This window comes from Agathobaculum sp. LCP25S3_E8 (assembly GCF_052117165.1).
Lineage (GTDB): Bacteria > Bacillota > Clostridia > Oscillospirales > Butyricicoccaceae > Agathobaculum.
Map to the genome: position 1 here is coordinate 1 of NZ_JBQKJR010000012.1, position 56,967 is coordinate 56,967.

Consider the following 56,967-nt stretch of genomic DNA (forward strand, 5'->3'; position numbering starts at 1 on the left):
ATGGGGCAAGTAATAAGCTCCCGAATTTTCTGACAAAGGGTCAATCCGTCTATGTCCGGCATATTGATGTCGAGCAGGATTAAATCGGGCTGTCTTGCTAATTTTTGAAGTACTTCATTTCCGCAATAAGCGGTCAACACCTCATATTGAGAAGAAAAATAACTCGCCATCATATCTACAATTCCCGGTTCATCATCAACAATAAGAAGCCTTTGTTTCATGCTATCATCTCCATTTGCAATTCATAATATTTATCGTAACAGCCAAATCTCAAAAAACGCTCAAACTTTTGCCGTCAGGAAAGTATAAAATCAATAGACTGATAAATTTATTATAATATTACTCTGCTGATACAGCCAGTCCGTAAATTCTTTCGGGCTGGCTGTCTTTTCTTTTACAGCCTTTTTTCTCTTCAATGCTTCTTTCTTGAACGCTTCAAAAGCAGTCAGCATTTCTTCCAGCTGGTCAGCCGGGAATCCCGCTGTCCTCTTCGCTTTGTTGATCTTATTGCGCCAGTTCTGGCATTCATTTTTATAAAGCAGGTCATAGTTATTTTCTCTTGCCCTCTCGTCAAATTCCCGCTTGTTTTGAAGCACCTGTGCTTTTCGGCACTTGTCGCTGCACAGCTCATACCGCTGGCTCTTTGCCAGAAAATATTTTCCACAGACCTTGCACCGCCGGAAGCAAAGCCCCCAGTCATTCAGCCTGTTCAGATAATAGGTAATCAACGGGTAGAGGGACGCATAGGCAGACACACATTCTTCTGTGCGCCGGTTGTCCGGGAACCAGAGGTCAAGCCGGGTATCTTCTGACGGTGCGCCTTTGAAATAAAGGCTGCCAGCTTGAAAATGTTTCGGTTTTCCTGTCTCCCTGTCAAAGCTCATGGCTTCGTTATGGAATACCCCGGTCAGGCTGCTCATTTTATCCATGAAGCGGTCACAGGCAGCGTTACGGTCACGGGGTTCTCTGGCAAGCAGATAGCTGTTCCAGATACGGAACGCCACATACATTTTCAGAGGATCGTTGCTAAGATATTTTCCCCAGAGAAATTCGCTTGCCGCCTGTTCCAGCTCCGGCTGTTTCCATCGGTTGGAGTGGAGGGCTTGCCGCAGCGGAGAAAGCCCGTATAAGTTCCAGTCTCTGTCCGTGTCACGCTCAAAGTTTATCAAAAAAGTTCCCAGCGGGCGTGTCATATCACAAAGCACCTCTGCGTTTTGGCTCCCGTTCAGCTGGAAGCGGATCTGCTGTTCTTCCCCAATCAAAATCCGCTCTTTCATTTTCTTCCTGTCCAGCGTCAGGACAAACAAAATCCTCTCAAAACATGGCTCATGCCGTATAAACTGATTCTCCATCCCTATCTCCTGCCTTTGATTATGGTAATTATATAATTCAGTTATATCCGTTACACTCATGGTATCGCAGAAGCATTGTTTTGTCAAGGATAGTGCGCTATGATGATTGCAGTTGGTAATTTTGTACCAAACAGTACATTGACAAGTGAATGACCGTCCAAAAGGGATATGACCGGCAGGAGAAGTGACGCATCCGGCGCACCAATGCAGGGAAACACCGCAGGAATGGGGCAGGAAAACGGCTTTTGGGGAGAACGGCAACAGGAAGCATTTTAATCTATTTGATTTATGGGAGGAACAGAATGAACGATAAAAAGAGATTGAACAGCTACGAGGATTTACCGCTGGTTCTGGATGTGGCGGACATTCAGCGGATTATGGGAATTTCAAGAGCGAGCGCCTATGAGCTGGTACACACACCCGGCTTTCCGGCGTTCCGCAGGGGCAGGCTTATCAAGGTCAGCAAAATTGCTTTCTTTGAATGGATGGCAAAAGGCTCCGAAACCGTACCGAGAAGTGACAAAAAAGCGTGAGGTATTATCCCCTGACTGCAATACTGCCGCACTTTCCAAAGGGGCATACAGAGGGAAAAAAACTTAAAAATGATACCGAAACGCTACACCAAAACAGCCTATCTGCGTACATCAGATAGAAACGGAGAAAGGAGCCGGTTATGGCAAGAATGAGCAACAAGCGACGGCTGGAATGGTCTTTCTTCTTAAATGACCGCAGCCGTATCACTTACAACGAACTGTGCCGGAAATGCCAGCACGAATGTAAACAGAGCTTCCGGGCGGTTGTGGTTGACTGCCCGAAGTATCTTTCCAAGCGTTCCAAGAAAAAGGGCAAGACTGCCGGAAACGGCAAAATCCCTTAGGAACTAAAGGCGCACTTCTATACATAGTCTAAAGACCATGTATCGTGCGTCCTGCGGAGCTTACCTCTGCCGCTGATAAAATCAGCAATCCGAGGTCTGCGTTCGCTTCGCTCCGACAAGGTGGCTACACCCCCTTGCGCCGCTAAAGCAGCTATCCCCTGTGTACCCGCCGAAAAGAGAAATCCGCTCTGCGGTTTTCCCTTTTCATCGGGTTTTATAGAAGCACTGACACACAGACTGTCTGCGGATGGTCTTTCTTTATCTTATCAGCAAAGGATGTGAGAACATGGAAAAATCTTTGGAACAGTTAAAGCAGGAATATGAAAAAACCACTGTCCTGCTGGAACGGGAAAAACGGAAAATGCAGCGTTACACGGATTCTGGTGGAAGAAAAAGTACCTACCCCCGGCTGGCTGAACTATGAAAGATATGGGACTTTCGCCAATATCTACGCCGGTGCGCCCGCAGAAAAAGCCTATGCGTGGACGATAGCACAGGTCAAGAGCATTTTGAAAGAGGAAACCTACATCGGTCACAGTGTTCACAACAAGCAGAGCAACATTTCATTCAAGAACAAGAAAAAGGTGCGGAAGCCGCAGGAAGAATGGTATCGTGTGGAAAATACCCACGAAGCCATCATTTCCGAAGAAGTGTTCCAAAAAGTTCAAGAGCTGATTGCAAGCAGACGCAGGAAACGCAGAAACGGTACGACACAGATTTTCGCAGGATTGATAAAATGTGCAGACTGCGGATGGTCTTTAGCCTATGGGGAAAACAAGCAGAATAAGAACCCATACGGGTACTACCATTGCAGCAAGAACGGACAGGGATTACGCCAGTGTTCCATGCACTATATCCGTTATGATGTACTGTATGCCTATGTGCTTGCAAGACTGCAATACTGGTCTATGCTGGCACAGAAAGACGAGGACAAGCTGCTGAAACGGCTGCTCAATGCCAGCGACAGAGAAAGAAACTCTGCGAAGAAAAAGCAGGCTGCGGAGCTGAAAAAGGCGGAAAAGCGTAAAGCCGAGGTTGACGGGCTGTTTGCTAAAATGTATGAGGACTGGTCTGCCGGACGCATAACCGAGTATAATTTCAATATGCTGTCCGAGAAGTACCAGAACGAGCAAAAGGAGCTTGAAACAAAAATAAGACAGCTTCACGAAATGATGGAAGCCGCCGTACAGACCGCAGCGGATGCTGAAAAGTGGATTGCCCTAATGAAACAGTATGTCAACCCTGTGGAGCTGACCGCCGAACTTCTGACCACTCTAATTGAAAAAATAACCGTCCACGAAGCTGTCAAGGGCGAGGACGGAAGCCGTGAGCAGGAAGTAGAAATCTACTACCGCTTCATCGGCAAAATCGACTGACCTTTCTTTTTTACCCAACAATATCTTTAATTAAGGGAAACGGGATTGTCAGTTCCCGATTCTGATATGTTAATCTCCATATCGGAAGTGCTTGAAACACCTGTGAGCACATTGCTTGGAGAAACCGTCATTGAGTCGGAGGTTGATGGCTTAAAGGCGATTTCCGAAAAGCTGGAGGTGATTAACTTGCAACTTGCGCAGAGAAAAACGACAAGGCAAAGGATTCTGCATTGGTTTTTTATCTCATTATGTATAGCCATAGCAGCAATTTCTGTAATCCTATTTCTGTTAAAAAGTCCTTACTTGGGGTGGGATTATAGTGACCCTGAAACCGCCGTTCTCGGAGTGGCATTTCATTCATTGGAATGGCTGTTTGTCAGAGTAGCGCCGATTATCTTTCTTGGTGCAATCGCTGGAATTTTCTTTACACGGAAGAAAGAATAAGACCATCCTGCTTTTGAGGAAAAGTTTCCCGTCTTTCATCATCGGCTGCCCGCCCTTACGCTCCGAGCAGGAGAGCCAGGACGCCGCAAAACACGCAGGAAACCATATCGGACTAGGTGCATTTCTTCTGCAATGAAAACAGTTTTAACTTTGCTCCATGGTATGAATCCGCCCCCGTACTATCCAGTAGAACGTGTTATCAAACAAATTGGGTGCAGTTTGCTCGTAAAATGACTGGTGGGTCTTTATTTGAAAGCGAAGATGGTTTGCTTTCATTGTTATCATAAGGCTGTTTTCTGTTTTATCAGATTGCTCTATCAGAATTTTTGCTATTTCTTCTTAAATTTGTCGAAAAGTGACAATAATTGACTTATGTGTCTAACCGGAGTAGAATAAAGAAAAATAACGCGAAAATTATTGACAGAGAGATGTGGCCGATATGAAATATTTACAAAATATGGTGGCGTTTCTGGTTGTCAGTATAACGTTGCTCTGTCATTGTGCTGCCGCTTTTGCACAGACTCCATCTGAAACCGTTGTGCGCGTGGGCTTTCCTATTCAAGCGGGGATATCCTATATTGATGAAGATGGAAATTACGCCGGATATCTGGTAGATTATTTGGACCAGCTTGAGCTATTTACGAATTGGCAGATTGAGTATGTCCAAGCAGAGGGAGATTTGGATACCCAGTTATCTACGCTGTTGGATCAGCTGGAAAATGGTGAAATTGATATGATGGGCACCATGAACCGTAATGCAGTCTTGGATGAGATGTTTCTCTACCCTGACTACAGCTATGGATATACCTATACCGTTCTGACAGTCCGGGATGATTCCGATTATATTGTGGAAGATTTTTCTGATTGGGATGGAATTGTCATTGCGTCCTATCCTGGAATGGCAGCGAGAATGGAGCTTTTTGATCAATATGCAAAGGTCAACGGTTTCACTTATGAAGTGATCGAGTATGAGACCAACGAAGAAATGATAAATGCGGTCTTTAATGGTGAAGCAGATGCAGTGCTTCAGGTGGACATTTCTATGCTGGATGGTTTGATGAGTATTGGGCGATTTTCTCCTTCTCCTTATTATTTTGCATTATCCCCCGAACGAGAGGATTTGCTTCCGCAGCTCAATTCTGCCTTGGAGATTGTGTCTGTTTCCTATGAAAATCTGCAGAAAGAACTGTATGAGCGCTATTTCCTTGATTCTTCCGATCATTTCCGTGCATCAGGGGAAGAACTGGAATATGTTCAGTCGTTGGGAACCCTTCACGTGTTGTTTTTCACGGGGAATGCACCATTTCAATATATTCAGGATGGTCAGCTGAAAGGATTTGCCGTAGAGTACTTCGATGACTTTGCCAAGAGCGTTGGACTGCAATATGAGGCAGTGATAGAAGATGATTTGAGTGCGGCAACTGAACTGGTGAATACCGGACAAGTGGATTTGATTGCTTGTATCGCAACGGATTCTGCACTTTCCTATGAAAATGGGATCTGCCTGTCGCTCCCTTATTATCGCAGTTATGCCATTCGGACTTGTTCTGCGCAACACATTGATGATGCAGAGAAACACATACTGGGATTTAATATGAACACAGAGGAAGCCTTGGAAAATGTGTTGTCCGATAATAATTGTTATACGTGGATTGATGGTTATTCCTTAAATTATTACCTTCGCAAAGCAGTTGTTTATGATGACATTGTGACTGACTGGGCTGATGCAAAGGAATTTTGTTATGCAGCTGCAGTGATAAATACTCTTCCCGAAGCCGGTAAAATGGTTTCTCTGCTAAATCAGTTCGCCAGTTCTATAAGCGATCAGGAAACACAAGAGCGTCTGTCGACTTACCTTTTGGATGAAATGGAGTACACTCCAAAAGAGTGGCTCTTGGCAAACAGAGCGGCTATTGTGGTTATCTCTATCAGTGTCATTTTGGTTATAGGTGTGTTTGTCTTCTATATTTACCACAAAAAAATGGCATATAAAACACTGGTTAGTGAGAACAAAGTGCTGCATCTTTCCATTTATGATGAATTAACAGGCGCATATAATCGCACATATTTTTGTAAGCTTATGGAGCAGAAGATTGCACGCGGTGAGCCTGGGGCGCTGATTGCTTTAAATATTCATAATTTCAAGTATATCAATGATACCTATGGAACACACAGGGCAGATCAGCTTCTCTGTAAGATAAAAGATATCTTAGCCGCCAATCTGAGGGAGGATGAGTTACTCTGCCGGCCCTCCGGCGATTGCTTCTATCTTACGGTTTCGGACTATCTGCTGGAGGATATCAATCGCCGGGTGGAAAAAATCCAATCGCAGATAAAAGCAATGGCAGAGGATTTGTTAGATGGTTACCAGATTTCTATGTACTGCGGTGCGGTTTCTTCCATTACCTCCCCGGATCTATCCAACACCCATACAAATTTAAATTGCCTGATTGTGGCATTGGCACATGCAAAGCGAGAAACTGGATCTATCGTATGCATGTACAATGAATCCATGCACAGGGAGGAGCAGCTGCGACAATACATTGAAGCAAATATGCATCGAGCGCTTGCAGAGAATGAATACCAAATCTATCTTCAGCCGAAGATGAATCTGCACACTGGTCAAATAGATAGCGCGGAAGCGTTAGTGCGTTGGCAAACAAAAGAACGTGGGCTTCTTTTTCCCAATCAATTTGTCCCTCTGTTTGAGCAGAACGGATTTTGCAAGCAACTAGACCTTTACATGCTGGAAAAAGCCTGCCAACTGCTGCGCAGCTGGATGGATGCCGGGATTTCTCCTATAACTATCTCGATTAATCAGACAAAATCACTTTTTGTCAGTGATAATTATGTGGAAGATTTGCTGGAAATTACATCCCGCTATCAGGTATCGCCGCAGTACATTGTGCTGGAAATTTTGGAAGGTCTGGCCTTTGAAAATAGCACGGAGTTGAATGATACCATTGCGCATCTTAATGAGGTCGGATTCCGCGTGTCTATGGATGATTTTGGCTCTGGTTATTCATCCTTGAATACATTAGGAAAACTGCATATTGATCAGATAAAATTGGATCGGATGTTCTTGATGGATTTAAGACAGGAACAAAGAACTTCCCAATATGAAGTGCTGCTTTCCATCTTTGCAATGGCAAAAAAACTGGGAATTGAGACAGTCGCAGAGGGCGTTGAAACAAAGGAGGATGAGGCGTTAATCCGTTCCATGGGATGTGACTACGGGCAAGGATATTATTACAGCAAGCCGCTCCCGGCCAATGCTTTCTATTCCATTCTTTTCCCCAACAAGCAATAAACTTTATTAAAAAATTCAAAAACCCCGAAAGTCTTTGACTTTTGGGGTTTTTGACTGGATGGATTTAAAGCAGGAGATGCGTAGGCGTCAATCGGAACTGGATTGTTTCCAACAGGACAGCATCGATGCGGGGCAGGAAGACAATAGGCGTCTGTCGGCAGGTTATCTTGTTATCTGTCCGAATTTGGTGTGATGATACGGATGCCAAGCGATTGTAAAACATGCAGATCTTGTTCGGTGATTCGGTTATCTGTAACGATTGTGTCAATTTCAGAGGGAGCGGCAAAAGTGAAGAATGCGGTCTTATTGAATTTGCTGTAATCTGCCAGGCAAATGGTTTGTGCAGAAGCGCGCATAATCGCACGTTTCACTTCCCCCTCTTCGGATGAAAAGACCATCAATCCCTGCTCGGTGTCAAAGGCGCTGGTGCCGATAAAACATTTATTGGCGTGATAATTATTAAGCATCCGAATTGCATCCCGACCAGCGTAGGTAAAGCCAAATTCTCTTCGTAACTTCCCGCCGGTAGAAAAAAGTGTGATTTTCTCGTTATAGAGCAAAGTGTGGGCGATAATCGGGTCGTTGGTGATGACAATAACCTGCTTATCCAGAAGTTTTGCCAACTCAAGCGTAGTGGAGCCTGAATCCAAAATGATAATATCGCCGTCGTCGATAAGAGAGATTGCCTTGCTTGCAATCTCTTTTTTTTCGTCCAAATGCTTTTGCTTGCGCGATGGGATGGGGTAGATTTCGCTAATACCGCTCGGCAGGGTGGCGCCGCCATGTACACGAACGGCAAGCCCCATTTTTTCGAGAGTGGTAAGGTCTTGACGTATGGTTTTTTCGGTGACCTTCAAAAGCGCGCTTAGTTCGGAAACTTCGACGTTTCCTTGTGATTCCAGCACGCTTGTAATGGTTTCAAGCCGTTTTGTACGCATAACATTCACCTCTTTAAATTATAGTACCCGGTAAACATTTCATATTATATCATCCGAATTCTAAAATAGCAATAGCTATCTCGAAGAAAACGAACAAAAACGAACCTAAAGAGAAAAATAAAAGTAAAATTATGTATTATGATATAAGAAATAGAAAATAGAGGATTAAAATTAGTTACATATATAGAAAAATTAATGCAATAATTGTTAAAAAACTCTTGATTTTATGCTGTAGGTATGATAATGTTCTGTTAAGGAAATAAAAGAACAATAAGAGAAAAAAACAAACTTCAATGCGCATGCAATACAGGTGTCATGCCAGAAATAAGGTTCGATAAAGTACCTTTTGGTGAGTGGCACGATAGGAGGGGATAAAAAGCATATGCAGTTCCTGTATGGTGTATAGGTGATGAAAAGAATGGTGTTACGTGGAGGAGGATTTGATATGAAGAAAAGATTTTTGGCAATGTTATTGGCATGTGCTACGGCAGCTGCGGTGTTGACCGGTTGCGGTAATAATAATTCGGCCGGCACGCAAAGTGAAGGCCAGAGCGGTGACGGCGAGACTTATCTCATCAAATATGCAACCGTTCGATCCTCTGATCATGGTATTGAGAAATTGGTACAAGAGTATTTTGACCGTCTGGAGGAAGAGTCCGGCGGACGTTTGACTTTTGAGTGTTTTTGGGATAGCAGCATGGGCTCTGCTCGTGAGATTGCAGAAAGCTGCTATGCAGGAACGTTGGATATGTTTTGGGGTGGTTCGGGCGATCTGACGGTATATGCACCGGTTGCAGAGATTCTGACCAATCCGCCTTTCCTGTATAAGGATGAGGAGCATGCAGCGCGTGTTCTGGACGCGGTTTGGGATGAGGCCAGCGCAATGATTGAAGAGACCGGATTTAAGCCGCTGTACCATTCTTATCAAGGAACACGACAGCTGATTTCCGTTAAGCCGGTTTATCAGCTTAGCGATATGGCAGGATTGAAGAAAAGAACACTGAATACCGATTATTTCCTCGGTTTGTTTGAAACCCTGGGCGCGGATCCGACTCCGCTGGATGTGAGTGAGCTGTATACGGCGCTGCAAACCGGTGTTGTACAAGCGGGCGGCGGCGATCTGGATATGATCAAAACGAAGGGCTGGTACGAAGTAGCCAAAAACCTTACGATGTACAATATCATCTGTGTTCAGGGTATCCCGGTCATGAATCTGGAAAAGTTCAATTCGCTTCCGGAGGATCTGCAGACCCTGATGCTGGATGTCGGCAAGGATATGGTTATCCGAGGAAATGAAGAGATTGGCAAGGACGAAGAAGAGACGCTGCAGGAACTGATTGATGAAGGCGTTAATGTCATCTATCCGACAGAGGAAGCAATGGAAGAGTTCCGAGCAGCAGTAAAGGATTACGCAAGTGATTACGCCAAGTCGCTGGGAGACGACGTAGGCGCGATTTATGAAAAGATGCTCACGATAGAATAAAAAACTTAGGTGTGATTACGCATATGGCGGGGGATATCGGGAGGAAAATCACATCCTCCGCCATGCGGTTCGCGCATCAGAATGGATTCCGACAATGAAATAAGGAGGTGTGGTATTTCGTGATCTTTTTAAACGCTTTGCGGCGGGCAGAACGGGTGATCATGTATATCTGCTATACAGCATTGGTGGTGGCAACGCTGATTGGTATTGTGGTGCGTGTCATACCGGGCATGCCGGCAGTGTCCTGGAGTATGGAGCTGAGCCGTTTCGCAATGGTGTGGATGGTAATGCTGATAAACGCAGTGAATATCCAACAAAGGGACGAAATTGTCATTGAGGTGCTGATTACCCGTGTGCCGGATTCGGTTCGCAGAATCATGGCTTTGGTTAGTGATGTTTTGGTCATCGGTTTCTTGACAGTCATGCTGGTCTATGGGTTCAAGGTGTGTATGGCAAATGCAGGCCAAATGACAGCGTCTCTCGGGGTCACAATGCAGATTATCTACATTTGTATGCCTCTCGGCGCATTTTGCATGCTGCTGGAAAAAATCATTGTTTTGGTACAGGATTTTCGGTCTAAAAAGCCGATCAAGAATGCAGATGAGGAGGCGATCGAGCAATTATGAGCGGTACGGCTTTGATTATCCTGCTGTTTGGCATGATGTTGGTAATGATTTTTATTGGCGTTCCGGTCGCGTTTTCGGTCGGCATTTCTGCGATGACGGCATTGGCGATCGAGGGCATCCCCATGACGCAGCTGATTACGAAAATGTTCGGCGGCGTGGATTCCTTTACGGTGCTGGCAATTCCCTTTTACATATTGGTCGGATCGGTGATGAACAGCGGTGAGCTGACTGCAAAACTCGTAAAATTTGCAGACAGTTTGGTTGGTCACGTGCGCGGTGGTCTGGCGCATGTAAACGTGTTGGCAAGTATGTTTTTTGCCGGCATCTCCGGCAGTTCAACGGCTGACTCGGCCTCCATTGGATCGATGCTGGTTCCGGCGATGGAAAAGGAAGGATACGATATTAAGTTTTCCGCTGCGATCACAGCCGCTTCTTCCTCCATCGGCCCAATTATTCCACCGAGCATTATGATGGTTCTTTATGGATCGCTGACGGGTGTTTCGGTCGGCTCGTTGTTCTTGGGCGGTGTAGGCCCCGGTATCCTTTTGGGCGTATTTCAAATGATCTGGACGATGATCGTACTGCCAAAGGTCTATCATCCTGCGACGGAAGTCCAAAAGAAATTCAGCTTGAAAAATGTGTGGAGCAGTTTTCTGTTTTCCTTCCCGGTGCTGGTTATCCCGCTGATTATTGTGGCCAGCATCGTGGGCGGTGTATGTACGGCAACGGAAGCCGGCGTTCTGGCATCCGCGTATTCGATTATCATCAGCCTGTTTTTATACAAGACCATTACATGGAAGCAGATGCCTGCGATTTTGCTGGATGCGGCGAAGAGCACCGGCATCGTACTGTTCCTGATGTCGACAGCAGCTGTTTTTGGTAATGTTCTGACTCTGCTGCACTTCCCGGCGATGTGCGTAGAGTTTTTGCAGAGCTTAACTACCAACCCCACCATTATGCTGTTTATTGTAATCGGCTTCCTGTTTATCCTCGGCTTCTTCATTGACGGAACCGCAATCATGATTATGTTCGTGCCTGTGCTGGAGGAGATTGCGCTGGCGATGAATTATGACCCGATTTTCTTCGGCGTTATTGTAACCGTGTCCATCCTGATTGGCGGTATCACGCCTCCGGTTGGTGTGCTGCTGTTCGTCAACGCGAAAATTGCAAAAATATCCATGGATGATATGATACGCGGCATATGGCCGTTTGTGGTGGTCATGCTGCTGTTGGTTGTTGTGTGCGCACTATGTCCGCCGATCATTACCTTTATTCCAAATGCACTGATGTAGAGGAAATGATGAGGAGAACATAGTCATAGAGAACTACTTTGTAAGGGCAGTCAACTGAGGAGGAAATCACAAATGAAGTTGTCAAAGGAAAAAATGCTGGACATTTATCGGCATATGTATCAAACCCGCATCTTTGAGCGGGAATGCGAGATTTTGAATAAGAACAAATCCATTTTGGGCAGCATTCACGGCAGCATGGGAGAGGAGGCCACATCGGTTGGCCTGGCAGCGCTGCTGCGTGAGGATGACGTGCTTTCGCCTTCCTATCGTGATCCGGGTGCTTTGTTTACGAAAGGTTTAACTACATTGGATTTGGTAGGCATGCTGTTTGCGAAAGAGTGCGGAAAAACAAAGGGACGTACTCGCGTGCTGCATGTTGGCGACCTGAGTAAGGGTATTTATCCACCCAATCCCATTCTGGGTGCCTCCTCAGTCATTGCCAATGGAGCGGCTTTGGCATTTAAGATGAATGGCAGCGATCGAATTGTGCTGAATATTATGGGTGATGGCGCAAGCAATGAAGGCGCGGTGCATGAAGCAATGAATTTTGCAGCAGTAAAAGGGCTGCCTATCATTTTTGCTATTGAAAATAATTCTTACGCATGGTCGACTCCGTTTAAGGAAAACTTCAAAATTCATTCGTTCCTGGAGCGTGCGGTGGGTTATGGTATGTTAGGCCTGATTGCAGACGGATATGATGTGCTGGATGTTCTGAATGTTATGGATGAGGCGATCACCCATGTCAGAAGCGGAAAGGGACCGGTTCTGGTTGAGTGCCGTACGTATCGCTGGTCGGGCCATTCGGGAAACGACAAAAATGTGTACCGCACGCAGGAGGAAATCATCCGGTGGAAGCAGAATTGCCCGATTGCAAAATTCGCAGGATATCTGGTTGCTACCGGCAATAGTACCGAAGAGGAACTGGCTGCAATTCGTGAGTCCGTGGAAAAAGAAGTGATGGATGCAATCGAATATAGTCGTAACGCGCCATATCCCGATCCGAGCGAATTTTTCTGTGATGATGTTATGCTGGCGAACGAATGAGCATAGGACGGAGGAAAGTAACATGAAGACAATGACATATCTGGAAGCGTTGCGTTCCGCTATGGAGGAAGAGCTTACTAAGGATGAAAATGTATTTCTCATGGGCGAGGATATCGGAAAGTATGGCGGTTGTTACGGCGTAACGTCCGGCCTGGTTGAAAAATTTGGAGCCGACAGAGTCATGGATACGCCGATTTCCGAGTTGGCCATCACAGGAGCGGCGGTAGGCGCTGCCATGCAGGGGAAGCGTCCGGTAGTAGAAATTATGTATGCGGACTTTCTGCCGGTATGCGCAGACCAAATTGTCAATCAGGCCTGCAAAATGCGATATATTCTGGGTAAGGATGTGGAAGTGCCGCTGGTTATCCGTACAGCATACGGCGGCGGTGGACGATATTCGTTTAATCACTCGCAAAGCCCGGAGGCGTGGTTCTTGAATGCGCCCGGCTTGACAATTATGATGCCTTCGACCCCTGCGGATGCCAAGGGAATGATGGTCTCCGCGATTCGCTCCAACAATCCGGTACTGTTCTTTGAGCAGAAACATCTATATAAAACACTGGAAGGTGCGGTGCCGGAGGAAGAATATGAGGTGCCGATTGGCAAGGGTGACATCAAGCGCGAGGGAAAAGATATAACCGTTGTGGCAACCGGCTGGATGGTACATAAGGCGCTGGAGGCAGCGGAAAATCTGCAGAAGGACGGAATTGAGGTAGAGGTTCTGGATCCTCGCACGCTCAAGCCGCTGGATGAAGAACTGATTCTGCAATCCGTGCGCAAAACAGGTCGATTGCTGACGGTGCATGAAGCCTGCCTGACTGGCGGATTCGGCGCTGAGGTATGTGCTATTGTAACCGAAAAGGCGTTTGACAGCCTGAAAAAGCCGGTTAAGCGCTTGGCTGCGCCGGATTCTATTATTCCTTTCGCACCGAATCTGGAGGATGCATTCTATCCGGATACGAAAAAGCTGGAAGAGGCCATTCGGAGCATGATGTAACGCGGAAAAGAGGATGAAATATGGATAAACCGTTGAAAGGCATCCGTGTGCTTGATTTGGCGCGTGTGTTATCAGGACCGCATTGTGCCATGTTGCTGGGAGATATGGGCGCAGAGGTTATTAAGGTAGAAAAGCCTGGTGAGGGAGATATGACACGGAGCAATCTTCCTAAATTTCATGGGGAAAGCACCTATTTCATGGCGCATAACCGCAATAAGAAAAGTATTACACTCAATTTCCGCAAGCCGGAGGCAAAACAGATTTTCCTAAAGCTCGTCGAAAAATCGGATGTCATAATTGAAAATTTCCGCGCCGGCACAATGGAAGCGATGGGACTGGGCTATGAAGTGCTTCGTGCGGCCAATCCCAAAATCATCTTGACGCGGATTTCGGGTTTTGGACAGGATGGGCCGTATGCCGACAGAACCTGCTTTGACGGCGCGGCACAGGCGATGAGCGGCATGGTTGACATTACTGGAGATCCGGGCGGCGCGCCCTATATGACGGGAACCTATATTGTGGACTACACAAGCGCGCTTTATGCCGCGATTGGAACGTTGGCTGCATTGCGCAGTGCGGAGCAAACGGGAAAAGGGCAGGTTGTAGACGTAGCGCTTCTGGATGCGGCGTTTTCTATGCTGCATACGGCTGTGCCTGACTACTTTATGCTGGCACAGGAAATGAAGCGAAACGGAAACAATGACAGATATATGTGGCCGGCAAACATCTATCCGGCCAAAGGCAATCGTTGGGTATATATCCACGCCGGAATGGAGCATTGCTATAAAACCTTGATGCAGTATATCGGGCATCCGGAAGCGCTGGATGATCCGGAGCATGGTGCGACAAGAGCGGCGCGGTCTTCCGATGCGGGCAAGGCGTTTAATGACGCGTTAATTTCCAATTGGACAAAGCAGCATGAGGCGGATGAGGTTATCAGTGCAATTGCGCCGCTGGGCATTCCTTGTGCAAAGGTGAATACGATTGGCGAAGCGATGCAGGATCCACAACTGCATCATCGCAATATGATAGAGAAATATCGCCGTGCAGACGGCGAGGAAGTTGTTTTGGCCGGTTCGGTTATCCACTTTTCCGAGACGAAATTCGACAGCAAAAATGCGCCCCCGAAACTGGGAGAGCATAACCATGAAGTGTTCTCGGAAATTGGGCTTAGTGAGGCGGAAATTGCAAAACTGCATGAAAATGCGGTGATTTGATACAGATTGCATATGGAGGTCGTAGAAATGAAGAGCAAATTGATCACATTGGAAGAAGCGGCCCGATTGGTGCCTTCCGGCAGTTCGATTGCGTTTGGCGGCAGTATTTTACGCCGTCAGCCAATGGCGTTCGTGCGTGAACTGATCCGTCAGGGAAAGAAGGATTTGGCGGTCTATGGTTACCCTTGCGGTCTGGCAACCGATATGCTGGCCGGCGTTGGCGCTGTTAAGCGTGTTGAGGCGGTTTATACAGGCCTGTTTCAGTTCGGCATGTCATATAATTTCCGCCGTGCAGTAGAAAATGGGGAAATTGATGTGAGAGATTATCCTGAGGTTGCGCAAGCAGCGCGGTATCAGGCTGCGGCGATGAATATTGATTTCATTCCCACAAAGGATATGCTGGGCACCGGTATGGCCAAGTATAATCCGGAAGATGTTGTGGAAATGGTAAGTCCGTTTACCGGAGAAAAGTATCATGCGGTGAAGGCTGCGAAAACCGACTTTATCGTTTTGCATGAATATGTTGCGGATGAATATGGCAATGTCCAGTGGCCGGAGCATCGTGATGCAGACGATTTGGATATGCTGATGGCAAAGGCGTCCCAACGACTGATTGTAACAGTTGAAAAAATTGTGCCGCATGGTCAGATTACCTGTCAGCCGAATCGCACCTTTATTCCCCACACGTGGGTAGAGGCTGTGGTGGAAGTGCCGTTTGGAACCCATCCGGCCCCGTGCGACGCATATTATGATGAAGATGACGAGCACATGGCGCTCTATCAGAAGCTGGCTAAGGAAGGCACCTGGTATGAGGAATATGCGAAAAAATACATTTACGGAGTAAAGGATCATTGGGAGTATCTGGACAAGGCGATTACGTCATCCCATATGGCCAAGCTGATCGTGCGGTAAGGAGGAAAGAATCATGGCATTTTATACCTGCAATGAATTGATGGCAGCGGCCACAGCCAGAGAATTAAGAGATGGCGAACTCGGTTTTATTGGTGTGGGCACGGATGGACGCGCTTATACCTTGGCGGTTGGTATTCCAATGGTAGCGGCGCGTTTGGCGCAAATGTCACATGCCCCGGATTTTTCGATTTTCTGGAATAATCTTCTCAGTCCGAAACTGGATGAGATCCCGCCGTATCTGACACAGGACTACCTTACCAAGTGGCCGTGCGCTTTTCAGCCGGTCACCTGCGAAGATAAAAACGAGATGCTGGCAAGCGGGCGTTTTGATGTCAGCTTTGATTCCGCACCGCAGATTGACCGCTTTGGCAATATGAATATCACAGCCATTGGCGAGGATTACAAAAAGCCCAAGGTTCGTCTGGTCGGCTGTCTGGCGCAGCCCGATCATTTCGCATTTGTGAAACGGCCGATCATTCTGACCGATCTGAAAAAACGTACCTTTGTGGAAAAAGTGGATTTCATCACCAGCGTGGGCTACCTGGAAGGCGGGGACAGCCGTGTAAAGGCAGGCCTCAAGCCATACGGTCCGTGGAAGGTGATTACCGACAAGTGCATTCTCAATTTTGACAACGAAGAGCGGGAAATGCAGCTGGAATCCCTGCATCCTGGCGTCACGTTGGAGGAAGTTCTGGATAATATGGGTTTCCGTCCGCGTATTCCCGAGACGATCCAGACGACAGAAGAGCCGACGGAGGAGCAGGTGAAGGTGATTCGCGAGACGATTGATCCGAATCACAGCCTGCTTCGGGCTTGATAAATTGCGCAAGATTCTCTGGCCTGTGGAGAGAGATTCAGGCGAAAGGAGAAGGCAATGAAGGTTATTTGCTATGGCGAATTGATGATTGATATGATTGCAGAAGGCCGTCAATCCATTTGTGAGGCGACAGACTTTTGCAAGCATGCCGGCGGGGCGGCGGCCAACGTGGCAACGCAGATAAGTAAGCTGGGTGGACAGGCTGCTTTTTTGGGAAAGCTGGGAGATGACGCATTCGGTCATTACTTAATGCAGTACATGCGCCGGCACAAAGTGGATACACAAGGCGTGGTCGTAGATCCGGCTCGCCGCACTACCGTAGCATTCATTGGATTGGATGAGCAAGGGATACCGAGTTACTTATTCTATCGCGCGGGCGGGGCTTCGGAAACCATTACGCCGGCTGATATGGATGAATCCTACATCAAGCAAGCGGATATCGTTTACTCATCTTCTCTGATGCTGACGGCTCCGCAGGTGAGGGAAACGACAAAATGGATTTTCCAAATTTGTAAGGCGCAGGGAATTGTGGTTGCGTTTGATTTGAATTTACGCTTGTCTGCGTATGAAAGTGCTGCAAAGGCGCGCGAAACGGTAAAAGATATTTTTCCGCAGCTGGACATCTTGAAAATCAATGATACGGAACTGGATTTTTTGCTGGACAAAGAATCGGAACCGGTAGAGGGAGGGAAAAGCCTTCTGGCGCAATATCCGAATCTGAGGGTATTGATTATTACCTGTGGTGCGGAAGGTGCATACCTGCTGAGACAAGATGGACAACCGGTATTTATGGCGGCCCGTCAGGTGAAAGCAATCGATACCACCGGGGCCGGAGACAGTTATATGGGTGCCTTCCTCTATGCGTATGGGTTGTTCGAGGGTGACTTGAGCCGATTGGAATGTATGGCGGAATGGGCTGCTGCGGTGGCAGAGCTTACAGTACAAGGCCATGGTGCTATTGACGCAATGCCTGATTTTGCAAAGGTACAAGCGTATTGCAATCAAAATCATATACAATTGCGTGTGAAATAGTTCCAGCTCTCTTCTTCCAGAAAAGGAGGCTTGCATCAGGACAAGCCTCCTTTGTCTGTCTATGGGGGAGATTCGGGAAAGGAGATAAGATAAATGAAGTCATTTCAATTGATGCCGGGCATCATAGAATATAAGCATTTTATGGATTTTGCAAAGTCACTTCATATCGGCGCGCGCGACCTGATTTTAACCAATGAGTATATTTACAATCCGACGATTGCGGTGCTGAACTTGGGCTGCCAGACGTGCTTTCAGGAAAAGTACGGCGCGGGTGAGCCTACCGATGTTATGGTGGATGCGATTCTGAACGACCTGCGGCATAAGGACTATCACCGCATCATCGCGGTCGGCGGAGGTACGGTCATTGACATTGCCAAAGTGCTCGCAGTAGCGGACAGAACGGACACGGTGGATACGTTGTATGACAATGTGGAATCGCTGCGCAAGGTGCATCCGCTCATCATCGTGCCGACGACCTGCGGCACGGGCAGCGAGGTGACCAATATCTCGATTATCAACCGCACGACCAAGGGCGTCAAGGTCGGTCTGGTGTCTCCGGAGATGTTCGCGGACGAAGCGGTGCTGATACCTGAGCTGCTGCAAAGCCTGCCGTATCCCGTGTTTGCCACTTCGTCAATTGACGCGATGGTGCACGCGGTGGAGAGCTACCTCAGCCCGAATGCTTGCGCAATCAGTGAGCTGTTTTCGGAAAAGGCGCTGCAGCTCATCCTGCGCGGCTGGAAACAGGCGGTCGCGTCCGGCAGTAAGGATGGCTGGAAACAGAATGCGCTGGAATTTTTGCGCGCTTCCAACTTTGCGGGCATCGCGTTTGGTCATGCAGGCTGCGCGGCTGTGCATGCGATGGCTTATCCGCTCGGCGGTGTGCATCACATCCCCCACGGACAGGCGAACCAGCTGATGTTTGCTGATGTCATGCGCAAATATCAGGAGAAGAAGCCGATCGGCAAGCTGGGTCAGCTGGAAGATCTGCTGGCGGCCGAGCTGGATGTCGAGCCGGTGTTTGCTCTGGAAACGCTGTACCGTCTGATGGATGAAGTGCTGAAGAAAGACCCGTTGCGTAAGCATGGCGTAACCGAAGCGGAACTGCCGGACTTTGCGCGCAATGTCATCGAGACCCAGCAGCGCCTGCTGGGCAACAACTATGTGGAGCTGACCGAGGACGATATCCTTTCGATCTACCGCGCGGCGTTTTAAGCGGGAGGGGCAGGAATGGACTGGAGGAGCTATTACAAAGCGCACACCATGACGCCCGAGCAGGCGGTGAGCGTAATTCGTGACGGCGACCGCGTGGTGTTCGGTCACGCGGTGGGTGAGCCAATCATTTTTCAGCGCACGATGGCGCGCATGGCGGAGCAGTTTCATAATGTGGAAGTCGCGCACATGGTCTATCTCGGCTCGGGCGATTACCTGCAGCCCGGCATGGAGAGTCATTTCCGGCACAATGCCCTGTTTGTGGGAGGCGCGGCGCGCAAACCGATCGCGGAGCACCGCGCGGACTACACACCGGTCTTCTTTTCGGATGTGCCGCGCATGTTCCGGGACGGTACGCTGCCGGTGGACGTGTTTGCGTTCACCTGCTCGCCGCCGGATGAGCGCGGATATGTGTCGCTTGGATTGTCCTGCGACTATGGTGCACAGGCGGTCAAGTCTGCCAAAACGGTCATTGCGGAGGTCAATCCGAATATGCCGCGCACCTATGGCGAGAGCTTTGTGCATGTGTCCGAAATCGACGGTTTCCTGTGCTCATGGGAGCCGCTGCCGGAATCCGCTCCGGCCAAAATCTCGGAAGAGGACCGGCAGATCGGCAAATATATTGCCGACCTCGTGCGGGACGGCGACTGCCTGCAGCTCGGCATTGGCGCGCTGCCCGATGCGGTGTGCTCGTTTCTCGAGGACAAAAAGGATCTTGGTCTGCACACCGAGATGATTTCGGACGGCGTGCTGCCGTTGCTGGAAAGCGGTGTTATCAACGGCAAGCGCAAGCAGCGCGATGTAGAAAAGGTGTGTGTCACCTTTTTGATGGGAACCCGCCGGCTGTATGATTATGTGGATAACAATCCGATGATCCGCATGCTGCCGGTGGATGTGTGCAACAACCCGGCCGTTATCTCGCAGAACGACAACGTTGTGTCCATCAACTCGTGCGTCGAGGTGGACTTGCAGGGACAGGTGTGTGCGGAAGCAATCGGTCTGCGGCAAATCTCGGGCATCGGCGGACAGATGGACTTTGTGCGCGGCGCGAACCTGTCCAAGGGCGGCCGTTCGATTATCGCACTGCATTCGACCACCAAGGATGAGTCGGCATCCAAGATTGTGGCGACGCTGGCAACCGGCGCGCCGGTCACGACCAGCCGCTGTGATGTCAACTATATCGTCACCGAGTATGGTGTGGCGCAGCTGCGCGGGCAGACGCTGCGCGAGCGCGCCAAGCGGCTGATTGCGATTGCGCATCCCAAGTTCCGCGCAGAACTGGCAGAGGAATTTGCGCAACGCTTTGGGGAAAAATTGATGGTTTAAATCCGAATCACGGGAAAGAAGGATATATGATATGATGACCAAAGAACAATACATTGCATCCCTGCGCAAGCTGCATCTGAATCTGTACCGCTTCGGGGAAAAGGTGGAAAACGTGGTGGACGATCCGATTGTGCGTCCGTCGCTCAACTCCTTTGCAGCAACTTATGCGCTGGCGGAGGAGCCGCAGTATGAAGATTTGATGACTGCAACCTCCAACCTGACAGGCAAGAAAATCAACCGCTTCACGCATCTGCACCAGTCGACCGATGACCTGATTCGCAAGGTCAAAATGCAGCGTCTGCTGGGTCAAAAGACGGCGGCGTGCTTCCAGCGCTGCGTTGGACTGGATGCGGCAAATGCAGTTTACTCTACGACGTATGAAACCGATGAAGCCTGTAAAACAAAGTATCACGAGAATTTTATCAAATTCTGGTCTGATGTGCAGAATAATGACTGGGCGGTCGACGGCGCGATGACCGACGTCAAGGGCGACCGCGGGCTGTCCCCATCGCAGCAGGCGGATCCCGATCTTTTCCTGCATGTGGTGGAGCGCACCGCGGACGGCGTGTATGTCACGGGTGCCAAGGCGCATCAGACCGGCTATTTGAACAGCCACTATGTGCTCGTGATGCCGACCATCTCAATGCGCAAGGGCGACGAGGACTATGCGGTTTCGTTTGCCTGCCCGACCGATGCGCAAGGCATCACACTGATTCTCGGCCGTCAGTCCTGCGACACCCGCAAGCTGGAAGAGTACAACGACATTGATGTGGGCAACAAGGTGTACGGCGGCCATGAAGTGCTGGTCATCTTTGACCGCGTGTTCATCCCGAACGAGATGATCTTCCTCAATGGCGAGGTGGAATTTGCCGGCATGATGGTGGAGCGTTTTGCGGGGTATCACCGTCAGAGCTACGGTGGCTGTAAGGTTGGTGTAGGCGATGTGCTGATCGGTGCGACCGCGCTCGCGACCGAGATGGCGGGCTGTGCGAAGGCAAGCCACGTCAAGGACAAGATCATTGAGATGACGCATCTAAACGAAACACTGTACTGCTGCGGCATCGCGTGTTCCAGTCAGGGCACCAAGACCAAGAGCGGCAACTACCTGATCGACCTGCTGCTGGCAAATGTCTGCAAGCAGAACGTCACGCGCTTCCCATATGAGATTGCGCGGCTCGCGCAGGATCTGGCAGGCGGCATTATGGTGACGCAGCCGTCCGAGGCGGATTACCGCAACCCGGCAACGCATGACTATATCGAGAAGTATCTCAAGGGCGTAGCAAGCGTTCCGACCGAGGACCGTATGCGTGTGCTGCGCCTGATCGAGAACATGACGATGGGCACGGCTGCTGTCGGCTACCTGCCTGAGTCCATGCACGGCGCGGGCAGTCCGCAGGCGCAGCGCATCATGATCGCGCGTCAGTCCAATCTCGAGCAGAAAAAGAAGCTCGCCAAGGAGATTGCACGCATCCAATAAATCGAATAGAATGGCACGAAACGGATGAGACGAGGCGCTCCCTTCGGAAGGGCGGTGGAACAGGACACCGCTGCTTTTGAAGGGAGCGTTTGGCTTGGAAGGAGGGGTGGGACGCCTGCATACATCACTTTTCGGTTAAAACTTATGCTGAGCGTTCGAAAAGAACTTGAGGGAAAGAGCGTAATCTGTTATAATAATCCTATTGCGATAAGCGCTTTTTCTGAAATATAAAGAGGTTGCGCGCGTAAAAGCCGCAAAAGGAGATGTAAAGATATATGAAATTAGGTATCGTTGGGCTTCCGAATGTGGGAAAGTCCACATTGTTTAACGCGATTACGCAGGCGGGCGCAGAAAGTGCAAATTATCCCTTCTGCACCATCGACCCCAACGTGGGTATGGTTGCCGTGCCGGATGAGCGTTTGCAGCCGCTGACCGAGTTGTACCACGCGAAAAAGACAACGCCTGCGGTGGTGGAGTTTGTGGATATTGCAGGTCTTGTGCGTGGCGCGAGCAAGGGCGAGGGCTTGGGAAATAAGTTTTTGTCCCATATCCGTGAGGTCGACGCTATTGTGCATGTGGTGCGCTGCTTTGAAAACGAGAATATTGTGCATGTGGAAGGCTCGGTCGACCCTGCACGTGATATTGAAACCATTAATCTGGAGCTGATCCTTGCCGATATCGAGCATCTGGAGCGTCGCCTGGAGCGTACGCGCAAGGCGGCCAAGGCGGATAAAAAGCTGCTGGCGGATGTGGAGATTCTGGAAAAGCTCAAGGCGCATCTGGAAGAGGGTAAAACCGCCCGTACGTTTGAGGGCTTCGCAGATGATGAAGATGTGCAGCGCGTAATCAGGGAAAGTGATCTGCTGTCCGCGAAAAAGGTGATTTATGCCGCCAATATGGATGAGGCGGGCTTTACCGGCGACAAAACCGAAAACGAGCGTCTGGCGGCCGTGCAGAAAATTGCGGATGCAGAAGGCGCGATAGTGCTGCCGATTTGCGCAAAGCTGGAAGAGGATATCGCGGGCATGGATGCAGAGGAGAAGGAGATGTTTCTCTCCGAGCTGGGTCTGCACGAATCCGGCTTGGATCGTTTGATTAAGGTATGCTATGATTTGCTCGGACTGATGAGCTACCTGACCGCAGGCGAACAGGAGGTACGTGCGTGGACGATTGAAAAGGGTACCAAGGCACCGCAGGCGGCAGGCAAGATCCATTCGGACTTTGAACGCGGCTTCATTCGTGCCGAGGTGATTCAGTATAAGGACCTGATTGAACTCGGTTCGCTTGCGGCTGCGCGGGAAAAAGGCTTGGTTCGTTCGGAAGGTAAGGAATACGTGATGCAGGACGGAGATGTGGTTCTCTTCCGCTTCAATGTTTGATAAAATCATATAATTTTCGGAAAGCACCGTTTTTAACGGTGCTTTCCGTTGTTTATGGCATAAAAACGGGCATGCTGTTATTTTACCGAATTGTTATTGCTTCCCCCACTATTGCAGTATATAATAAGAACGGCGAATCATGTCGAAGGACCGTGGATATGCTGGTTTTTGTTTTTTTCGGTAAATTGTATGATGTTTCGCATATCTGCATATATAAGTAGCGGAAAAGAGGAAGAACAATTTGAGCATCCTGACAAAAAAACGGAAGGAAGGAACGCATGTGGCCAAGCACACTGCGCAGACGGCTGCTTCTAAAACAGGCAAAAAGAACAAGCGTGTGCCGTTGGCTGTGAAAATAACGGGCGGCGTTGTCGCGCTGCTGCTGGTTGCGCTATGTGGTTTTACCTACCTGTATCCAAACATTTTCCCCGGTGTTACGGTCGGGACGATTCCGGTCGGCGGAATGACACAGGGCGCGGCGGCGGAGCAGGTTGCCGCAAAAAGCAAGCCGCTCTATCAAGATGCAAAGCTGTCGATGACCATCTATGACACAACGTACGATATTCCGGTGCGTGACGTACTGGAAAGCGTGGATGGAGAACAGTCGGTGCAAAATGCCTATGCGGTGGGCCGCACGGGCAACCCGCTTGCCCGCATGTGGGATGTGGCGAAAGCGCTTGTCGGTATGAACGAGGCGCAGATTGCCGCACAGGTCGACGAGGATGGATTGACCGAGGCGTTGGAAGACATCGTTTCCAAGGCTTTGACCGAGCCGGTCGAACCGACGTGGGATATCGGTACAGATACGATGACCATTCATGCAGGCAAACCGGGCGTAAAGTTTGATACGGATGCGGTGCGGTCGCTGCTGGAGGAAAAAATCCGGCTGATGGATTTTGAGCCGTACGAGGTTTCGACCGAGCTGACCGATACACCGGCCATTGATATTGACAAGATTGCCGAGGAGGTAATCGGTGATCCGGTCAGTGCGACGGTGAGTAAAGAGGATGGAAAGACCATCATTCCGGAGAAAGTCGGCGTGCAGTTTGATGTGGAAGAGGCAAGAAGCATCATTGGAGATGGTTCGGCGGAGAGCTATACCATTCCTGTCACGACAACCGCGGTTAAGGTGACGGCGGAGGATCTCAAAAACAAGCTATTCAAAGACACGCTTGCGCAGACCTCTACTTCGTTGGACGAGAGCAATACCCCCCGCACCAACAATGTCCGGTTGGCATCGGCGGCCATCAACGGCACAATCCTCAATCCGGGCGATGAATTTTCGTATAATAATGTCGTGGGTGAGCGCACAGAGGCACGCGGCTATAAACCCGCAGGCGCTTATTCAGGCGGTAAAGTTATCGAAGAATTCGGAGGCGGCGTATGCCAGCCCTCTTCGACCCTGTATATGGCGGTGCTGCGCGCGGATTTAGAGGTAACCGAGCGGCATAACCACTCCTTCACCGTGGCCTATACCCCGTTGGGAGAGGACGCAACAGTGGATTATGGCAATCTGGACTTCCGGTTTAAGAACAATACGGATTATCCCATCAAGATTCTGGCCGAGCAGACGGGCGGCAAGATGATTATGACCATCGTGGGCACCAAGACCAGCGACAAAACGGTCGATACCCGCACCGAGGTGCTGGAGACCTATACGCCGCAGACGGTTGAGAAAAAGGACAGCTCCATGATGGCAGGGCAGACCCGTGTCGATATCACACCGATTACCGGTTACTCTACGCGCACTTATAAGGTGATTACGGAAAACGGGAAAACGTCCGAGGTGCTGGCCAATACGTCCACCTATGTCAAGCGGGATAAGGTGGTGTATGTGGGAACCAAACAGCCGGCGCCCACCACGCCGCAAACGCCGGCGACCGGAGGATCGTCGACGACCGGGGAATCCTCGGGCGGAGAGTCGGCGTCAGACGGAGAATCCGGTACAGCCGGAGAATCCGGTACAGCCGGAGAAACTTCTACGCAAACGGCAGGCGAACAGACGCAGGCCGCTTCGTAATATGAAAAACGTTGGTAGGAGGATGACGGATGAGACAAGAGTTTACCGCGCAGACGCGTAAGGAGATTAAGAGAGCCTGTAAGGGACGGGTGATGAACAATCTGGGCCGCTGCATCGGCATTAACTTTTTGTATATGGTGCCGTTTGCACTGCTGCTTCTGATGCTGTATCTGTCGATGTTCGGCAGGGTACTTGCTATGGCGATGGCGGGCTATACCGATGAATATATGCTGGCTATGGCCTTGACACGGGGGATGAATACCGTATGGGTGGTGGTGTTTCTGATGATTGTCATCAGTGGACCGCTGACTTTCGGCCTGATGCGGTTTTATCTTGCTCTGCAGCGCGGGGAGGAGCCGGGGGTGAGCACGCTGTTCAAACCCTTTACCTCGCTGCGTTCGCTCTGGACGGGTATCAAGATGGAGTTCTGCCTGACCTTCCGCTCGTTCCTGTGGATGATTGGACCGACTGTTGTGTACATGGTGCTGGTGTTTTCCATTGCGTTCAGTGCGGCGATGAGCGGTTCGGTAGGTAATGTATCGGGGGTAATGACTATCCTGAACATTCTGTACTTTATCGCGCTTATTCCGATTGAGGTGAAGGTGATGACATACAGTGCAGGCTGGGTGATTCTGTGCGACGATGAAACGCACGGTGTATGGGACGCGACGCGAGAAGCATCTGCCGCATTCAAGGGACAGTGGGGCAAGCTGTTTGTGTTATTGCTCACTTTTGTCGGCTGGTACATCCTGCTGATGGGTGTCATCTATCTGTGCAGCGGTCTGGGAGTTGCCGGCTTGGTGCTGGTCAAGGGCAGCACTGGTATTGCGATTATGGTAACGGCGCTTATCGCGGCAGTCTGTCTGGCGGTGCTGCTGGGGGCATTCGTGAACGCTTATGTGACAACCTCCTTCTTCGGCATGTACGAGTATCTTTCTGCACCGGTCGCGGGACCGCAGGATACGCCTTTTACCGACGTCTGGCCGGGACAGGGCGGCGACGGCACACCGCAATAAAGTCAAATTGATATCGAAACGGCGGGAAAACCCGCCGTTTCGCGTGCTTGACAGCGCAAAGACGCAATGTTATAATGAAATTATCATATTGGTTGAAACGCAATGAAGAGGAAAGTACGCGGCGAAGTACGGCAAAGCGAGTCCCGGATGGTGTAAGCGGGGCGCAGAGGGCGCGGCGGAAAATGGCCTCGGAGCACCGTACCGACCGGCGGCAAGTCTGCCATAGGCTGCGGCGGGGGATTCCCGTTATCGAATCAGGGTATGGCAGTACCCGCTAAGGCGCGCCGCCGCGAGGGGCGCGTGAAGCAAGGTGGTAACACGGAAGCGTTTCGCTCTCGTCCTTGGATGACGTTCATTCGGGGAGGAGGGCTTTTTCATTTCTTTGCAAAAGCGCGTATGAAAACGGAGGATATTTCGCAAACCTATGGGTAAAGGAGAAGAATCAGATGGATAAGAAACCCTATTATATCTCAACGGCGATTGCTTACACCTCGGCAAAGCCGCACATCGGCAACACGTATGAAATCGTGCTGGCCGACGCTATCGCGCGCTACAAGCGCCTGACCGGCTATGATGTCTACTTCCAGACCGGAACGGATGAGCATGGTCAGAAGATTCAGGAGAAGGCCGAAGCCGCGGGTATCACGCCGCAGCAGCATGTGGACAAGGTTGCGGCCGAAGTCAAGCGCATCTGGGATTTGATGAACACCACCTACGATAAATTTGTGCGCACGACCGATCCGATGCACGAGAAGAAAGTGCAGAAAATCTTCAAGAAGCTGTATGATCAGGGTGATATCTACAAGGGCAGCTATAAGGGCAAGTACTGCAAGCCCTGCGAGTCTTTCTGGACCGAGAGCCAGCTCAAGGATGGCTGCTGCCCGGACTGCGGTCGCCCGGTCGTGGATGCGGAGGAGGAAGCCTACTTTTTCCGCATGAGCAAGTATGCTGACCGTTTGATGAAGCACATCGAGGAGCATCCCGAGTTTATCCAGCCGGAGAGCCGCAAGAACGAGATGGTCAATAACTTCCTCAAACCCGGTTTGCAGGACCTGTGCGTGTCGCGCACTTCGTTCTCGTGGGGCATTCCGGTCGACTTTGACCCCGGCCATGTCGTTTACGTCTGGCTGGACGCGCTGACCAACTATATTACCTTCTGCGGCTATGACCCGGATGGCAACCACGATGAGCACTACAAGCGCTTCTGGCCGGCGGATGTGCACCTGATCGGCAAGGATATCATTCGTTTCCACACGATCTACTGGCCGATCTTCCTGATGGCGCTCGGCGAGCCGCTGCCCAAGCAGGTATTCGGCCATCCGTGGCTGCTCGTGGGCGAGGGCAAAATGTCCAAGTCACTCGGCAACGTGATTTATGCGGACGATTTGGTGCGTCTGTTCGGTGTGGACGCAGTGCGCTATTATGTGCTGCATGAAATGCCGTTTGCCAACGACGGTGTGATTTCCTACGAACTCATCTGTGAGCGCATCAATTCCGAGCTGGCCAATGTACTGGGCAATCTGGTCAACCGCACGATTGCAATGACTAAGAAGTATTTTGACGGTGTTGTGCCTGCTCCGGCAGACGCGGAGCCGGTGGATGACGAGCTGAAGGCGGTTGCGCTCGGCCTGCCCGCAGCGGTCGAAAAGCGCATGGCGGATTTGCACGTTGCAGACGCTATCGGTGAGGCGTTCACGCTGCTGCGCCGTTCGAACAAGTATATCGACGAAACCATGCCGTGGGCGCTGGCCAAGGACGAGGCTAAAAAGGGCCGTCTCGGCACGGTGCTGTACAACCTTTTGGAGTCCATCCGCTTTGCGGCAACCATGCTGCGTCCCTATCTGCCCGACACTGCGGACAAGATTTTCGCGCAGCTGGGCACCGAGGACAAGGGCGTCGAGAGCCTTGCTGTATTCGGCGGCATGACCGCGGGCGCGCCGGTGGGAGAAGCGGCCATCCTGTTCGAGCGCATCGACATCCCGAAGAAGCTGGCCGAAATCGAGGAGGAGAAGAAGGCGCAGCAGCAGGCGGAAAAGCCGGCTGTCACCTTCCTGCCGGATATCCCGTTTGACGACTTCTGCAAGGTCGATATGACCGTGTGCAAGGTGCTTGCCTGCGAGAACGTCAAGAAGAGCGAAAAGCTGCTGAAATTCCAGTTGGATGACGGTTCGGGCACGCCGCGCCAGATTCTGTCGGGTATTGCCAAGTACTATAAGGCGGAGGAGCTCGTCGGTAAGACGGTTGTTGCCGTCACCAATCTGCCGCCGCGCAAGATGATGGGACAGGAGTCCAACGGTATGCTGCTGTCTGCCGAAAAGGACGGTAAACTCAATCTCATCATGCTGGATGATGCGATTGAAGCGGGCGCAAAGCTGTGCTAAAATGAAAGAGCGAAAGGGGCTGCGGTCTGGCGCAGCCCCTTTTGGATAAGCAGGTGCGATATTTGCGCCGGAAATGAGGGAAACAAATGCGGGCACTGATTCAGCGCGTGTCACATGCGTCGGTTACCATCGACGGCGCGGTGCATGGGCAGATTGGGCAGGGCTTTCTCGTTCTGCTCGGTATAACGGACGGGGATACACTGGAGGATGCGGTTTATCTGGCGGATAAAACAGTTAAACTCCGCGTGTTCACCGATGAAAACGACAAGATGAACCGTTCGCTTCACGATGTCGGCGGCGGGATTCTGGTCGTGTCGCAGTTTACGCTGTATGGCGACTGCAAAAAGGGCAATCGTCCGAGCTTTACCGCAGCGGCGCGGCCGGAAACGGCGATTCCACTGTATGAAGCGTTTATCGCGCGCTGCCGTGAGAGCGGCCTGCCGGTCGAAACCGGCGAGTTTGGCGCGGATATGAAGGTTGACCTGCTCAACGATGGGCCGGTTACATTGTGGATGGACACCGCGCAGATGCGGTGACGGAAAGGAGAATTTCACTTATGAAAATTATGCAGCTCTGTGTTGGTCCGGTAGCGACCAACTGCTATATTGTTTATGATGAAAACAGCCGCGAGGCGGCAGTTATTGACCCGGGTGACAACGCCCCGTCCATTCTACACGCGATTGCGGAGGAAAAACTGACGGTCCAGTATGTGCTGCTGACGCACGCGCATTTCGACCATATTCTCGCTGCACATGAAGTGCTGGAAAAGACGGGCGCGAAATATGTCGTACCGGAGGGCGACCTGTGGCTGCTCAAGCATGAGAATATGCGCCCGTTCCGCGCACTGGCGCGCGGCTATGTCGAGGATACGCCGGATATTGTGGCAACCGAAGGCACGCAGGTCACCTTTGGCGGCTTGACCGCGACCTATATGAACACGCCGGGACACACGCCCGGCTCGTCGGTCATCCAGATTGAGGACTGCCTGTTCACGGGCGACACACTGTTCCGCCATGAGTGCGGCCGCTGCGACCTCGAGGGCGGTGATTTCAGTCAGATGCTGCACTCACTCAAGCGCCTGCACGATCTGGAAGGAGATTATAAGGTGCTGCCCGGACATGAGGGGCTTTCCACGCTGTCCGAGGAGCGCGTGGCCAACTCCTATATGCTGCAGGCGGTTGGCAAGTGATGGTTTATACCATGGAAGGGCATGCGCTCAAGCATGCGGTGGAGGAAATGCTGTTTCATCTGCTGCCAACCGTTACGCTGACGCATGCGGATACCATCTGTGAGGACGAGGATGACTGGTGTCGCAGTATCCTGACCGAAGCGGATGGACAGGCGCAGGCAAAGGCGATCGTCTGCGTGGACGGCATGGTACGCGAAAGCGAGAGCAGCGCATCGGTCGAGGGGCTGCAATCGCTCGACTACAAGCGTACCATCACCGAGCTGGTGAAAACGACCGTGTATGATGCGGTCGTGCCCGCGCTGTCCGAGCCGCCGGTCTGGGGCAGTCTGACCGGCGTGCGTCCGGCCAAGCTCGCGCGCGGCCTGATCGAGCGCGGCATGAGCCGCGGCGAAGCGGCGGCATATCTGCGGGAGCATTTTCATGTTTCCCCCGACCGTACCGCGTTGACCATCCGCGCGGCGGCAACCGCCATGGAACTGGACCGCGCCATCGGGCCGGAGGATATTTCGCTCTATGTCGGCATTCCGTTCTGCCCATCGCGGTGCTATTACTGCTCGTTTGTGTCCGCCACGACCGCGCAGTCCGGTCAGCTGATTGAGCCATATCTGGATACGCTGTGCCGCGAGGTGGAGGAAACCGCCGTGCTGGTGCGCGAGGCAGGCAAATGGGTGCAGAGCGTATATATCGGCGGCGGCACGCCGACCACGCTGGATGAAAGGCAGCTTGCGCGTCTGCTCACGGCACTGGAAAAAAACTTTGATTTTTCGCATCTGCGTGAATATACTGTGGAAGCAGGCCGCCCGGATACCATCACACCGGAAAAACTTGCGGCGCTGCGGGCCGCGGGCGTCGGGCGCGTGAGTATCAACCCGCAGTCGATGGACGATGCGGTGCTGGCAGCTATTGGGCGGCGGCACAGCGCGCAGGACGTACTACGCGCCTATGACGAGGCGCGTCAGGCGGGCTTTGAGGCAATCAATATGGATGTGATTGCAGGGCTGACCGGCGATACTGCGAACAGCTTTGCACGTACAATGGATACGCTTATCGGTCTGGCGCCTGAAAATATTACGGTGCATACGCTGGCCATCAAACGCGGCGCGGATCTGACCGATAAGGCCGCGGCTGCTGCGCAGCGCGATACGGTTTCGCGCATGCTGGACGGCGCTTCGCACGCGCTTCAAACGGCGGGTTTCGGGCCATACTATCTGTACCGGCAGAAGTTCACTGCCGGCGGTTTTGAGAACGTCGGCTGGTGCAAACCGGATACCGAATGTTTTTACAATGTAACTATGATGGAGGAATTGCAGACCATTCTGTCGCTGGGCGCGGGCGGCGTGTCCAAGCGCGTCGAGCGTGCAACCGGCTGGATTGAGCGGACGAATAATCCCAAATATCCGCTCGAGTACATCCGCGCAGCCGACCGGCTGACAGACGGCAAACGCAAACTACTATTTCCCAAGCAATAAGGAGGGAACGGCTTATGGCGGAATTTACGCTCAAATATATCAATCACCGTGCACGGTATGAGGCAGCGGATTTTATTCACGAATGTGAGCAGCACTACCATGCGCAGGTGCTTGCTGTGGCGGAGGAGATTGCGCGCAACAGCACAAACAAGCCAATCGTACTGATCAACGGACCATCCTCGTCGGGAAAGACCACGACCAATGACCGCATTGCCCGCGCGCTGGAGGCGCACGGCATCCACGCGGAAATGATTTCGATGGACGATTATTACCGCACGGTCGGTACCTACGAAATTCCGCCCGATCCGGAGAACGGCGTACCTGATTTGGAAAGCCCGGAGTGCATGAACCTGCCGCTTTTGAGCCAGCATTTAGCACTGCTGGCGGAAGGACAGGAAATCAGTGTGCCACGGTTTGCGTTTGAAACGCGTACCTCGATTCCGGATGCGCGCACGCTGCGGCTCGCCCCGGACGAGGTGGTACTCATTGAAGGAATTCACTCCTTCAATCCCGTCATCATGGGCGATTTGGCGCATGCGGCGACCGGCGTGTATTTGTCGGTGGCCAGTGCGGTTGTGCCCGAGGAGGGGCCGCGGCTGGAGCCGTATATGCTGCGCTTTTTGCGCCGCGCCATGCGGGACAGCCTGTTCCGCAATTCTCCGGTTGAGGAAACCCTGCATCAGTGGAATTCGGTGCGCCGCGGCGAGCGGCTGTATATCGCGCCGTATCGTGGGCAGGCTAACCTGACGGTGGATACCTTTTTGCCGTATGAGTTCTGCATCCTGATGCAGCATTTGACGCCACGGCTGCAGCAATATGTGCAGGAGCTGGCCGGGGCGGATCTCGCGCCGGTTGGTGCGGTGCTGGGACAGGTGGCGCCGATTGATTATGCGGATTTCATTCCGGAGGACTCGGTGCTGCACGAGTTTATCGGCTGAAACGGGTGTTAAACCTTGCTTTTTGGCAGGGTGTGAAGTATAATAAACCAAATATGGCGGTCTTTGGCCGCGCGGAAGGAGCGATGGGTGATGGATGCAAAGGTGCAATCGTTTCTGGACAAAATCAAGGTGATGGCGGAAAAAACCGGCAAGGCTGCCGGCCGCGCGGCGGACGCAGCGGGCAAAAAGGCGACGGAACTTGCCAGTGCGACCCGTATCAATTTGCAGATTTTTGACCTCAATACCGAATGTGAGGTGCTCTATAAGGAAATCGGCCGTATGGTTTACGAGCTGCATCAGGGCAACGAGGTTTCCAGTGACGAAATGGATGAGAAAATTGCCGCGGTGGACGCAAAGCAGGAAAAAATTGCGGCTTTGCGCGAGAAGCTGGCGGGTATGCGTACGATCGTGGTCTGCCCGCATTGCGGCAAAACATGCAGCCGGGAAGATGCGTACTGTTCGGGCTGCGGAGGTGCGCTGTGAACACATATTTCAGAGCGCCCTGCCATACGGTAATATAAGAAATAACAAAGGGCGTGTAACGTTTGCAGCGAAAAAAACAGAATTTTATCCAAGGTGCGGTCATTTTAATGGTTGCGAGCCTGATTGTAAAGGTAATTGGCGCGTTTTTCCAGATTCCGCTGCAGAATATGATCGGCGGGGAGGAGTCTCCGGCTTTCGGCTTGTTCAGCGCGGCGTACCGCATTTATACCGCGATGCTCATTATCTCGACGGTCGGCCTGCCTGCCGCCCTGTCCAAAATGGTTGCCGAGGCGACGGCGTGCGGGCGTGAGCGCGAGGTACGCCGGATTGTGCGCGTGGCGGCGGGTATTTTTGTGCCGGTCGGCGTGCTGGCAACGGTGGTGCTGTTTTTTGGCGCAGGTACGTTTGCAAGTTGGATTAAAAATCCGGACGCGCAGCTGGCGGTCATGGCAATCGCGCCGAGTGTTGCGATGGTCGCGATTTTGTCAGTGTTCCGCGGGTATTATCAGGGACGCGCCAACATGGTGCCGACCGCGGTTTCTCAGGTGATTGAGGCAATGGGCAAGCTGTTTGCCGGTCTGGGGCTTGCGTACTATGCCAAGCAGCACGGTATGGAGGACGCGGTGGTCGCGGCGTTGACCGTGCTGGGTGTTACGCTGGGCGAGGTCGTGGCGGCGGGCTATATGCTTGTGCAGGCAGGCATCAGCCGCCGGCGCAGCGAACCGGTGCACCTGCTAAGCGATGCAATCCGTCCGACGCGGGAGCTGGCCAAAACGTTGCTTTCGCTTTCCATTCCGATTACCATCAGCTCGGCGGTCATGAGTTTGACCGACCTTATCGACGTGGCGCTGATTGCCGCACGGCTGCAAAGCCCGGCGGTCGGTATGACGGCCGAGGCGGCAACGACCGCTTACGGCATCTATACGGGTACCGTCAATTTCTTTAACCTGCCGCAGACACTTATCACGGCGCTGGCAGTCAGCGTGCTGCCTACCATTGCCAGTGCGCGTGCGTCGCAGAATTTCACCAAGGTATCTAAGACCATTGGAACGACGCTGCGTTTGACCATGATTATCACGTTGCCGGCGGGGGCGGGCTTTGTGTTGCTGTCCGGCCCGATTCTGCGGATGTTCTACTCGGTGGGTGTCTCTGAGCAGGGCGGCCCGCTTATGGCGATGCTGGGGATTGCCGTGCCGGCGGTGGCGCTGGTTGCGGTAACCAATGCCACCTTGCAGGCGTTCGGACGCATTGATTTGCCGCTCACCTCCATGTTTTTGGGGGCAGTGGTCAAGATGCTGGGCGACTATTATCTCATCGGTAATCCAGAGTTTGGCATTTTGGGCGCGCCTATCAGTACGGCGGTATGCTACTGGGTGATTGCGCTGCTCAATTTGTTTCATATTGCGCGGCTGTCGCATGCGCTGCCGCCGCTCGGTAAAACGGCGGGTCGGCCGCTTGCGGCAACCATCGGTATGGGGGCGGCAACCTATATTTGCCATACTGTACTGCTGCGGGTATTGGGTACTGCGCCCGGCACGGTCTTGGATAAGCTGGTGACACTCATTGCAATTGCAGTTGCGGCAGTGGTGTATGTTGCTTTGCTGCTGATGCTGCGTGCCATTGAGCGCGAGGATGTGCTGCTGCTGCCAAAGGGCGAAAAAATTGCGAATCTATTACATTTGAAGTGAGCGGGAAGTGCGAAAAATGGTTGATTTTCAGCAAAAAGATAAGTACGATTTTGAGGATTTGCTGCGGATTATGGAAATTCTGCGTGCGCCGGACGGCTGCATGTGGGATAGGGAGCAGGACCATCAGTCCATCCGTCGTAATTTTATCGAGGAAACCTATGAAGTCTGCGAGGCGATTGACGAGCAGGATGCCGAGCATCTGAAGGAAGAGCTGGGCGATGTGCTGCTGCAGGTCGTGTTCCATACGCAGATGGAGAAAGAAAAGGGCGTATTCGACATAGGGGATGTCGCGGATGGGGTGTGCAAAAAGCTGATTTTCCGGCATCCGCACATCTTTGGATCGGTGGAGGTTGGCTCTTCCGAGGAAATTCTGCGCAATTGGGATGCGCTCAAGCGCGTGGAAAAGCATCAGGAGACCGATACCTCTGCGCTTGACAGTGTGGCGCGCAGCCTGCCCGGCCTGATCCGTGCGGAAAAGCTGCAGAAGAAGGCTGCAAAGGTCGGCTTTGACTGGGAAAATGTGCAGGGCGCGTTTGACAAGGTCGAGGAGGAGATCGGCGAGCTGCGTCAGGCGATGGACGGCAAGGGCGACGCTGAAGAGGAACTGGGCGACCTGCTGTTTGCCGTGGTCAACGTGGCGCGGCACTTGAAGGTCGACCCGGAGCGCGCGCTGGAAAAAACCTGTGATAAATTCATCAGCCGCTTTGCCTCGATGGAGCGGCAGGCGCGCGCAGAGGACAAAACGCTGTCCGATTTGCCGTTGGAGGCGTTGGATGCGCTTTGGAATAAAGCAAAAGAAACGGAATGACAAACGGAGGTACACGCATGAAGAAAAGTGAATTTGTCACGCTCGTTGCGGACAAAACCGGTCTGTCTAAAAAGGATACGGAAAAGACGATGGATACAATTTTTGAAGCCATCGGCGACGCGCTTGTGGCCGGCGATAAGGTGCAGATTGGCGGCTTTGGCTCATTTGAGACCAAGCAGCGCGCTGCGCGCACGGGGCACAATCCGCGCACGGGCGAGGAGATTGAAATCGCTGCTGCGATAACACCGGTCTTTAAGCCCAGCAAGACTCTCAAGGATAAGGTGGATAACAAGTAACGTGAGACTGGATAAATACCTCAAAGTTTCCCGCCTGATTAAGCGTCGTACCGTGGCAAATGATGCATGTGATGCTGCGCGCATTACAGTCAACGGCAAGCCTGCCAAGGCCTCATATCAGGTTAAAACGGGTGACATCATCGAAATTGCGTTCGGCCAGCGCACCATGAAAGTGGAGGTGCTTGCTATCGCGGAGCATGCCCTTAAGGCGGACGCTGCCGCCCTGTATCGGGAGATATCCTGATTGGGTGCTAAAACATCCCGTCCCTTCATAGGATGAAGGGAGCGGGATGTTTTTTTACAGGGAGGGAATGGCTGATGGCATCCGAAGATCGCAACAGGGAAATGCCGCACAATATCATTCTGGAAGGCAGGGAAAAACTGTCGATTTCCGGTGTTCTGGACGTGCAAAGCTTTGATGAGGAGCAGGTGCTTCTGGAAACCGTGCGTGGTATGGTGGTGGTGCGCGGACAGGGGCTGCATGTCGAGCGGCTGCAACTGGAGGCCGGTGAGTTGATTGTCGAAGGCGAGATCGGGTTAATCGAATATGATGACAGTGTTCAGCCGCGTAGCAGCTGGTTCAAACGTCTGTTCGGCGGGTGAAGCGGCATGGAGGTGTTTTCCAATCAGGAGCAGTTGCGGCTGTTTCTGCAGAGCGTTCTGTTTGGCGTAGGCATTGGTGTGGTATATGATCTGCTGCGCGCTCCAAGACGGGTATTCAGGTTCGGCTGGGCTGCGACTGCGGTATGCGACGCGATTTTCTGGCTGGTACTGCTGGCGGCGCTCTTTGAATTTAATCTTCTGTTTGCAATGGGGCAGAACCGCTATTTTGTATTGGCCGGTGCGGCCGGTGGCGCTATTTTGTATTTTCAGCTGCTCAGCGGAGTGGTACTTGCCGTGCTGGAGGGGGTGCTGCATGGAGTGGTTCGTTTTGCGGCCTGTCTCTGCTGGCTGGGCAGAACCGTCCGGCAGCGTTGGCAGCAAAGTCTGCTGGTGAACAGAATTCGATTTTTTGCAAAAAAGTTTGCAAAACCCTCTTCCATTTTTCGTGGGAAAGGTATAAAATAAAATTCGGATCAGTTTGACGCGGACAGACAGTACGAGGTGAGAAAACGGTGTCGAAGCGGAAAATGCCGGTTGTGGTAAAAATAGCGATGCTGGCGTTTTTGCTCTATGCAGTGGTCACAATCGTTCGGTTGCAGTCGCAGATCGCGGATAAGCAGGCAGAATTGGACTCCTTAAACCAGCAGGTGCAGGAATATCAGGAAGCCAATGAGCTGTTGCGGCAGGAAATGCAAAACGGCATTACTGAGGAGGATATCGGCGAGCTGGCCCGTTCGGAGCTGAGCTATGCGGAACCCGGGGAACGTGTTTTTGTAGACACCTCCAGCCGGTAAAAGGGAAAAGATTAACGGAGGCAAAAAAACTTATATGGATTTGGCAGTGGGAGCGATTGTAGAAGGCAAGGTAACGGGCATTACCAAATTCGGCGCGTTCGTTGCGTTGCCGGAGGGCAAGTCGGGCATGGTGCATATCTCTGAGGTTGCGTCCAGCTTTGTCAACGACATCAAGGATTTTCTGCAGGAAGGGCAGACGGTCAAGGTCAAGATCATCAATATCGATCAGGCCGGACGTATCAATCTTTCAATTAAGAAAGCGCAGCCACAGGAGCAGCGCCCGGAGCGGTCAGGCGGTTTTGCGGCCCGTCAGCCGCGTTTTCAGCAGCGTTCCGCTGCACCGCGGGGACGCGCGGCACAGCAGCCGAAGGACCCTGCAACGATGAGCTTCGAGGATAAATTAAAGGCATTCATGTCGGACAGCGAAAGCCGTCAGGCGGATGTCCGTCATGCGACCGACCGTAAAAACGGTTCACGCAGACGCAGATAAAAACAAAACCGAGGGCGACCTCGGTTTTGTTTTTATTCCACTGTATCCGACAGATTTTGCACAATATTATAAAAAATGCGCCCTTCCTCGCGGAAGAGCGCCAAAAGTAGGATTGTGGGGATAAAGATATGAACGGTGCATGGCAGCTTTTCAACTGCCATGGTTAATATACCATATTTTCCCATTCATGTCAATGCTTTTTTCGAAGAGGTTTTCATGAAACAACAGCTAATTAAAAATGTAACCGTTTGGACGATGGATGAGGCGGATACGCGCTTTTCGGGCTGGCTGCTGATAGAGGACGGAAAAATTTCTGCCACAGGCACACAGGCGCCGCCGGATTGCGAGCAGGTGATCGATGGCGCGGGCGGCGTGCTCACGCCCGGTCTTATCGACATCCATTCCCACCTTGGCTTGTATGAGGATGGATTGGGCTTTGAAGGTGCGGACGGCAACGAGGACACCGATCCCGTTACACCGCATCTGCGCGTCATCGACGGTATCAATCCGATGGATCGAGGTTTCCGTGAGGCGGTTGAGGCCGGCGTAACTGCGGTTGCGGTCAGCCCGGGCAGCGCCAATCCTATTGGCGGACAGATTGCGCTTCTCAAGACTGCGGGACGCCGGGTGGACGATATGGTGCTCAAAGCGCCGCTTGCCATCAAATTTGCACTGGGGGAAAACCCAAAATCAGTTTATCATGACAAGGATGAAAGTCCGGTCACTCGTATGGCGACCGCTGCGCTCATCCGAGAGCAGCTTTACAAGGCAAAGGAGTATCTGGCGAGGCGGGAACGCGCCGAGAGTGACCCGGATGACGATGGACCGGATTACGATATTAAGCTGGAAGCGCTGCTGCCGCTGCTGTGGGGCAAGATTGAGGCGCATTTCCACGCGCATCGTGCGGATGATATTTTCACCGCGCTGCGTATCGCAAAGGAATTCGGCATCAAGCCGGTCATTGTGCATGGCACGGAGGCCCATCTGGTGGCTGATTTGCTGGCGGGAGAGTGTGTGCCGGTGGTAAGCGGACCGTATATGACCGACCGTTCCAAGCCGGAATTACGCAATCTGACGGATGCGGCGCCGGGCGTGCTGGCCGGTGCGGGCATTCCGACCGCGATTACGGTCGATCATCCGGAAATTCCGCTGCGGCTTCTGCCAATGGCGCTCATGCTTGCCGTACGCGCGGGCATGGACAAAACCGACGCGCTGCGTGCGGTCACTTCGGTGCCGGCGCAGATTGCAGGCATGGAAAAACGTATCGGCGGATTGCAGGTTGGTATGGATGCGGATTGCGTGCTGTGGAGCGGCGACCCGCTGGATTTTGCAACTCAGGTGCAGGCTGTTTGGATAAACGGTGCACTGGAATACAGGAGGACAACATGAGAACGATAGACGTTTCGGAAGTGACCAAGCTGGTGCGGCAGCTGTGCATCGACGCAAATTATTACCTGCCCGCCGACCTGCGGCAGGCGTTTGTGGACGGTCAGAAGGCCGAGCAGTCGCCGCTGGGCAAGGAGATTTTCGGTGAGATGATTGCAAACTGCGATTTGGCGCGCGCAAACGATGTGCCGGTCTGTCAGGATACCGGTATGGCAATTGTGTTTGCTGAGGTCGGGCAGGACGTGCACCTGACGGGCGGCGCATTTGAGGACGCGGTGACCGAGGGTGTGCGCCGCGGCTACATTGACGGTTATCTGCGCCTGTCCGTCGTGGGCGACCCATTGCGTCGCGAGAACACGAACGACAACACGCCTTGCGTGCTGTATACCTCGATTGTACCGGGGGACAAGGTACGCATCACGGTTGCGCCCAAGGGCTTTGGATCGGAAAATATGACCGCAATGAAGATGTTTACGCCCGCTGCGACCAAGGAACAGATTGTGGATTTCATCGCAGACGCCTGCATCAACGCAGGCTCTAATCCCTGCCCGCCGATTGTCATTGGCGTGGGTCTGGGCGGTACGAGTGACAAGGCCGCCTTCCTTGCTAAACGCGCGCTGCTGCGACCGGTGGGTGAGCATAATGCCGATCCACTGTATGCGGACATGGAGCAGGCGATTCTGGACAAGGTCAACGCTTCGGGCGTCGGGCCGCAGGGCCTTGGCGGTACAGTGACTGCGCTTTCCTGCGCGATTGAGCCGTTCGGCACGCATATCGCTGGCCTGCCGTGTGTAGTCAACATCTCCTGCCATGTCACGCGCCATGCGGAGGGCGAGATTTGAGGAACGGTTAGAGAAACTGCTGAACAATTTGTGAACTTGCGCAAAATAGATTGGACATTTTGCCCGAAGGCGTGGTATACTAAATATAGCAAAACCCCATATGGCGGCCGCAGCCATCGGCGGACGGCAACGCCAAAGTATCTTGGGCATTCTGCCCGATAGGAGATGATGTTATGAAGTTTACCATCGTCGAGAGAAAGATGAAAATTGACGACGATCTGCGGCAATACGCGCTGCGCAAGGTTGAAAAACTGGATCGGTATTTCCATCAGGATTCCGACACCACTCTGACCTTTAGCGAACTGCGCGGCAAGCAAACTGTGGAAATTACAGTGCGTCAGGCCGGGTTGGTTGTGCGCGCAGAGGAAACCACGACTGATATGTTTGCATCCGTGGATGGAGCAATCAGCAGCATTGAGCGCCAGATCCGCAAGCACAAGACCCGTTTGGAAAAGCGGCTGCGTGAGGGCGCATTTGATAAGCTGGCCGAGCAGCAGGCGGCGCTGTCCGAGGAGGACTTCGATATTGTGCGTCGCAAGAAGTTTGACGTTAAGCCAATGAGTGTAGACGAGGCGATTTTGCAGATGAATCTGCTGGATCATCAGTTCTACTTCTTCCGCAATGCGGATGATGACAACATTCATGCAGTTGTTTACAAGCGTGCGGCGGGCGGCTACGGCCTGATTGAAGGCGAGGAGTAAAAAACATATCAGGAAAGGCTGTCGGGTCATATCCGGACAGGCCTTTCAAGACAACAAAACAAAGGCCGGCGGCACTTCTGCCGCCGGCCTTTTCTGAGGAAAGGAAGCTATGAATCTTTGTGATATTGATGTAATCCGTGCGGTTCTTGCAAAGCATGGATTCCACTTTTCCAAATCGCTCGGCCAAAATTTTCTGACTGATATTTCTGTGCCGGAGCGCATTGCAGCCCAAAGCAGCGCGGCGCAAGCCGGGAACGTGATCGAGGTTGGCCCTGGTATGGGCTGCCTGACGGCAGAACTCTGCCGCACGGCAGAGCGGGTTGTCGCGGTTGAGCTGGACCGCGCGCTGCTGCCCGTGCTGGATGAAACGCTGGCGGAGTTCGACAATTTCGAGGTCGTGCAGGGTGATGTGCTGGCCCTCGACCTTGCCGCGCTGTGCGCAGAGAAATTTGGGGACGCACATGCAGTCGCGTGTGCCAACCTGCCGTATTATATCACGACGCCTGCGATTACGGCGCTTCTCGAAAGCCGCGCGTTTGATAAGATTACGGTCATGGTGCAAAAGGAGGTCGCGCAGCGTATCTGCGCCGCGCCTGGAACGGCTGCATACTCGGCCTTTTCCATTTACGTGCAGTATCATGCCGCAGCAGAGATTCTGTTCGATGTACCCGCAGATTGCTTCGTGCCGCGGCCCAAGGTGGATTCTGCGGTCTTGCAGTTGACCCCGCTTCAGCAGCCTGCGGTCGAGACGCGAGATGAAAAGCTGTTCTTTGCACTGGTGCGCGCCGCGTTCAACATGCGGCGTAAGACGCTGGTTAACGCGCTTGGTCCGGTGCTCGGTGGTGCGCTGGGCAAGGACGGTATTACAGCGCTTATTGAATCGGTTGGGCTGGATACGCGCGTGCGCGGGGAACGGCTGAGCCTTGCGGACTTCGCACGGCTGACGGACGCCGCAGCAGAGCGTCTCAAAGCGCAGTAAGAAACGCAATGACACATATAGAAAAAGGGATCTGACACATCGGTCAGATCCCCAGAATCAGCAGCACGCCAATGAGAATGAGCTGCTCCCAGTCTACCTCACCACCGTCGTCGGAGAGAAGAAACCAGACGATGACCAGCGCGATGATGGTATCCGCGTCCAGCCGGATGTTTTGCAGACGGCCGGACAGTCCGCGGGACAGTTCTGCCAGCACGGAGTCGGTTTGCCCACTTTGTGGTGGGTGATGCGATACGGTTTCGTTATGTAGCGGCGCGCTGGGCGCAGCTTCGGTCAGATAGCGGTTGTACAAAGACGGTTGCCCTCCTTTCGCATCAAAGCGCGCGTGTGCCGTCATCGGATGGCGAAGCGCCGTCTGCGCGGCTCAGCTGACCGAATTGGCCGAGCGCTGCGCGCGCCATCCGCGCCATGCTGACCAGACGCATGGCGTGGTCAAACTGGCCTGCGACTTCATCGGTGACGAAGGGTTTGAGCGCGCCCAATAGGGCGCGCTTTTCTTGTCTGACCGCACTCTGTCCACTCTGCACAATCGCTCCGAATACGGGCAGCGCCCGCTCCATCCACTCGGTGGTCGGGTCGTAGTCGTTCGCAGAGGACGGCGCGGATTGCTCCGCACCGCCCAACATGCCGGAGACGGTTTTCATCGCGTTTTGCAGTGCTTCCGGGTCGCTCAGCAGGGAGGACAGCATATCGTTATCCATAGCGGAGCCTCCTTATTTGCCGAAGATTTTCTTGAGCTGTGCGGCAAGGCTGGCGCCTTCTTCGGTTTGCATCAGCTGCCGCGCCAGACGGGCGGCCTCTCCCATATCGCCGCGCTGCGCTGCCTGCGCGGCGCGTTCCAGATCGGCCGCATGCCGGTCGGAAATAATTCGGGCGGCTTTCTGGCCGTCTGGTGTGCGCAGAGCGGCTTGCAGCTGCGTGAGTGCATCGGTTTTTCCGGCCTGCTCCGCGATGCGGCGGAGAATTTCCTCTTGATTGGGCATTGTTCCCATCCCTTTCCATGCATCGTTTATTGCCAGTATATGCGGCGAAATGGAAAAATGTGAGGGAGAGGGTTTACAAGTGTGCAATCCCGTTGTAAAATACTGCTGTGTCGCCGGAAGGGAGGCAGAGCCTTGAAGATACTGATTTTTACGGATTCGCATGGCTACAATGTGAGCATGGCCTGCGCGGTCGAACGGGAGGCACCGGATATGGTACTGCATCTGGGCGACCATACGGATGATGCGCGTGAGTTGGAAAGCGTGTTTCCACGGCTGACGGTGTGCGCGGTACGTGGCAACAACGATTATTTTGACCGGGAAGTACCCGAGCATGCCGTGGTAACACTGGATGGCGTGCGCATTTTTCTGACACATGGACACCGAGAGCAGGTATATGTGCGCGAGGGCAAGCAGGTGGCGCAATTGGCACGTGAGGAAGGCTGCGGTCTTGCTTTTTTCGGACATACGCATCGCATGTATCTGGAGCGCGTCAACGGCGTGCTGGTCTGTAATCCGGGCAGCATCAGCCTGCCGCGCGGCGGTCCGGCAAGTTATGGCCGGCTGACAGTGGAAAACGGACAGCCGAAGCTGCTTGAACTCGTCAACGAGGACGGGGAGCTGCTGCGGCGGGAGAAAATCGGACAATAAGGAAGCTAAGGGGAAAAGAAATGCTTTTGGCAATTGACGTAGGCAACACCAACATGGTGTTTGGATTATATGAGGGGGAAAAGCTGCGCGGAACATTCCGCATTTCGACCAATGCCGAGCGCACCTCGGACGAGCTGGGTATGCAGATTTCGCAGTATTACCATTTTCACGGCATAGACCGCAATGAAACAAGCGCGGTTATCATTGCATCGGTTGTGCCGCCCGTGATGTATACGCTGATTAATGCAATCCGTAAATATCTGCGGGTGCGGCCGGTTATTGCCGGGCGCGATGTGGATATCGGCATTGAAAACCGCTATGCAAACCCGCGCGAAGTCGGTGCGGACCGACTAGTCAATGCGGTGTCTGCGGTGAGCAAATACGGCAAGCCGCTGGTCATTGTTGACATCGGTACGGCCACGACGTTTGACGCAATCGACGAAAAGGGCGCGTATCAGGGCGGCGCCATCTTTCCGGGCATCAAGGTGGCGATGGAGGCGTTGTTTCTCAAGGCGTCCAAGCTGCCGCGCGTGGACATCGAGCGGCCGGAGCGCGCTATCGGCAAAACTACGGTGCAGTCCATGCAGTCGGGCGCGGTGCGCGGCTATGTCGGGGCGCTGGCGGGCATCATCACGGACATCCGCGCGGAACTGGGCGGTAACGCGCGCGTGATTGCCACAGGCGGTATGGGCCGCATGATGGCGCAGTACTGCGACCTGATTGATGAGGTTGATCCCAATCTGACGCTGGAGGGGCTGCGGTTGATTTATGAAAACAACCGGCCGGTGTTTGAGGGGCGTGGTCTGAGCAGCGAAACCTGTCTGCTCGAAGCGACCGAGGAAAACGGTTGGGATGCGAAATAAAGCACTTGAATATAAAAAACGACGCAGGTAATCTGCGTCGTTTTTGTGTTTGAAATGTACTATTTTGTGATAGGATAAGAAGGACAGACTGCGCCGAGCGGACAGTTTTCGCATTTGGGATTGCGTGCGGTGCAGTGCTCGCGGCCAAACAGCACCAGACGGTGACAGAAGTCCGAAGACTCAGCCGGATCAATCAGTTTGCGCAGTGCGTTTTCCACCTTGACAGGGTCCTTTTCATTTTTGACAAAGCCCAGCCGGTTGGACAGACGGATACAGTGGGTGTCAGTCACGATGGCCGGTTTGCCGAAAATATCTCCGAGAATCAGGTTGGCTGTTTTACGGCCGACACCGGGGAGTTTGAGCAAATCCTCCATATTGTCCGGCACTTTGCCGTCGTATTCGCTCAGCAGCATGATAGCACAGGCTTTGAGGTCGCGCGCTTTGGTGCGGAACAGGCCGCAGGTCTTGATGGCCTCTGCAATCTCCTCTTCCGGAGCTTCCGCATAGCTTTCCAACGTGGGGAACTGTTTGAACAGTGTTTCGGTTACAATGTTGACGCGCGCGTCCGTGCACTGGGCGGATAGGCGCGTGGCGAACAGCAGTTCATAATCATGGGTATAATGCAGCGCGCACACAGCCTCGGGATAGACTTCACGCAAAAGCTCGGTCACCGCGCGGGCGCGTTCTTTTTTGGTCATGGGAATCCTCTCCTGATGGCGTATATGATACTATCATATCATATCTGGACGAGAATGCAAGAGATGTTGTTCGATTTAACATTTTCAACATAATGCGTGGAGAAGCGGGAGTAAAATCTATCTGTTTGCCAATAGCATCAAAGGTTAAAATGTGGTTTAATTAAATAACAGAATGAAATCACACGTTTTGGAGGTTGAAAAATGGTACGCGAAGCAATGGAATTTGTAAAGGCGTATGATCCCGAGTTGGGGCGTATGATACAGGCAGAGTATGACCGTCAGGCTCGTAACATCGAGTTAATCGCGTCTGAGAATATCGTCAGCGAAGCGGTTATGGCGGCAATGGGTTCGGTACTCACCAACAAATATGCGGAAGGTTATCCGGGCAAGCGCTATTACGGCGGTTGTGAGTGTGTGGACGAGGTCGAAAATCTGGCCATCAAACGTGTGTGTGAAGTGTTTGGCGCGAAGTACGCCAATGTGCAGCCTCATTCGGGTGCGCAGGCCAACATGGCGGTGTATCAGGCGCTGTGTCAGCCGGGTGACACCGTGCTGGGTATGAGTCTGGACAACGGCGGCCATCTGACGCACGGCTCGCCGGTCAACCAGTCCGGTCTGCTGTACCATATCGTATCTTACGGTGTGGACGAAAACGGCTATATCGATTATGATGCGGTACGCGATCTGGCCAAGAAGGAAAAGCCCAAGATGATTATCGCAGGTGCGTCGGCATATCCGCGTGCGATTGACTTTGCCAAGTTCGCAGAGATTGCGCATGAGGTTGGCGCATACCTGTTTGTGGATATGGCGCATATCGCCGGTCTGGTTGCAGCCGGTCTGCACATGAGCCCGCTGCCCTATGCGGACGTAGTGACTACCACCACGCATAAGACGTTGCGCGGTCCGCGTGGCGGCGTCATCCTGTCTAATAACGAAGAACTGGGCAAGAAGTTCAACAAGGCCATCTTCCCGGGCACGCAGGGCGGTCCGCTCGAGCATGTGATTGCGGCGAAGGCAGTTTGCTTCGGCGAGGCGCTCAAGCCCGAATTTAAGGCATACCAGCAGCAGGTTGTTACCAATGCGCGTGTTCTGGCGAAGGCATTGCTTGATCAGGGATTCGATTTGGTGTCCGGCGGCACGGACAACCACCTCATGTTGATCGATCTGCGCAAGACCGGTGTCACCGGCAAGGAGTTGCAGCGCCGTCTGGACGAGGTGTATATCACTGCCAACAAGAACGCTATTCCGAACGATCCGGAAAGCCCGTTTGTCACCTCCGGTCAGCGTGTCGGCACGCCTGCGGTTACATCGCGCGGTTTCGGTGAGCCGGAAATGCTGCATATTGCGGAGTTTATCTGGCAGACAGCGACCGATTTCGACAATAAGGCGGAAGAAATCCGTCATAATGTGTGCGATATTTGCGCGCAATTCCCGATTTACCGCTGAGTAGAAGCCGCTCCCGCTTGGGGAGCGGCTTTTATCATTTTACAGAGATAGAACAAGTGGAATGCTGCGTTTTTGTGTTATAAAGACAAGGGCTTTGTAAAAAAATAACAACAACCTTGCGCTTTTGCAAAGATATGATATACTAATAAAAGCGTTTCTGTAAGTCGATGAAGTGATTTTTGAGAATATGAATGAAGGGGAAATGCAATTATGTCGATGGAATTGAAGCTGACAGGATTACAGGGCTTTGTGGGCGAAGAGGAGCTTGCCTGCATGGCGCCGCTGGTGAAGGCGGCACAGGATACCCTGCACAGCAAAAGCGGTGCGGGAAACGATTTTTTGGGTTGGGTAGATCTGCCGGAAGCATATGACAAGGAAGAGTTTGCCCGCATCAAGCAGGCGGCCAAGAAGATTCAGCAGACCTGTGATGTGCTGGTTGTCATCGGCATCGGCGGCTCGTATTTGGGTGCGCGTGCTGCGATTGAGTTTGTCAACGGCCAGATGTATAATGGCGTGCGTCCGGAAGGCATTCCGGAGGTTTATTTTGTCGGAAACAATATCTCATCCTCGTACCTCAATGATGTTGTCAAAATTATCGGTGACCGCGATTTCTGCATCAACGTCATTTCCAAGTCGGGCACGACAACCGAGCCGGCTATCGCGTTCCGAATCTTCAAAAAGCTCATCGAGGAGAAATACGGCAAGGAAGGCGCAAAGGAGCGCATCTTTGCAACCACCGACAAGGCGCGCGGCGCGCTCAAGAAGCTCGCAGATGACGAGGGATACGAGACCTTTGTTGTGCCGGATGACGTCGGCGGTCGTTTCTCCGTGTTGACGGCGGTCGGTCTGCTGCCCATGGCGGCGGCCGGTTTGGACATTGATGCAGCAATGTCCGGTGCGGCTGAGGCACGCAAGGCGTTTGCCGAGGGTACGGACCATGACTGCGCCAAGTATGCCGCGCTGCGTAACATCCTGCATCAGAAGGGCAAGGCGATGGAGATTCTCGTCAACTACGAGCCGTCTCTTGTCATGCTCGGCGAGTGGTTCAAGCAGCTGTTTGATGAGTCCGAGGGTAAGGACCACAAGGGCCTGTTTGCGACCTCGGCCAACTTCTCGACCGACCTGCACTCGATTGGTCAGTTCATTCAGGATGGTGCCCGCAACATGTTTGAGACTGTGGTATGGGTCAAGGAGCCTCGCTCGGAGAGCTATATCAAGGAAACCGCTGAGGATATCGATGGCCTGAACTATCTGGCGGGCAAGAGCGTGCAGTTTGTCAACTCCAAGGCGTATCAGGGTACGCTGATGGCGCACATGGACGGCGGTACGCCCAACATCATCGTGGAAATTGATAAGGCCGACGCATGGCACTTCGGTTATCTGGTTTACTTCTTTGAGAAGGCCTGCGGTATCTCGGGCTATCTGCTCGGTGTCAACCCGTTCAACCAGCCGGGCGTAGAGGCGTATAAGAAGAACATGTTCGCGCTGCTGGGTAAGCCGGGCTTTGAGGAGCGCCGCCGCGAACTGGAAGCGCGCCTGTAAGCAAGAAAGCTGTTGCAATGACAGAGAAAAAGGACGGCGCGGCTTGCGCTGCTGTGCGCAGGCCGCATGTGCCGTCATGGGATGTACTGCGTACCGCCGCATTTGCGGCGGTTGCGGTACAGCATATATTGGGTGCATATGCGCGTCGATATGACATTGGCCCGAGCGAAAAAGTGGTCATCGCCGCTTCGTTTGAGCTGTTTCGTTTTGCCGTGCCGCTGTTTGTGATGCTGTTTGGTGCGGCGCTGTTTTATGTTTATCGAGAATCACCGCGCTATTTGCCGTATCTGGGAAAACGCGTGCGGCAGCTTGTGCTGCCCTATGCGATATGGACGGCGGTGTATCTGTGGTACGCGGAAAAGCCGGTGACGCTGCGCAGCGTGGCGCGGGGCATGGTTTATGGCGATACAAGCTATCATCTGTGGTATGTGACGATGATTTTGCAGTTCGTCGTGCTGGTGCCGCTGTTTTTCGCGGCACGGAATGGGCTGCGGCGATACGGTACGACACGGCGGCGGATGGTTGTGGCCTCCGTGGTGCTGCTGGGGGCGTGGCTGCTGCTGCTTGCTTTCCGTCCAAGCGATGGCTTGGCACACCAGATTCTCGTTACTTGGCGTACACGCGGCTTTCTGCTGTGGACGGGTTATTTTGCGCTGGGCGCGCTGTGCGGTTCGTTTCCCGATGCTTTTGCCGCATGGGCGCGTCGTCTGGTCGTGCCGGCGGGACTGGTATGCGCCGGCGCGCTGGGCTATGCGATGTGGCTGAGCGTGCGTGCGGTATATCGGGAAGGCGCGGTCAATTTTAACTGCGTCAGCTATTTTTCGCCCGGCTATGCAGTGCTGACCATGGTGACAATCCTGTTTTTTTACGGAGTGGCAGAATGGCTGGCACGCGGGCGTATGGTGCAGCAGGTGTGCGGCTTTGTGGGACGGCATTCCTATGAGGCGTATCTCGCGCATGTGCTGGTGCTCACCCGTTGCTCCCGCTTTTTACTGGAGCACTGGCCGGAAATGAATCGCTATGTGTTTTATGCGGTGCTCACTGTGTGTACGATTGTGGGTGCCGTGCTCATCGCATGGGCGGTGGATAGTCTGGTGGCGATGGCACGCCGCGGCATACGGCGGATGCGCAGTCCGGCAAAAACATAATCTCATGAAAAAGCGGTCGCTTTATGCGGTCGCTTTTGTTGTATTGGCTTTTCCTTGACGCGAAAGTATGCTATACTGCTGATACGTTGGATAGGGATGTTGACAGAGGGAAGAGGGTGCAGTCATGGCAGAACGCAAGAATGGAATTGAATGTTTTCAGACGGGTTTTCTGTATTTCTGGGTGTATTCAGCGCTCGGATGGATATATGAGGTGTTCCTGGAGGTCGTGGTATATCGCTGGGGATTCTCCAATCGCGGCTTTCTGTTCGGGCCATATCTGCCGGTGTACGGCTTTGGAGCGCTGCTGATTCTAGCCTGTCTGCGGCCGTTGTCGCGCAGGTCGCTGCGTGTGGGAAAGGTCAACGTCATGCCGGTCGTCGTGTTCCTTGCGGTGGTTGCGTTGACGACCGTGGTCGAACTGATTACCAGCTATCTGCTCGAGTGGACGACCGGTGGCTGGCTGTGGGATTACACGCGATACAGCATCCAATGGCAGGGACGCATCTGCTTGTCGGCTAGCCTGCGCTTCGGCGTGGGTGGTATGATTATCCTGTACGGCCTGCAGCCGCTGCTGGAAAAGGGCATGACGCGGCTGGGTAAAAAATGGCGGCAGGTTTTGTTTGCGGTGCTGTTCGTGCTGTTCATAGTGGATTGCGTGAGCCGTGTGCTGCGTTGAAGAAAAGGAGAATGGAATTGAAAAAGATTTATCTTGCAGGCTTTGATGTGTTTGCGCCGGACGCTAAGCAGCGCGGCGCAAAAATGAAGATGATGTGTGCGGAAAAAGGGGTTGTCGGTCTGTATCCGTTTGACAACGAGGCAGATACTGCGCAGGAGATTTTTGCGGGCAACTGCGGGCTGATTGACAGCGCGGATATTGTTATCGCCAACCTCAACCCCTTCCGCGGCGCGGAGCCGGACAGCGGCACCTGCTTTGAGGTCGGCTATGCCATTGCCAAGGGCAAAACGGTGTACGGTTATGTGTCGGATGCGCGAAGCCTGCGGGAAAAGCTGGGCGAGCGGGATGAAGACGGCTTTTCGGTCGAGGATTTCGGCCTGCCGTTCAATCTGATGCTGTCATGCAGCGCGCATATTGTCGAGGGTGATTTTGCACAAGCGCTCGCGGTTTGCTGCACTGAGCAGGCATAATATAACAGAAAAATAGGCAAAATAAGTTCCGGTGATTTGTGATGAAAGGACAAACAGCGGGACTTTTTTTGTTGGGGGCGGGCGGCTATTCGCTTATTGAAATCCTTTGGCGGGGATATACCCACTGGACGATGGCGCTGACCGGCGGCGCAGTGCTGGTCGGGTTGCATCGGCTGCGCGGTCACGTGCGCGAGGAGAAGCCGCTTGCACGCTGCCTGTGCGGCGCGGCATGCATCACGGCGGCAGAGTATGTGGTCGGCTGCACGGTCAACCGCGTTTACCACATGGGTGTGTGGGACTATTCACAGGAAAAAGGCAACATTCAAGGCCAAATCTGCCCGAAGTATGCAGTACTTTGGACATTGCTGGCTGCGCCTGTTATGCTGCCTAAATAAATGCTTGCCAAGCGGGCGGTGCGGGCGTATAATATCGGTGACAATACGCCGGAAAAGGAGATGCACCATGCTGATTGCAGTGAACGCAGGAAACAGCCACGTTTTGCTGGGCGGTTATGAGGAAGACGCGCAGGTTTTTGCCGCTTCCATCGCAACGGAGCCTAAGCAGACCGGGGATGACTATGCCTGCAAGCTGCAGCAGGTCTTTGGACTGTATGGTGTGTCGTGTGAACGCATCCGTGGCGCGGTGCTCAGCTCGGTGGTGCCGGGCATGGTATCTGTGCTGGAGGACGCATTGCGTCTGCTGGGCGTGACCGATGTGATTGAGGTGTCCAGCGGGGTGAAAACCGGCCTGAACATCCGCTCGGAGCAGCCGCGGCAGGTTGGATCGGACCGCGTGGCGGCCGCTGTGGCAGCGCGTGCCAAGGGCAAGCTGCCCTGTGTGGTGGTCTGTTTAGGCACGGCGACAACCTTCACGGTACTCGATGCGGCGGGCGCGCTGGTTGGTTCTGCCATTACTGCGGGCGTGCGGCTGAGTGTGGAAGCCCTGCGTGAGCAGGCGGCGCAGCTGCCTTCAGTGGCGCTTGAAGCCAAAAACGAGAGCGTTCTGGCGCGTAACACGGTTGACGCGATGCGTGTGGGCGCGGTCTACGGTGCAGCTGCCATGGTGGACGGTATGGTCAATCGCTTCGCGGAAGCATTGGAGCAGACACCGCATGTGGTGGTTACGGGCGACAGTGCGCCGCTGGTGCTGCCGTATCTGCATGCCCGATGCGAGTACGACAAAAATCTGTTGCTGGACGGACTGCATCAGATTTGGAAACGCAATCGTTCCTGAGGCGTATTGGAAAATAAGCCCTGTACCCGACGATAAGGGCGGGACGGGAGCAGGAGGAAAACAGAATATGAATCAAAAAAAGACAGATGTAAGGCTGCTGGCGCAGATGGCATTGCTGGTGGCGCTCGAACTGGTGCTGGCGTTCACGCCGCTGGGCTACATACCGCTCGGCTTTATGAATGCAACGACCATGCACATTCCGGTCATTTTGGGCGCTTGCTTGCTGGGCCCCAAAATGGGCGGTGTACTCGGCGCGGTATTCGGCGTGACAAGCGTCATTCGCGCAACCATTACGCCAAACCTGACTTCGTTTGTGTTCACCCCGTTTTACAGCTTCAGCCCGGAGTTCTCCGGCAACTGGACCAGCCTTATCGTGGCGATTGTGCCGCGTGTGCTGATCGGTGTGATTGCAGGTCTGGTGTTTCAGCTTATCATGCGCATCTCGCATGACAAGCAGGCATTGGCGTTGCCGGTGGCGGGTTTCATCGGCTCGATGGTCAACACGATCGGCGTTATGGGCCTGATTTATCTGTTGTTCGGTGAACAATATGCGGCGGCAGGCGGCCAGAGTTATGATCTGCTGCGCAAGGTCATTATGGGCGTGGTTGCTATCAACGGCGTGCCTGAAGCCCTGATTGCTGCGGTGCTGACATTGGCAGTCGGTAAGGTGCTGATTGGCATTTTTGGCCGGCGCGGTGCAAAAAGTGCGCAGCAAGGAGCTGCTTGACAGAAAATAGAACAGAAAAATGAAAAAAGCTGCATACTTTGCAGCTTTTTTTCACAGGAGGAACGGTATGCAGCAGATTGATTTTATGCAGGTCGGCGGATTTCGGGTCGGCCAGGCGCAGGATGAAGCGGCCGGTACAGGCGTGACCGTGTTACTGTTTGACGAGTGCGCGCCCACAGGGGTGGATATTCGCGGAGGCGGTCCGGCAAGCCGTGAAACGCCGCTGCTCGCGCCGGTGGCGGATGCGGCAGGGCTGCACGCGCTGGTGCTTTCGGGCGGATCGGCCTTCGGGCTGGACGCTGCGGGCGGCGTGATGCGTTTTCTGGAGGAGCGCGGCATCGGCTTTGATACCGGCATCACGCCTGTGCCGCTGGTCGCGCAGTCGTGCATTTTTGACCTTGCCATTGGCGATAAAACCGTCCGTCCGGGCGGCGCGATGGCGTATCATGCGTGTGAGCAGGCTTCGCACACCGAGATACGGCTGGGCTGCGTTGGCGGCGGCATGGGCGCAACGGTCGGTAAGTTCTGCGGCGCGCCCTATGCGATGAAGAGCGGCATCGGCGCATATGCCGTGCAGGTGGGCGCCATTCGCGTGGGCGCGATTGTAGTGGTTAACGCGCTGGGCGACATCTTTGATGTCGATACCGGTAAGCAGATTGCCGGTCTGCGCACGGAGGACGGGCACGGCCTGCGTTCGACCGAGGAGCAGATGTATGCGGGCATCGAAACGGCACGCAATCCGTTTTCTGCCAATAAAAAAACCGCAACCAATACCACGATTGGCGCGATTGTGACCAATGCGGCTTTCAGCAAGGCAGAACTGACGCGCGTGGCCTCGATGGCGCACAACGGCTTTGCGCGCGCCATTCGCCCGGTGCACACCACGGCGGACGGCGATTCGATTTACGCGTGTTCGGTCGGTCATGAGAAGGCCGACCTCAATGCGGTGGGCACACTTGCGTCCTATGTGATGGCCAAGGCGATTGGCTGTGGTGTGCGTGCAGCGCGCGACGGCTTCGGTCTGCCCTGTGCCCGAACGCTCGGCACGGTTTAAATAATAGAAAGCGGCGCTTTGCCCGATTGCGTTCGGACAAAGCGCCGTTTTGTTCTGTTTACAGCAGACCCAGCAGGTGCTGCATGCCGAGGCTGACGCCGGTGATGCCGACCCAGCAGCAAAAGCCCATCAGAATCGGCTTGCCGCCGGTGCGCACCAGCTTGATGATATTGGTATGCAGACCAATGGCCGCCATAGCCATGATGATGAAGAACTTGGAGAGCGATTTAAAGGGATTGAACACCGTAGCATCTACGCCGTTCATCGTGGCAACCGTGGTGATGATGGAGGCGAGCACAAAGAACAGGATGAAGAAGGGGAAAATCTGCTTGAGAGAGAAGCTGCCGCAGCGCGCCTCGTTACTGCGCTTGGCCTGCCGTACCTGCCAGAAAGCAAGCACCAGCGTAATGGGGATAATGGCCAATGTGCGGGTCAGCTTAACAATGGTCGCATAGGCAAGCACCGCACCCTGTGTGCCGTGCAGCGTGTCCCAAGTGGAGGCGGCTGCAGTGACCGAGGAGGTGTCGTTGATTGCCGTACCGGCGAACAGACCGAAGCCGTCGTTGGTCAGGCCAATCGCGCCACCGAACGAGGGGAAAAGCAGAGCAGCCAGTACATTGAACAGAAAGATAACCGAAATCGCCTGTGCGATTTCCTCATCGTCCGCGCCGATGACCGGTGCAGTCGCCGCGATGGCCGAACCGCCGCAAATGGAAGAACCGACGCCAACCAACGTGGAGATGTTTGCCGGGATTTTCATGAACCGGTACAGGAGAAAAGCGATAATCAGCGAGGTGGCAATGGTGGAGCAGATGATAGGCAGTGACAACGCGCCGACCTTGGCAATCTCCGACAGGTTCAGGCCGAAGCCAAGCAGGATGACGGCATATTGCAGGATTTTCTTGGAGGTGAACGTAATACCGTCTGCAAAGCTGGTCTGATTTTTCCAGAGCAGCGTAATAATCATACCGACAACAATGGCGAAGACCGGGCCGCCGATGACGGGGAACAGTTGTCCCAGATACCAGCAGGGGAGCGCAATGATGAGGCAAAGCAGTAGGCCGGGACCGTTTTGTTTGAAAAAGTGCATGTCGTTTTCCTTCTTTTCTTTCTCTTTTTTTCTTGATTATAATACAGCTCTACGATAAAATAAAATGAAGAATTTTAATATTACCATAAATTGTACTTATAGGTGATTTTATGCTGGATACGAGATTACACACCTTTCTGGTCCTGTGCGAAACCATGAATTATACCCGCGCGGCAGAGCGGCTGTGCATCACGCAACCTGCGGTGACGCATCATATTCATTTTTTGGAGGAGCATTATGGAAGTCGCTTGTTTTCCTATGAGGGCAAGACGCTTCGCCTGACTGAAGCCGGCTTGCGTTTGCGGGAACTGGCGCGTTCGCTGGCGTATAACAGCAATAAAATAGAGGAATGTATGTCGAGTCCTGCCGCAGTGTCGCTGAGGGTGGGCGCAACCAAAACCATCGGCGAATATGTGATTGCCCCGCAGGTGCAGCGGTTTTTACATATGCATCCCGACGCGCGCTTTTCTCTGCTGGTAGAAAACACGCAGCTTTTGCTGTGTGAACTGGAGGGCGGACGGCTGGATTTCGCATTGGTGGAAGGCTTTTTCGATCAGGACAAGTATGCGGCAAAGATGTACCGGCGCGAGGCGTTTCTGGGCGTATGCGCGCCGTCGCACCGCTTCGCCGGTCGGGCGGTACCGCTGGAAGAACTGCTGAAGGAACGGCTGCTGGTGCGTGAGGCGGGTTCAGGCACGCGCGCAGTGTTCGAGCAGGCCTTGCATCGGCGCAGCCGTACGCTGCACAGCTTTTCCAATCTTGCCTGCATCAGCGATTTTTCGATGATAAAGACGCTGGTTCGGGACGGCGTAGGCGTTTCCTTTTTGTATGCCGCTGTGGTGGAGCATGAGTTGGCGGCAGGCACGCTGGCACAGTTCACGCTGGAAGGCGAAAACTTAAGCGGTGCATTTCATTTTGTCTGTCTCAAGGATAATCAGTTTGCCGGGGCGTGGTCGGAGTGGATGGAGTAGCGCGTGGCGGCATACGGATTTTGTAACTTTTTCAAAAAACGGTGGTTTTCTCCAACGAAATGAGGAAAAACCGCCGTTTTTGCATTGTAGGAAAACTTTCCAGCACCAAAGTCTCTTCGCGCAGCCAAAAAAACAGTAGGAATAGCAAAGGTTCACAGGCGTTTTTGCAGCCGGTGCGTGGCATAGTAAACGCGGAGGTGAAAAAATGCAGCAAAGAAATGCAAAAAAAATCGCAGTTTCCCTGATTTTGACCCTTGCGATGCTGGTTTCCGCACAGGCGGCCGAGATTTCCTCCCTCATTCCAATCGGTCATACGGTCGGCATTCAGATGAGCGCCGAGGGCGTGCTGGTCGTACGGCTGGATGATGTGCAGACGGCGGATGGAGCGGTTTGCCCTGCGCGGGATGCGGGTGTGCAGGAAGGCGACCTGATTGTGGGGGTCAACGGAGCGCAAATCAGCGCCAATGATGATCTGCAAAAGCAGATCGCGCTTTCCGGCGGGCAACCGGTGGAGCTGACGCTCGAAAGTGACGGCAGCAGCCGCACAGTGACTGTAACGCCGTGCGCGGATCAAGACGGTGTGTACCGCATCGGCGTGCTTGCGCGCGACGGCATGGCGGGCATCGGCACGCTGACCTATGTCGATCCGGAAACCGGTGCGTATGGCTCTCTGGGTCATGGCATCTGTGACGGTGAAACAGGCGTGCTCATCCCGCTGCGAGACGGCAGTTTGATTCAGTCATCGGTCGGATCGGTGCAGCGTGGCGAAGCTGGTGAACCGGGCGCGCTGCAGGGCGAGTTTGTTTCGGACAATGCAATCGGCACCGTGGACGAAAACACGGAAAGCGGTATTTTCGGCACGCTGACCGACAGTTCGATTTACGATTCACTAGAATCTGTTCCGGTGGCATCGGCGGATGAAATCGAGGTGGGAGATGCGGAAATTCTGACCAATGTCGAAGGCGATACGGTCGAAAAGTATTCTGTGCAGGTGGTTAAGATTTATCCGGAGGATGACGAGTATGGCCGCGGCATGATGCTGCGCGTAACCGATCCGGAGCTTCTGGAAAAGACCGGCGGCATTGTGCAGGGCATGTCGGGTTCGCCTGTCCTGCAAAACGGTAAGCTGATTGGCGCGGTGACCCATGTATTGGTCAACGATCCAACCTGCGGCTATGCAATCGGCATTGAACGGATGATTGAAGAAATGGAAAATTAATCAGAAAAAAATCGCAACTTGTCGAATTTTGTCGAATGCTGTCGAGCAAAAAATACGCCGGTTTTCGAGATTTTTCTTGAACAATTTGGGATTATATGGTAAATTAGTGACAAGAAAGAGAGACCACTAATTTTTCGGAAAGCTGGTATAGACAACATGGAACAGAAAATCCGGGTATTGCTCGCGGACGATGACAGCGAATTTTGTGCACGTATGGCAGCGGCATTGGAGAAGGCCGATGATATGGAACTGGTCGGAATGGCGGAGGATGGCGGAAAAGCGCTTGCGGCAGTGCAGGAGCTGAGGCCGGACCTGCTCATCATCGATTTGGTGCTGCCGGTGATGGACGGCATTTCGGTTATCAGCCGACTGCGCTCGCAGGAACAGAACAAAACGGCGGTGGTGGTACTTTCCGCCTTTGCCAGCCCGCAGGCCGGTGCGGAATGCACTGCGCTGGGCGTGGAAATGTTTTTGCGCAAGCCAATGGACGCCGAGCGGGTGTGCGAACGCATTCGTCTGTGGCGCGAGGGAAAGCAGGAGGAAGCCCCATCGGGGGAAGGGAAAGCGCTCGAGGTTCGCGTGACTGAGGTAATCCATCAGGTCGGCGTACCGGCGCATATCAAGGGCTATCAGTATCTGCGCGAGGCGATTATGATGGCGGTCAATGATATGGAAGCAGTGAGCGCGATAACCAAGGTATTGTATCCCTCGATTGCAAAGAAATTCAAAACCACCTCTTCACGTGTCGAACGGGCCATCCGTCATGCCATTGAAGTGGCATGGGATCGCGGCGATATCGAAACGCTGCAAAGCTATTTCGGCTATACGGTATCGGGCGTGAAAGGAAAACCAACCAATTCCGAATTTATCTCTATGATTGCCGACCGGCTGCGCCTGCAGATGCGGTTCGGTGCGTAAGCAACAAACGAGCAGGGGACGGGGCGAAATGCTCCGTCCCTTATTTTGTCTGGAAATATGCGCAGTTAT

Annotated in this window: 57 protein-coding genes and 3 pseudogenes; 52 read left to right on the forward strand and 8 right to left on the reverse strand. The window is 53.1% G+C overall.

The genetic code is table 11. The features are described from left to right. Both ACTQ34_RS06325 and ACTQ34_RS06330 read right to left on the reverse strand, forming a co-directional pair. Positions 1-221 (reverse strand): response regulator transcription factor (locus ACTQ34_RS06325; RefSeq protein ID WP_441363032.1); only part of this gene is annotated, 221 nt, incomplete at its 3' end. A 90-nt stretch (positions 222-311) separates the two neighbouring features. After that, positions 312-1,352: a DUF6076 domain-containing protein gene (locus ACTQ34_RS06330; RefSeq protein ID WP_441363033.1), complete on the reverse strand. Its 1,041-nt coding sequence runs from the start codon at positions 1,350-1,352 to the stop codon at positions 312-314. Between the two features lie 302 nt (positions 1,353-1,654). Between ACTQ34_RS06330 and ACTQ34_RS06335 the strand changes: the two genes are divergently transcribed. From ACTQ34_RS06335 to ACTQ34_RS06355, 5 genes and pseudogenes are all read left to right on the forward strand, one after another. Continuing rightward, the gene (locus ACTQ34_RS06335) at positions 1,655-1,885 is read left to right on the forward strand and encodes a helix-turn-helix domain-containing protein (protein ID WP_004614947.1); all 231 of its coding nucleotides are present in this window, start codon (positions 1,655-1,657) and stop codon (positions 1,883-1,885) included. Positions 1,886-2,025: 140 nt separating this feature from the next. After that, positions 2,026-2,229, forward strand: coding sequence for a hypothetical protein (locus ACTQ34_RS06340; protein WP_071422045.1), 204 nt, complete (start codon positions 2,026-2,028; stop codon positions 2,227-2,229). 356 nt (positions 2,230-2,585) lie between these two features. Next, positions 2,586-3,605 (forward strand): annotated as a pseudogene (locus tag ACTQ34_RS06345) (DUF4368 domain-containing protein); the annotation flags it as partial. Positions 3,606-3,641: 36 nt separating this feature from the next. Then, positions 3,642-4,049: pseudogene (locus ACTQ34_RS06350) on the forward strand (helix-turn-helix domain-containing protein); the annotation flags it as partial. 439 nt (positions 4,050-4,488) lie between these two features. After that, positions 4,489-7,359: an EAL domain-containing protein gene (locus tag ACTQ34_RS06355; RefSeq protein ID WP_441363034.1), complete on the forward strand. Its 2,871-nt coding sequence runs from the start codon at positions 4,489-4,491 to the stop codon at positions 7,357-7,359. A 170-nt stretch (positions 7,360-7,529) separates the two neighbouring features. On the opposite strand, the gene ACTQ34_RS06360 is transcribed toward ACTQ34_RS06355, so the two are convergent. Then, positions 7,530-8,297: a DeoR/GlpR family DNA-binding transcription regulator gene (locus ACTQ34_RS06360; RefSeq protein ID WP_441363035.1), complete on the reverse strand. Its 768-nt coding sequence runs from the start codon at positions 8,295-8,297 to the stop codon at positions 7,530-7,532. 445 nt (positions 8,298-8,742) lie between these two features. Here ACTQ34_RS06360 and ACTQ34_RS06365 point away from each other — a divergent pair, with 445 nt between their 5' ends. From ACTQ34_RS06365 to rsmA, 33 genes and pseudogenes are all read left to right on the forward strand, one after another. After that, a complete protein-coding gene (locus ACTQ34_RS06365; protein ID WP_441363036.1) occupies positions 8,743-9,780 on the forward strand; it encodes a TRAP transporter substrate-binding protein in 1,038 nt (345 codons plus the stop codon). Between the two features lie 119 nt (positions 9,781-9,899). Next, positions 9,900-10,406, forward strand: a complete 507-nt coding sequence (locus tag ACTQ34_RS06370) for a TRAP transporter small permease (protein ID WP_441363037.1) — start codon at positions 9,900-9,902, stop codon at positions 10,404-10,406. Continuing rightward, on the forward strand, positions 10,403-11,698 hold the full coding sequence (locus ACTQ34_RS06375) for a TRAP transporter large permease (RefSeq protein WP_441363038.1): 1,296 nt from the start codon (positions 10,403-10,405) through the stop codon (positions 11,696-11,698). The genes ACTQ34_RS06370 and ACTQ34_RS06375 overlap by 4 nt, the downstream gene beginning before the upstream one ends. A 72-nt stretch (positions 11,699-11,770) precedes the next feature. Continuing rightward, the gene (locus ACTQ34_RS06380) at positions 11,771-12,742 is read left to right on the forward strand and encodes a thiamine pyrophosphate-dependent dehydrogenase E1 component subunit alpha (RefSeq protein WP_441363039.1); all 972 of its coding nucleotides are present in this window, start codon (positions 11,771-11,773) and stop codon (positions 12,740-12,742) included. A gap of 22 nt (positions 12,743-12,764) precedes the next feature. Next, positions 12,765-13,739: an alpha-ketoacid dehydrogenase subunit beta gene (locus ACTQ34_RS06385; RefSeq protein WP_441363040.1), complete on the forward strand. Its 975-nt coding sequence runs from the start codon at positions 12,765-12,767 to the stop codon at positions 13,737-13,739. Between the two features lie 20 nt (positions 13,740-13,759). Beyond that, positions 13,760-14,956: a CaiB/BaiF CoA transferase family protein gene (locus tag ACTQ34_RS06390; RefSeq protein WP_441363041.1), complete on the forward strand. Its 1,197-nt coding sequence runs from the start codon at positions 13,760-13,762 to the stop codon at positions 14,954-14,956. Between the two features lie 27 nt (positions 14,957-14,983). Further along, entirely contained in the window at positions 14,984-15,868 is an 885-nt protein-coding gene (locus tag ACTQ34_RS06395) for a CoA transferase subunit A (protein WP_441363042.1), read from the forward strand. A gap of 13 nt (positions 15,869-15,881) precedes the next feature. Continuing rightward, positions 15,882-16,685, forward strand: a complete 804-nt coding sequence (locus ACTQ34_RS06400; RefSeq protein WP_441363043.1) for a CoA-transferase subunit beta — start codon at positions 15,882-15,884, stop codon at positions 16,683-16,685. A 57-nt stretch (positions 16,686-16,742) separates the two neighbouring features. Further along, positions 16,743-17,717, forward strand: coding sequence for a carbohydrate kinase family protein (locus ACTQ34_RS06405; protein WP_441363044.1), 975 nt, complete (start codon positions 16,743-16,745; stop codon positions 17,715-17,717). A gap of 93 nt (positions 17,718-17,810) precedes the next feature. Continuing rightward, positions 17,811-18,932 (forward strand): 4-hydroxybutyrate dehydrogenase, encoded by a 1,122-nt coding sequence (locus ACTQ34_RS06410; RefSeq protein ID WP_441363045.1) that lies wholly within the window; start codon positions 17,811-17,813, stop codon positions 18,930-18,932. Between the two features lie 15 nt (positions 18,933-18,947). Further along, positions 18,948-20,255 (forward strand): acetyl-CoA hydrolase/transferase family protein, encoded by a 1,308-nt coding sequence (locus ACTQ34_RS06415; protein ID WP_441363046.1) that lies wholly within the window; start codon positions 18,948-18,950, stop codon positions 20,253-20,255. Positions 20,256-20,286: 31 nt separating this feature from the next. Continuing rightward, entirely contained in the window at positions 20,287-21,732 is a 1,446-nt protein-coding gene (locus tag ACTQ34_RS06420; protein ID WP_441363047.1) for a 4-hydroxyphenylacetate 3-hydroxylase family protein, read from the forward strand. 275 nt (positions 21,733-22,007) lie between these two features. Then, positions 22,008-23,111 carry a redox-regulated ATPase YchF gene (gene ychF / locus ACTQ34_RS06425; protein WP_441363048.1) on the forward strand — a complete coding sequence of 368 codons (1,104 nt, stop codon included), beginning with the start codon at positions 22,008-22,010 and terminating at the stop codon, positions 23,109-23,111. A gap of 280 nt (positions 23,112-23,391) precedes the next feature. Next, entirely contained in the window at positions 23,392-25,131 is a 1,740-nt protein-coding gene (locus ACTQ34_RS06430; RefSeq protein WP_441363049.1) for a VanW family protein, read from the forward strand. Between the two features lie 29 nt (positions 25,132-25,160). Next, positions 25,161-26,147 (forward strand): DUF975 family protein, encoded by a 987-nt coding sequence (locus ACTQ34_RS06435; protein ID WP_441363050.1) that lies wholly within the window; start codon positions 25,161-25,163, stop codon positions 26,145-26,147. Between the two features lie 437 nt (positions 26,148-26,584). Further along, positions 26,585-28,528 (forward strand): annotated as a pseudogene (gene metG, locus ACTQ34_RS06440) (methionine--tRNA ligase); the annotation flags it as partial. Between the two features lie 86 nt (positions 28,529-28,614). Further along, positions 28,615-29,064 (forward strand): D-aminoacyl-tRNA deacylase, encoded by a 450-nt coding sequence (gene dtd / locus ACTQ34_RS06445; protein WP_441363051.1) that lies wholly within the window; start codon positions 28,615-28,617, stop codon positions 29,062-29,064. Between the two features lie 20 nt (positions 29,065-29,084). After that, the gene (locus ACTQ34_RS06450) at positions 29,085-29,717 is read left to right on the forward strand and encodes an MBL fold metallo-hydrolase (RefSeq protein WP_441363052.1); all 633 of its coding nucleotides are present in this window, start codon (positions 29,085-29,087) and stop codon (positions 29,715-29,717) included. Next, positions 29,717-31,186, forward strand: a complete 1,470-nt coding sequence (hemZ, locus tag ACTQ34_RS06455) for a coproporphyrinogen dehydrogenase HemZ (protein WP_441363092.1) — start codon at positions 29,717-29,719, stop codon at positions 31,184-31,186. Before ACTQ34_RS06450 ends, hemZ begins: the two co-directional genes overlap by 1 nt. A gap of 14 nt (positions 31,187-31,200) precedes the next feature. After that, positions 31,201-32,124, forward strand: coding sequence for a uridine kinase family protein (locus tag ACTQ34_RS06460; RefSeq protein ID WP_441363053.1), 924 nt, complete (start codon positions 31,201-31,203; stop codon positions 32,122-32,124). 90 nt (positions 32,125-32,214) lie between these two features. Further along, a complete protein-coding gene (locus tag ACTQ34_RS06465; RefSeq protein ID WP_441363054.1) occupies positions 32,215-32,607 on the forward strand; it encodes a hypothetical protein in 393 nt (130 codons plus the stop codon). Between the two features lie 62 nt (positions 32,608-32,669). After that, complete coding sequence (locus ACTQ34_RS06470) at positions 32,670-34,295, forward strand: putative polysaccharide biosynthesis protein (protein ID WP_441363055.1); 1,626 nt, start codon at positions 32,670-32,672, stop codon at positions 34,293-34,295. Positions 34,296-34,311: 16 nt separating this feature from the next. Then, complete coding sequence (gene mazG, locus ACTQ34_RS06475) at positions 34,312-35,103, forward strand: nucleoside triphosphate pyrophosphohydrolase (RefSeq protein ID WP_441363056.1); 792 nt, start codon at positions 34,312-34,314, stop codon at positions 35,101-35,103. Between the two features lie 17 nt (positions 35,104-35,120). Then, on the forward strand, positions 35,121-35,399 hold the full coding sequence (locus ACTQ34_RS06480; protein WP_441363057.1) for an HU family DNA-binding protein: 279 nt from the start codon (positions 35,121-35,123) through the stop codon (positions 35,397-35,399). A 1-nt stretch (position 35,400) separates the two neighbouring features. Further along, on the forward strand, positions 35,401-35,643 hold the full coding sequence (locus tag ACTQ34_RS06485) for an RNA-binding S4 domain-containing protein (protein WP_297274375.1): 243 nt from the start codon (positions 35,401-35,403) through the stop codon (positions 35,641-35,643). 74 nt (positions 35,644-35,717) lie between these two features. Then, positions 35,718-36,002, forward strand: a complete 285-nt coding sequence (yabP, locus tag ACTQ34_RS06490; protein WP_373164568.1) for a sporulation protein YabP — start codon at positions 35,718-35,720, stop codon at positions 36,000-36,002. Between the two features lie 6 nt (positions 36,003-36,008). Next, entirely contained in the window at positions 36,009-36,467 is a 459-nt protein-coding gene (gene yabQ, locus ACTQ34_RS06495; protein WP_441363058.1) for a spore cortex biosynthesis protein YabQ, read from the forward strand. Between the two features lie 47 nt (positions 36,468-36,514). Continuing rightward, on the forward strand, positions 36,515-36,796 hold the full coding sequence (locus tag ACTQ34_RS06500) for an FtsB family cell division protein (protein ID WP_441363059.1): 282 nt from the start codon (positions 36,515-36,517) through the stop codon (positions 36,794-36,796). Between the two features lie 34 nt (positions 36,797-36,830). Further along, positions 36,831-37,286 (forward strand): S1 RNA-binding domain-containing protein, encoded by a 456-nt coding sequence (locus ACTQ34_RS06505; protein ID WP_373164571.1) that lies wholly within the window; start codon positions 36,831-36,833, stop codon positions 37,284-37,286. A gap of 216 nt (positions 37,287-37,502) precedes the next feature. Next, on the forward strand, positions 37,503-38,675 hold the full coding sequence (locus ACTQ34_RS06510; RefSeq protein ID WP_441363060.1) for an amidohydrolase: 1,173 nt from the start codon (positions 37,503-37,505) through the stop codon (positions 38,673-38,675). After that, positions 38,672-39,514, forward strand: a complete 843-nt coding sequence (locus ACTQ34_RS06515; RefSeq protein ID WP_441363061.1) for a fumarate hydratase — start codon at positions 38,672-38,674, stop codon at positions 39,512-39,514. The genes ACTQ34_RS06510 and ACTQ34_RS06515 overlap by 4 nt, the downstream gene beginning before the upstream one ends. Positions 39,515-39,687: 173 nt before the next feature. After that, a complete protein-coding gene (gene hpf / locus ACTQ34_RS06520; RefSeq protein ID WP_441363062.1) occupies positions 39,688-40,215 on the forward strand; it encodes a ribosome hibernation-promoting factor, HPF/YfiA family in 528 nt (175 codons plus the stop codon). A 109-nt stretch (positions 40,216-40,324) separates the two neighbouring features. After that, positions 40,325-41,194, forward strand: coding sequence for a 16S rRNA (adenine(1518)-N(6)/adenine(1519)-N(6))-dimethyltransferase RsmA (gene rsmA, locus ACTQ34_RS06525; protein WP_441363063.1), 870 nt, complete (start codon positions 40,325-40,327; stop codon positions 41,192-41,194). Between the two features lie 43 nt (positions 41,195-41,237). On the opposite strand, the gene ACTQ34_RS06530 is transcribed toward rsmA, so the two are convergent. The 3 genes from ACTQ34_RS06530 to ACTQ34_RS06540 are packed head-to-tail and all read right to left on the reverse strand — an operon-like array spanning position 41,238 to position 42,195. Continuing rightward, entirely contained in the window at positions 41,238-41,504 is a 267-nt protein-coding gene (locus ACTQ34_RS06530) for a hypothetical protein (RefSeq protein WP_441363064.1), read from the reverse strand. 22 nt (positions 41,505-41,526) lie between these two features. After that, entirely contained in the window at positions 41,527-41,913 is a 387-nt protein-coding gene (locus tag ACTQ34_RS06535; RefSeq protein WP_441363065.1) for a hypothetical protein, read from the reverse strand. Between the two features lie 12 nt (positions 41,914-41,925). After that, positions 41,926-42,195, reverse strand: a complete 270-nt coding sequence (locus ACTQ34_RS06540) for a hypothetical protein (protein ID WP_441363066.1) — start codon at positions 42,193-42,195, stop codon at positions 41,926-41,928. Between the two features lie 132 nt (positions 42,196-42,327). On the opposite strand from ACTQ34_RS06540, the gene ACTQ34_RS06545 reads away from it, so the two are divergent. Together ACTQ34_RS06545 and ACTQ34_RS06550 are read left to right on the forward strand one after the other, a co-directional pair. Further along, entirely contained in the window at positions 42,328-42,843 is a 516-nt protein-coding gene (locus ACTQ34_RS06545; protein ID WP_441363067.1) for a metallophosphoesterase family protein, read from the forward strand. A gap of 20 nt (positions 42,844-42,863) precedes the next feature. Next, positions 42,864-43,706 carry a type III pantothenate kinase gene (locus ACTQ34_RS06550; RefSeq protein ID WP_441363068.1) on the forward strand — a complete coding sequence of 281 codons (843 nt, stop codon included), beginning with the start codon at positions 42,864-42,866 and terminating at the stop codon, positions 43,704-43,706. 59 nt (positions 43,707-43,765) lie between these two features. Here ACTQ34_RS06550 and nth read toward each other — a convergent pair whose 3' ends face one another. After that, positions 43,766-44,404 carry an endonuclease III gene (nth, locus tag ACTQ34_RS06555; RefSeq protein WP_441363069.1) on the reverse strand — a complete coding sequence of 213 codons (639 nt, stop codon included), beginning with the start codon at positions 44,402-44,404 and terminating at the stop codon, positions 43,766-43,768. Positions 44,405-44,605: 201 nt separating this feature from the next. On the opposite strand from nth, the gene glyA reads away from it, so the two are divergent. The 9 genes from glyA (at position 44,606) to ACTQ34_RS06600 (ending at position 52,700) form a co-directional block, all read left to right on the forward strand. After that, positions 44,606-45,850 carry a serine hydroxymethyltransferase gene (gene glyA, locus ACTQ34_RS06560; RefSeq protein ID WP_441363070.1) on the forward strand — a complete coding sequence of 415 codons (1,245 nt, stop codon included), beginning with the start codon at positions 44,606-44,608 and terminating at the stop codon, positions 45,848-45,850. Positions 45,851-46,060: 210 nt separating this feature from the next. Continuing rightward, positions 46,061-47,392: a glucose-6-phosphate isomerase gene (locus ACTQ34_RS06565; protein ID WP_441363071.1), complete on the forward strand. Its 1,332-nt coding sequence runs from the start codon at positions 46,061-46,063 to the stop codon at positions 47,390-47,392. Positions 47,393-47,409: 17 nt separating this feature from the next. After that, positions 47,410-48,540 (forward strand): acyltransferase, encoded by a 1,131-nt coding sequence (locus ACTQ34_RS06570; protein WP_441363072.1) that lies wholly within the window; start codon positions 47,410-47,412, stop codon positions 48,538-48,540. Positions 48,541-48,664: 124 nt separating this feature from the next. Further along, on the forward strand, positions 48,665-49,216 hold the full coding sequence (locus ACTQ34_RS06575) for a putative ABC transporter permease (RefSeq protein WP_441363073.1): 552 nt from the start codon (positions 48,665-48,667) through the stop codon (positions 49,214-49,216). Positions 49,217-49,227: 11 nt separating this feature from the next. Next, on the forward strand, positions 49,228-49,686 hold the full coding sequence (locus tag ACTQ34_RS06580; protein WP_441363074.1) for a nucleoside 2-deoxyribosyltransferase: 459 nt from the start codon (positions 49,228-49,230) through the stop codon (positions 49,684-49,686). A 41-nt stretch (positions 49,687-49,727) separates the two neighbouring features. After that, complete coding sequence (locus ACTQ34_RS06585) at positions 49,728-50,081, forward strand: putative ABC transporter permease (protein WP_441363075.1); 354 nt, start codon at positions 49,728-49,730, stop codon at positions 50,079-50,081. Positions 50,082-50,148: 67 nt separating this feature from the next. Beyond that, on the forward strand, positions 50,149-50,919 hold the full coding sequence (locus ACTQ34_RS06590; protein WP_441363076.1) for a type III pantothenate kinase: 771 nt from the start codon (positions 50,149-50,151) through the stop codon (positions 50,917-50,919). Between the two features lie 67 nt (positions 50,920-50,986). Continuing rightward, positions 50,987-51,646 (forward strand): ECF transporter S component, encoded by a 660-nt coding sequence (locus ACTQ34_RS06595; RefSeq protein WP_441363077.1) that lies wholly within the window; start codon positions 50,987-50,989, stop codon positions 51,644-51,646. A 67-nt stretch (positions 51,647-51,713) separates the two neighbouring features. Beyond that, on the forward strand, positions 51,714-52,700 hold the full coding sequence (locus ACTQ34_RS06600) for a P1 family peptidase (protein WP_441363078.1): 987 nt from the start codon (positions 51,714-51,716) through the stop codon (positions 52,698-52,700). A 58-nt stretch (positions 52,701-52,758) separates the two neighbouring features. On the opposite strand, the gene ACTQ34_RS06605 is transcribed toward ACTQ34_RS06600, so the two are convergent. Beyond that, positions 52,759-53,790, reverse strand: a complete 1,032-nt coding sequence (locus ACTQ34_RS06605; RefSeq protein ID WP_441363079.1) for a YeiH family protein — start codon at positions 53,788-53,790, stop codon at positions 52,759-52,761. Positions 53,791-53,900: 110 nt separating this feature from the next. Between ACTQ34_RS06605 and ACTQ34_RS06610 the strand changes: the two genes are divergently transcribed. From ACTQ34_RS06610 to spo0A, 3 genes are all read left to right on the forward strand, one after another. After that, positions 53,901-54,761 carry a LysR family transcriptional regulator gene (locus ACTQ34_RS06610; protein WP_441363080.1) on the forward strand — a complete coding sequence of 287 codons (861 nt, stop codon included), beginning with the start codon at positions 53,901-53,903 and terminating at the stop codon, positions 54,759-54,761. Between the two features lie 205 nt (positions 54,762-54,966). Beyond that, positions 54,967-55,980, forward strand: coding sequence for a SpoIVB peptidase (gene spoIVB, locus ACTQ34_RS06615; protein ID WP_441363081.1), 1,014 nt, complete (start codon positions 54,967-54,969; stop codon positions 55,978-55,980). 156 nt (positions 55,981-56,136) lie between these two features. Then, positions 56,137-56,898 (forward strand): sporulation transcription factor Spo0A, encoded by a 762-nt coding sequence (gene spo0A / locus ACTQ34_RS06620; RefSeq protein WP_441363082.1) that lies wholly within the window; start codon positions 56,137-56,139, stop codon positions 56,896-56,898. Positions 56,899-56,967: the final 69 nt, after the last annotated feature.

What these genes read in the sequence shown, in the direction of transcription:
- spoIVB (WP_441363081.1), top strand. Translation starts at nt 54,967, where the DNA reads ATGCAGCAAAGAAATGCAAAAAAAATCGCAGTTTCCCTGATTTTGACC.
- dtd (WP_441363051.1), top strand. Translation starts at nt 28,615, where the DNA reads ATGCGGGCACTGATTCAGCGCGTGTCACATGCGTCGGTTACCATCGAC.
- ACTQ34_RS06435 (WP_441363050.1), top strand. Translation starts at nt 25,161, where the DNA reads ATGAGACAAGAGTTTACCGCGCAGACGCGTAAGGAGATTAAGAGAGCC.
- ACTQ34_RS06415 (WP_441363046.1), top strand. Translation starts at nt 18,948, where the DNA reads ATGGACTGGAGGAGCTATTACAAAGCGCACACCATGACGCCCGAGCAG.
- ACTQ34_RS06390 (WP_441363041.1), top strand. Translation starts at nt 13,760, where the DNA reads ATGGATAAACCGTTGAAAGGCATCCGTGTGCTTGATTTGGCGCGTGTG.
- ychF (WP_441363048.1), top strand. Translation starts at nt 22,008, where the DNA reads ATGAAATTAGGTATCGTTGGGCTTCCGAATGTGGGAAAGTCCACATTG.
- spo0A (WP_441363082.1), top strand. Translation starts at nt 56,137, where the DNA reads ATGGAACAGAAAATCCGGGTATTGCTCGCGGACGATGACAGCGAATTT.
- ACTQ34_RS06610 (WP_441363080.1), top strand. Translation starts at nt 53,901, where the DNA reads ATGCTGGATACGAGATTACACACCTTTCTGGTCCTGTGCGAAACCATG.
- rsmA (WP_441363063.1), top strand. Translation starts at nt 40,325, where the DNA reads ATGAATCTTTGTGATATTGATGTAATCCGTGCGGTTCTTGCAAAGCAT.
- ACTQ34_RS06465 (WP_441363054.1), top strand. Translation starts at nt 32,215, where the DNA reads ATGGATGCAAAGGTGCAATCGTTTCTGGACAAAATCAAGGTGATGGCG.
- ACTQ34_RS06575 (WP_441363073.1), top strand. Translation starts at nt 48,665, where the DNA reads ATGGCAGAACGCAAGAATGGAATTGAATGTTTTCAGACGGGTTTTCTG.
- yabP (WP_373164568.1), top strand. Translation starts at nt 35,718, where the DNA reads ATGGCATCCGAAGATCGCAACAGGGAAATGCCGCACAATATCATTCTG.
- ACTQ34_RS06450 (WP_441363052.1), top strand. Translation starts at nt 29,085, where the DNA reads ATGAAAATTATGCAGCTCTGTGTTGGTCCGGTAGCGACCAACTGCTAT.
- ACTQ34_RS06580 (WP_441363074.1), top strand. Translation starts at nt 49,228, where the DNA reads ATGGAATTGAAAAAGATTTATCTTGCAGGCTTTGATGTGTTTGCGCCG.
- nth (WP_441363069.1), bottom strand. Translation starts at nt 44,404, where the DNA reads ATGACCAAAAAAGAACGCGCCCGCGCGGTGACCGAGCTTTTGCGTGAA.
- ACTQ34_RS06365 (WP_441363036.1), top strand. Translation starts at nt 8,743, where the DNA reads ATGAAGAAAAGATTTTTGGCAATGTTATTGGCATGTGCTACGGCAGCT.
- mazG (WP_441363056.1), top strand. Translation starts at nt 34,312, where the DNA reads ATGGTTGATTTTCAGCAAAAAGATAAGTACGATTTTGAGGATTTGCTG.
- hpf (WP_441363062.1), top strand. Translation starts at nt 39,688, where the DNA reads ATGAAGTTTACCATCGTCGAGAGAAAGATGAAAATTGACGACGATCTG.
- ACTQ34_RS06375 (WP_441363038.1), top strand. Translation starts at nt 10,403, where the DNA reads ATGAGCGGTACGGCTTTGATTATCCTGCTGTTTGGCATGATGTTGGTA.
- ACTQ34_RS06335 (WP_004614947.1), top strand. Translation starts at nt 1,655, where the DNA reads ATGAACGATAAAAAGAGATTGAACAGCTACGAGGATTTACCGCTGGTT.
- ACTQ34_RS06505 (WP_373164571.1), top strand. Translation starts at nt 36,831, where the DNA reads ATGGATTTGGCAGTGGGAGCGATTGTAGAAGGCAAGGTAACGGGCATT.
- ACTQ34_RS06355 (WP_441363034.1), top strand. Translation starts at nt 4,489, where the DNA reads ATGAAATATTTACAAAATATGGTGGCGTTTCTGGTTGTCAGTATAACG.
- ACTQ34_RS06550 (WP_441363068.1), top strand. Translation starts at nt 42,864, where the DNA reads ATGCTTTTGGCAATTGACGTAGGCAACACCAACATGGTGTTTGGATTA.
- ACTQ34_RS06570 (WP_441363072.1), top strand. Translation starts at nt 47,410, where the DNA reads ATGACAGAGAAAAAGGACGGCGCGGCTTGCGCTGCTGTGCGCAGGCCG.
- ACTQ34_RS06510 (WP_441363060.1), top strand. Translation starts at nt 37,503, where the DNA reads ATGAAACAACAGCTAATTAAAAATGTAACCGTTTGGACGATGGATGAG.
- hemZ (WP_441363092.1), top strand. Translation starts at nt 29,717, where the DNA reads ATGGTTTATACCATGGAAGGGCATGCGCTCAAGCATGCGGTGGAGGAA.
- ACTQ34_RS06595 (WP_441363077.1), top strand. Translation starts at nt 50,987, where the DNA reads ATGAATCAAAAAAAGACAGATGTAAGGCTGCTGGCGCAGATGGCATTG.
- ACTQ34_RS06410 (WP_441363045.1), top strand. Translation starts at nt 17,811, where the DNA reads ATGAAGTCATTTCAATTGATGCCGGGCATCATAGAATATAAGCATTTT.
- ACTQ34_RS06380 (WP_441363039.1), top strand. Translation starts at nt 11,771, where the DNA reads ATGAAGTTGTCAAAGGAAAAAATGCTGGACATTTATCGGCATATGTAT.
- ACTQ34_RS06605 (WP_441363079.1), bottom strand. Translation starts at nt 53,790, where the DNA reads ATGCACTTTTTCAAACAAAACGGTCCCGGCCTACTGCTTTGCCTCATC.
- ACTQ34_RS06405 (WP_441363044.1), top strand. Translation starts at nt 16,743, where the DNA reads ATGAAGGTTATTTGCTATGGCGAATTGATGATTGATATGATTGCAGAA.
- ACTQ34_RS06400 (WP_441363043.1), top strand. Translation starts at nt 15,882, where the DNA reads ATGGCATTTTATACCTGCAATGAATTGATGGCAGCGGCCACAGCCAGA.
- glyA (WP_441363070.1), top strand. Translation starts at nt 44,606, where the DNA reads ATGGTACGCGAAGCAATGGAATTTGTAAAGGCGTATGATCCCGAGTTG.
- ACTQ34_RS06565 (WP_441363071.1), top strand. Translation starts at nt 46,061, where the DNA reads ATGTCGATGGAATTGAAGCTGACAGGATTACAGGGCTTTGTGGGCGAA.
- ACTQ34_RS06480 (WP_441363057.1), top strand. Translation starts at nt 35,121, where the DNA reads ATGAAGAAAAGTGAATTTGTCACGCTCGTTGCGGACAAAACCGGTCTG.
- ACTQ34_RS06460 (WP_441363053.1), top strand. Translation starts at nt 31,201, where the DNA reads ATGGCGGAATTTACGCTCAAATATATCAATCACCGTGCACGGTATGAG.
- ACTQ34_RS06360 (WP_441363035.1), bottom strand. Translation starts at nt 8,297, where the DNA reads ATGCGTACAAAACGGCTTGAAACCATTACAAGCGTGCTGGAATCACAA.
- ACTQ34_RS06590 (WP_441363076.1), top strand. Translation starts at nt 50,149, where the DNA reads ATGCTGATTGCAGTGAACGCAGGAAACAGCCACGTTTTGCTGGGCGGT.
- ACTQ34_RS06395 (WP_441363042.1), top strand. Translation starts at nt 14,984, where the DNA reads ATGAAGAGCAAATTGATCACATTGGAAGAAGCGGCCCGATTGGTGCCT.
- ACTQ34_RS06600 (WP_441363078.1), top strand. Translation starts at nt 51,714, where the DNA reads ATGCAGCAGATTGATTTTATGCAGGTCGGCGGATTTCGGGTCGGCCAG.
- yabQ (WP_441363058.1), top strand. Translation starts at nt 36,009, where the DNA reads ATGGAGGTGTTTTCCAATCAGGAGCAGTTGCGGCTGTTTCTGCAGAGC.
- ACTQ34_RS06540 (WP_441363066.1), bottom strand. Translation starts at nt 42,195, where the DNA reads ATGCCCAATCAAGAGGAAATTCTCCGCCGCATCGCGGAGCAGGCCGGA.
- ACTQ34_RS06585 (WP_441363075.1), top strand. Translation starts at nt 49,728, where the DNA reads ATGAAAGGACAAACAGCGGGACTTTTTTTGTTGGGGGCGGGCGGCTAT.
- ACTQ34_RS06515 (WP_441363061.1), top strand. Translation starts at nt 38,672, where the DNA reads ATGAGAACGATAGACGTTTCGGAAGTGACCAAGCTGGTGCGGCAGCTG.
- ACTQ34_RS06330 (WP_441363033.1), bottom strand. Translation starts at nt 1,352, where the DNA reads ATGGAGAATCAGTTTATACGGCATGAGCCATGTTTTGAGAGGATTTTG.
- ACTQ34_RS06535 (WP_441363065.1), bottom strand. Translation starts at nt 41,913, where the DNA reads ATGGATAACGATATGCTGTCCTCCCTGCTGAGCGACCCGGAAGCACTG.
- ACTQ34_RS06420 (WP_441363047.1), top strand. Translation starts at nt 20,287, where the DNA reads ATGATGACCAAAGAACAATACATTGCATCCCTGCGCAAGCTGCATCTG.
- ACTQ34_RS06340 (WP_071422045.1), top strand. Translation starts at nt 2,026, where the DNA reads ATGGCAAGAATGAGCAACAAGCGACGGCTGGAATGGTCTTTCTTCTTA.
- ACTQ34_RS06385 (WP_441363040.1), top strand. Translation starts at nt 12,765, where the DNA reads ATGAAGACAATGACATATCTGGAAGCGTTGCGTTCCGCTATGGAGGAA.